The organism is Rothia sp. HMSC069C03, from assembly GCF_001811075.1.
GTDB classification, from domain to species: domain Bacteria; phylum Actinomycetota; class Actinomycetes; order Actinomycetales; family Micrococcaceae; genus Rothia; species Rothia mucilaginosa.
Window position 1 is genome coordinate 213007 of the sequence record NZ_KZ627137.1, and the last position, 57428, is coordinate 270434.

Here is a 57428-nt window from a genome sequence, read left to right on the forward strand (position 1 = left end):
CCTGAGCCGACTACTCCGGCTCCGAGCGAGTCCACAAAGCCCGAACCCAGCACCCCGGCACCCTCCGAAAGCGCAAATTCCAATGAGGTTGTGCACGAGTACAAGGACGGTGCTAAGGTCTACTTCCCCAAGACCTGGGACGGCCAGAAGCTGACCTTCCGCGGTGAAGGCTTCAAGACTCTGGACGGTAAGGGCTCCGTTATCGCCGTCAAGCTGAACAAGGGCGCTATTTCCGCGAAGGAAGAGCCCAAGCTCGAAGGCGTTGAAGGCAATAGCGCAGGCATCTGGGCATACATCAAGGCGGACGAAAACGGTAACTTCACCGCAACCATCGACCGCCCCACCGTGGCAAACTCTAACCTGACTGAAGAACTGAAGACCGGCGATAGCGTTGCTATCTACCTGCTCTCTGGTTCTTTGGCAGAGAACGATAACGTACGTGGTGGCGTTGCCGTAGAGTACACCTTCAGCGTTGAAAACCAGGCACCTGCGCCGAAGGTTTCGGAGCCGAAGGCATCCGAGTCGGCTAACGCACCTGTAACTAACCCCTCTGCAGAGCCTTCCGCACCTGCAGATTCTAAGGACCAGGCGAAGGATCAGTCCAAGGCTCCCGTGGACTCTATGAATTCTGAGGCTCAGAAGAAGGACAGCACCGCCCCGAAGACCTCCGGCTCTTCGTCGCAGAACGTCACCTCCTCCAGCAACGGCTCGACTTCTTCGAACTCCTCGAAGTCTTCACTGGCTAACACCGGTGCTTCGGGCGTCGTCATTGCAGCCGGAATTGGCGTTCTTGCCCTGGTCGTTGGTGCAACTGTGCTGGTAGCACGTCGCCGCAAGGCATAGCCCGTACCCCACGGCAGTCCAAGATACTACCGCTCGGTAGTAGCTAAAGAGGCAGAGCGGAATCTACTAGATATTCAAGAACCCGATTGACTCTCTGAAACTGCCGATACACATTGAAAGGGGCGGTACCCATCGATTTGATGGGTACCGCCCCTTTCGGTTTGCATATATGCCTGTTATATAGGCGGAAGACCTAGACCAGGGTCAGAAGTAGCAGCGGGGGATGGGGAATAGGGAATGAATGAGAGAGGGGGGGGAGGCACCCCCCTCTGCACTCGCTCGCCCATATTTGACGACTTAACAGCCCCCAAAGAATGAAATGTAGGGTTCTAGCGCCTCAGATATAAAGAAAACCCGCACCGAAGTGCGGGTTTAGTGTCAAAGCGAGGTTCGGTCCCTAGACAAACGGATTAGCGAGGAAAAAGGGACCCAAGAAATCTGTCCGATAAGGACCGAACCTCTTATTTGACGCATGCGTCTCTTCTATTATGGTACATCTCGCTGATTTTCGCACCTTGAAGCGCGTTTATTACCAAAAAACTTGATTTTTGAAAAAACAAACCTTAATTTCTAAATTTTTAAGCAGATTTTTTCAGAACACTGCTTTGAGAAGGGTTCAGAGGTAACGAAATATTACAAAATCCATGGCTCTAGATGCCTCAGGATAAACTTATAAATTCTATAAGATGTCACAAGCTCTAGATTGATGCCTATTGTGGTGATTATATGCAGAATACGAAGCTTTCATTGAGTAAAACTGCCCTGCTCAAAGCATAGGGGGAGCATTATGTGCTACCGATATAGAGCCTCTTAATTATGAACGGCGCAGCGCATGGACTACGCCAGAAAAGCCTCAAAGTGGAGGGTGAAGCGTAAGATATATAACAGAAAGCTCCGGATGCTAAGCCCGCAAAATATGAGGTGAGCTAGCCTCCAACCTACACAATTCTGGAGATATCTATGGTTCCCTCAGTCGCAGGAGAAGGGCAGAAGAGCACCCTGGACGCCAACCGTTTTTCCGTGGATCGTTCTGCGGGGCTCGCTGGGCAGTATCAAGTGGCATACAACCCTGAAGAGGACGTTCTTTTCGTAAGCGGAAGCTTCAATCACACAAAGACCCACGGTACTCTCTGCGCAACAATCGCACGCATAAACGCAGATACCCTGCAGGTTGAGAAGACGGCTGTTCTGCCTGCTATCCCGGAAAATAACCCCGGGTTAGAGAACCTCTTCCAAATCCAGGCTGCCTACGGTCTAGCAGCAGACAACGAGCGGGAGCTTCTCTGGACCGGAGGAACCCGCACAAACTCGGTATCCGCATACTCCCAAAAAGACCTAGCGCTCGTATGGGATTCTCTCGCTCTAGGAGTGGAGATGCTAATTCCGCGTGAGCTATACGTTGCACCCAGCGGTGCCGTACTCGTGACCGGAATGGGTGGTTACCAGGTAATCGCTGCGCCTAACGCAGAAGGAGAACGCGCGGTTAGCTCTCTTCAAGGAGACGGTCCCGCTATGCTACTAGGGGCCGTAGCTGATGAAGCTCGTAGCCGCCTGTACATCCCGAATAGTATGCGAGATGAAATCTGGGTTGTGGATATGAACACCTGGGGGCTCGTACGTAGGTTGCCCGTGACTGGCGGGGAAGACGCCAATGCTCCAATCGGTATTCACGGCGTGGGGATTGATTCAACGCGCGGCGAACTGTATGTCTCTGCACAGGGGCGCGAGGGTAAAAACGGCGGTCTATATGTTCTGAGTTTTGAGGGTGAACACCTCGCTTATCTCCCATTCGGCAAAATGCCCACCGATATCTTGCTCGATGCAGAACGCCAGCTGCTCTATGTTGCTGATTTTGGTGGTAAGGGAGAGCCTGCAGTTGCGGGCGGTGGAACTATCACTGTCATTGACACGCTCAACCGAACCGTCATCGAGACCTTGCAGGTAGCCCCGACCCGTATTAACCACCAGGTCCTGCTGAAGGACGGGAGCGTCATCGCTATCGACAAGGCGGGGGACTACCCCGCAGTTGAGGTTTCCTATGTGCTGGATGCACGCTCTGGCGAATACCATGAGGCTGCGGAAGAAAGCCGTCCGGGAGAAGCACCTCGTCCTATCGTTCGTGATGGTATCGCGAAAGTATATATGTCATAGCTGCAGAGTGAAGAGCAGGTGGCATACCCAAAATAGTCACTGTCGCTCTCTAGCCCTGTGTGCGCACTAGCGGGGGGGTAGGGATGGGGTGATCCTATCGCTAGGCCACGGCAAGTCTGTCGTGGTGGAGCATTAAAACGTAGTAAAATATAAATATCTACCATCCTTGTTTTACACATTGTTTGGTAGATTTCTCGAGGCCCCTTCAGTTTCTTATGCGTCAGGAACTACACGAAGGGGCCTCCTGCTTTAAGTGTCAAATAAGCTACCTTCTCGCTCGGTGTTGATGTGGGGTATGAGGTTTTTGGTCTCCGATGCATGCATTGTCTTAGTGGATAGGGTAGTGGAGACCGAAATCATAGTTAACAAGCCCTTGCGCTAGATACCTGCTTCCTGTACAGTGTTAAGACTGTGTGGCTGTATCCAAGTAGCCGCACAACCACGGGCTTCTCGTGCCAGTGCATAATGCCGCTACTTACGGGTGGGATACGCCCGCTTCACGCGGGTCCAAATGCTTCTGGCATGGGTTTGCCCCAGGCGTTTCCGCTAACCCCTTCCATAGAGATGGGGCCCGGGGCGTCAACCAATCCCGTAAAAATGTTCCGCAAGGCTGGCTCGCGCCTAAAGCGAGTCGGAACCGGCGAGACGACAGGAGAAATATGATTCAGCAGGAGTCGCGACTGAAGGTCGCCGACAACACTGGTGCGAAGGAAATCCTGACCATCCGTGTTCTCGGTGGTTCCTCGCGTCGCTACGCAGGCATTGGCGACATTATTGTCGCAACCGTCAAGGATGCAATCCCCGGCGGTACCGTAAAGAAGGGTGACGTTGTCAAGGCAGTCGTCGTCCGCACCAAGAAGGAAACCCGTCGTCCCGACGGCTCCTACATCAAGTTCGACGAGAACTCCGCAGTGATCCTGAAGAACACTGATGGTGATCCCCGTGGTACCCGTATCTTCGGCCCCGTGGGTCGTGAACTTCGCGACAAGAAGTTCATGAAGATCGTTTCGCTGGCTCCGGAGGTGCTCTAATTCATGGCTAAGATCAAGTCCGGCGACCTGGTTCAGGTTATTTCCGGTGCAGATAAGGGCAAGCAGGGCAAGGTTCTGAAGGTTCTCCCCAAGGAAAACCGCGTGATTGTTGAGGGCGTCAAGGTCGTCACCAAGCACACCAAGGCTAACCCCCTGACCGGCGCAGCAGGCGGCATTCAGAAGGTTGAGGCACCGATCCACGTTTCTAACGTTGCGATTGTTGACCCCGAGACCAAGAAGCCGACCCGTGTTGGTTTCCGCCTCGAGACTGTAGAGCGTGACGGCAAGGAGCGCACCGTTCGCGTGCGCGTTGCTAAGCGTTCGGGTAAGGACATCTAATGACCGAAACCAAGATCACCCCCCGCTTCAAGACCAAGTACGCTGAGGTCGTCGTTCCCGCTCTGCAGGAAGAGTTCAAGTACGAGAACGTCATGCAGACCCCGAAGATCGTTAAGGTCGTCGTAAACATGGGTGTCGGCGAGGCAGCTCGCGACGCAAAGCTCATGGACGGCGCAATCCGCGATCTCACCGCAATCACCGGTCAGAAGCCGATTGTTACCCGCGCTAAGAAGTCCATCGCACAGTTCAAGCTGCGCGAAGGTATGCCCATTGGTGCACACGTTACCCTGCGTGGCGACCGCATGTGGGAATTCCTGGACCGCCTCGTCACCCTGGCACTGCCCCGAATCCGCGACTTCCGCGGCCTCTCGGACCGCCAGTTCGACGGTAACGGTAACTACACCTTCGGTCTGACCGAGCAGTCCATGTTCCACGAAATCGATCAGGACTCGATTGACCGCGTGCGTGGTATGGACATCACCGTGGTGACCTCCGCGAAGACCGACGAAGAAGGCCGTGCAATCCTGAAGGCACTGGGCTTCCCGTTCAAGACCAACTAACGACTACGTTGTAGGTCCAGACCCCGTTACCGCGGGGTAGGGAAACCACAACGAGGAAGGGCTAAAGCCCACAATGACTATGACTGATCCGGTCGCAGATATGCTGACCCGTTTGCGTAACGCAAACTCCGCATACCACGACACCGTATCCATGCCCTACTCCAAGCTGAAGGCTCGCATTGCAGAGATCCTGAAGGCTGAGGGGTACATCGCCGACGTGAAGGTTGAGGATGCAAAGGTCGGCAAGACCCTGACCCTCGTCCTCAAGTACGGTCCGTCCCGCGAGCGTTCCATCGCTGGCGTGCGTCGTATTTCCAAGCCGGGCCTGCGTACCTACGCAAAGTCCACCAACCTGCCCCAGGTTCTGGGTGGCCTCGGCATCGCAATCCTGTCCACCTCTTCGGGTCTGCTCACTGACAAGCAGGCAGCGAAGAAGGGCGTGGGCGGCGAAGTCATCGCTTACATCTGGTAGTCGGTTAGAAGAGAAAGGAAGAGAATAATGTCACGTATTGGACGTCTCCCCATCTCGGTTCCCGCCGGCGTTGAGGTTAAGGTCGATGGCAACCTGGTCACCGTTAAGGGCCCGAAGGGTGAGCTCTCCCACAAGGTAGCTTCCCCCATCACCGTGGCTCTGAACGAAAACGAGATCCTTGTATCTCGTCCGAACGACGAGCGCCTGTCTCGCTCGCTGCACGGTCTGACTCGTACCCTGATTCAGAACCTGATTATCGGCGTTACCTCCGGCTACGAGAAGAAGCTGGAAATCGTTGGTACCGGTTACCGTGTGACCCCGAAGGGTAACGACCTGGAGTTCGCTCTGGGCTACTCCCACCCGATCAACATCACCGCTCCCGAGGGTATTACCTTCGCAGTGGAGGGTGCTAACAAGCTGACCGTGTCGGGTATCGACAAGCAGCTCGTTGGTCAGGTTGCAGCAAACATTCGTGGTCTGCGTAAGCCCGATCCCTACAAGGGTAAGGGTGTTCGCTACGCAGGTGAGCACATCCGCCGCAAGGTCGGAAAGGCTGGTAAGTAAACATGGCTATCAAGTCGAAGGCAGCGCAGCGTGCACGTCGTCACGCTCGCATCCGCAAGTACGTTTCGGGTACCGCTGCGCGTCCGCGCCTGTGCGTCACCCGTTCGACCCGTCACATGTTCGTTCAGGTTATCGACGATGTCAAGGGCGTAACCCTGGCATCCGCTTCCACCATGGAAGCAGAGCTGCGTGCAGCTGACCTGGACAAGACCGCTAAGGCAAAGCGCGTTGGTGAGCTCGTTGCAGAGCGCGCCAAGGCAGCTGGTGTTGAGGCAGTCGTGTTCGACCGCGGTGGTAACAAGTACCACGGCCGTGTTGCAGCCGTTGCTGACGGTGCACGCGAGGGAGGTCTTGCACTCTAATGAGCGAGCAGAACGTAAAGGAAACTCAGGTGAGCGAAGCAGTAGTAGCTGAAACCGCTGAGACCTCCAACCAGCGCGAGGAGCGCCGCAACACCCGCGGCGAGCGTCGTGGCCGTGGTGAGCGCCGTAACAACCGCGCTCGCGAGGAGGAGAAGGACAAGTACATCGAGCGCGTTGTGACCATCAACCGCGTTTCCAAGGTCGTCAAGGGTGGTCGTCGCTTCAGCTTCACCGCACTGGTCGTCGTTGGTGACGGTAACGGCCTGGTCGGCGTTGGCTACGGTAAGGCTAAGGAAGTTCCCGCAGCAATCTCCAAGGGTGTCGAGGAAGCAAAGAAGAACTTCTTCCGCGTTCCCCGCATCGAAGGCCGCACCATCCCGCACCGCGTGCAGGGTGAAGCAGCTGCAGGCGTTGTGATGCTCCGTCCGGCAACCGCTGGTACCGGTGTTATCGCAGGTGGCCCCGTGCGTGCAGTACTCGAGTGCGCAGGCATTCACGATGTGCTGTCCAAGTCGCTCGGTTCCTCGAACCAGATCAACATCGTTCACGCAACTGTTGCAGCACTCAAGGAGCTTGAGGAGCCCCTGGCAGTGGCAGCCCGCCGTGGCCTGCCCACCGATGAGGTTATCCCCAGCTACCTGCGCAACACCAAGTCTGAAAAGGCAGGTGCGTAGTAATGGCCAAGCGTATTCAGCCCAGCGACGCAAAGCTGGAAATCACCCAGGTCAAGTCCTATGTTGGTCAGAAGCAGAACATGCGCGACACCCTGCGTTCCCTGGGCCTCAAGCGCCCCGGCAACAAGGTAGTCCGCACTGCTGACCCCGTCACCGTTGGCATGGTTAACACCGTTGCTCACCTGGTGAAGGTTGAGGAGGTCAAGTAAAGATGGCAGAAGCTATCAAGATTCACGATCTGCGCCCGGCACCGGGTGCCCACAAGGCAAAGACCCGCGTTGGCCGCGGTGAAGGCTCCAAGGGTAAGACCGCAGGTCGCGGTACCAAGGGTACCAAGGCACGTTACCAGGTTCGTGCAGGCTTCGAAGGCGGTCAGCTGCCGCTGCACATGCGCCTGCCGAAGCTGCGCGGCTTCAAGAACCCCTTCCGCACCGAGTACCAGGTTGTTAACCTGGACCGCATCCAGGAACTGTTCCCCAACGGTGGCGACGTCACCGTCGAGGCACTGGTTACTAAGGGTGCCGTTCGCAAGAACGAGCTCGTGAAGGTTCTGGGCAACGGCGAAATCTCCGTCAAGGTGAACGTTGTTGTCGACAAGGCATCGGCTTCCGCTATCGAGAAGATCGAGGCCGCTGGCGGTTCTGTAACCGTTAAGTAGTCTTCAAGACGAGAAAGCCCCCGTCCGTACACTGTACGGCGGGGGCTTTTTGCTGCTCGAAAAGACTCACAACAGGGATATATTCCTGTATTCGTATATTTGAACGCTTGGTGCACGCCACATTTAGTGTTCAGAAATCACGCTAAGAGAATATAAAAGCTACATAATCTGCTAGGGAGTTATCGTTACCTGCTCCAAACACGATAGACTGGAAGATGTGTTTACTGCGCCCTAAAAATCCTTCAGAGGAATGGGCGCCCCATAGACTTACAGGAGGACATGTGCTGAGCGCATTCGGGCGAGTCTTTAAGACCGCCGATTTGCGGCGTAAGCTGCTGTTTACCCTGGCAATGATTGTGCTGTACCGCGTGGGCACTTTCATCCCCGCGCCAGGCGTTTCCTACGGAAATGTACAGCAGTGTCTGAACGCCAATGTTACGAGCGGTGGCGTCTACGATATCGTCAACCTCTTCAGCGGTGGCGCACTGCTGCAGCTTTCGATCTTTGCCCTCGGCGTGATGCCGTACATTACCGCGTCCATTATCATCCAGCTGCTGCGCGTGGTCATCCCGCGATTCCAGGAGCTACACGATGAAGGCGCACAGGGCCAGGCAAAGCTCACCCAGTACACCCGCTACCTGACCATCGCTCTTGCTCTGCTGAACGCAACCACCATCGTCTCGATGGCGCGCTCCGGCGTTCTGCTGGGTAACTGCCCCGGCATCATCCCCCAGGACGACGTACTGCACATCCTGCTGATTATCGTCACCTTGTGTGCAGGTACCACCGTCATCATGTGGATGGGTGAGCAGATTACCGAGCGTGGCGTCGGTAACGGTATGTCCCTGCTGATCTTCACCTCTATCGCTTCTTCCTTCCCGAGCGCTCTGGGCTCCATCCAACGCACCCACGGTTGGGGTATCTTCGCAGCCGTCTCCGGCATCGGCCTGCTGGTCATGCTCGCTGTGGTTTACGTGGAGCAGTCCGTTCGCCGTATCCCCGTGCAGTACGCAAAGCGCATGATTGGTCGACGCACTATTGGCGGCACCAACACTTACATTCCGCTCAAGGTCAACATGGCCGGCGTGATCCCGCTGATCTTCGCTTCCTCCCTGCTGACCCTGCCCGGTCTGATTGCCCAGTTCAACACCCCCACCAACGGCTCCACTCCGCCGGACTGGGTTAACTGGATCAACGCATACCTGGTGCGCGGCGATCATCCGCTGTACATTGCTCTCTATTTCTTCATGATTATTGGCTTCGCGTACTTCTACGTGGCGGTCACCTTCGACCCGGTAGAAGTAGCGGACAATATGAAGAAGTACGGTGGCTTTATCCCCGGTATCCGTGCCGGTAAGCCCACCGAGCGTTACCTCAGCTACGTACTCAACCGAATTACGTTGCCTGGCGCACTTTACCTCGGTGTAATTTCCATGATTCCCCTGGTAGCGCTTATCCTATTCAACGCAAACCAGAATTTCCCGTTCGGTGGCGCCTCGCTGCTGATCGTGGTGGGTGTTGGTCTTGATACTCTCAAACAGATCAACGCTCAGCTCCAACAACGAAACTACGAAGGACTGCTCCGATGAACCGTCTGCTCATCGTCGGCCCTCCCGGTGCAGGTAAGGGCACCCAGGCCGTCAAGATTGCTGAAGCACTGAAGATTCCCGCGATTTCCACCGGTGATATCTTCCGCAAGAACATCAAGGAAGAGACCGAGCTGGGCAAGGAAGCGAAGTCGTACATCGACTCCGGCAACCTGGTTCCCGACTCCGTCACCAACAACATGGTGCGCGCACGCCTGGAGGAAAGCGACGTCGTCAACGGCTTCCTGCTCGACGGCTACCCCCGCAACACCTCCCAGGTGCACGAGCTGGACTCCATCCTCGAAGCCAAGGGCGAGAAGATCGACCGCGTTCTCCTGCTGGTTGCAGACAACGACGAACTCGTCGAGCGTCTGCTCAACCGCGCAGCAGAGCAGGGTCGCACCGATGACAACGAAGAGGTCATCCGTCACCGCCTGAAGGTCTACGAAGAAGAGACCGCACCGCTGATCGCAATCTACCGCGAACGCGGCATTGTCAAGGAAGTTAACGGCCTCGGCGAGATTGCTGAAGTCACCGAGCGCATCCTCGACGCTCTGAAGTAATCTTCTGCTGTACCCCCGCAATTTGGGATGCATGATGCATCACAAAGACTTGCGGGGGTACAGTGCTGTCTGTAGAGTTCTAAGCTTGGGCGTACTGCCCCACATACCTAAGGAGCCAGAATGGCACGAGTCGAAATCAAAACCAATGCACAGCTTCAGCAGATGGCTCGTGCAGGCGTCATTACCAGCCGTGCACTCGATGCGGCAGTGGCGGCAGCCCGCCCCGGCGTAACCACCGCAGAGGTGAACGCCGCCTTTGAACGCACCATGCTGGAGCTGGGTGGCACCTCCAACTTCTACGGCTACTACGACTACCCGGCGACCGTATGCACCTCCGTCAACTACGAGGTTGTTCACGGCATCCCCGGCGACTACGTGCTCAAGGGCGGCGATATTCTCTCCATCGACGGTGGCGCATACGTCATCGACCCCGCCACCAATCGCCAGTGGCACGGCGACTCGGCACGTACCGTGCTGGTCGGTGACAATGTGAGCGAAGCCCGCGCGGAGCTCTCCGCCGTCACCCGCGAGGCAATGTGGCACGGTATTGCCGCTTTGGCTAGTGCAAAGAAGGTCGGCGAAATTGGTCTTGCCATCGAAGCGTACGTGACCGAAGAATACGGCGATAAGTACGGCATCATTGAAGACTACGTGGGCCACGGTATCGGTTCCCAGATGCACATGGTGCCGGACGTACTGAACTACGCAGTACGTGACATGGGCCCGAAGATTAAGCCCGGCATGGCTTTCGCTATCGAACCGATGCTCGTCACTGGTTCCATCGAGACCAAGGTACTCTCTGACGACTGGACCGTTGTGACCGTTGACGGCTCCGATGCATGCCAATGGGAGCACTCCGTTGCTGTGCACAGCGAAGGCATCTGGGTTCTGACCGCAGAAGACGGCGGCGCAAGCGAACTTGCTCGCTTCGGAGTAACCCCGGTTCCGATCCCCGCCTAAGTCCCACCTCTGGGGAAGGGGAACCCACCTTTAGCTACCCCACCTCCACCCGAAGACACCGGCGAATCCGGTCCGGTGCGTGATAGCGCATCCGAAAGCATCCACATCACAAGGAAGAAGCTCCATGAGCGAAACTCTCAACAGCGGCGAGGCAACCGCGCCCACTGCGACCAAGGTGCCGGTTGAAATCTCAAACGTTCGCCCCGCACCCGGCCAGATTGCCCTGAAAGCACCGCGCCGTGCGAAGCCGCCCAAGCACATCGCTGACTTCGATATGGCTGGCCGCCGCGAATTTCTGAAGGAACTGGGCTACCAGTCGTTCCGTGCGTCCCAGCTGTCCAAGCACTATTTTGAGCGTCTGGTCACTGACCCCGCCGAGATGACTGACCTGCCGGCTAAGGATCGTGAGCAGATGGTTGCTCAGGCGATGCCCCAGCTTCTGACTCCGGTCCGTACCCTCGAGGCTGACGGTGGCGACACCCTGAAGGTTGTGCACCGCCTCTTTGATGGTGCGCTCATTGAGTCCGTCATCATGCGCTATGACAACCGCGTGACCATGTGCATTTCTTCGCAGGCTGGCTGCGGTATGAACTGCCCCTTCTGCGCAACCGGTCAGCAGGGTTTGACCCGTAACCTGTCCACCGCTGAAATTGTGGAGCAGGTTGTTGCCGGTGCCCGCTACCTGAAGCAGATGAAGGGCCTGGAAGAAGCAGAAGGCGGCTCTGAGGATACTCGTCCGCTGCGTGTTTCCAACATTGTCTTCATGGGTATGGGCGAGGCGCTCGCTAACTACAAGGCAACCATGGGCGCTGTGCACCGCCTGATTGACCCTTCGCCCGAGGGCCTCGGTATTTCTGCTCGTGGTCTGACCATGTCGACCGTGGGTCTGGTGCCGGGTATTCGTAAGTTTGAGCTGGAGAAGCTGCCCATTACTTTGGCGCTGTCTCTGCACGCTCCGGATGATGAGCTGCGTGATGAGCTAATCCCGATTAACCAGCGTTGGAAGGTTGACGAGACTCTGGACGCTGCGTACGACTACTACCGTACGACCGGCCGCCGCGTCTCCATTGAGTACGCGCTGATTCGCGATATTAATGATCAGGGCTGGCGTGCGGATTTGCTCGGTAAGAAGCTGGCGCAGCGCGGCCGTGGTTGGGTGCACGTGAACCCGATTCCGCTGAACCCGACCCCGGGTTCGAAGTGGACGGCATCCCGTAAGGGCGTTGAGCAGAACTTTGTTGAGCGTCTGCGTGCCCACGGTATTCCGACGACTATTCGTGATACTCGCGGTTCCGATATTGATGGTGCATGCGGTCAGCTGGCTGCAAAGGAAGACTAAGCAGTTGAGCTGCCAACGGTGAACGGTGCCCCTTTCCTGCCGGAGGGAAGTCAATAAGACTTTCAGGAACGTGGGGGAGGGGCTTCTTCCTTTTAAACATTAAGTGCCTGATGTCATAAAAATCACGGTTGTTTTTCCATGCTCTTTGCCGTAGAGTTAACAGTTGGTTGTTTGTGCCAGTGTTAAGTGCGCCTTAAAACGCCTTAGCGCCTCACCGAGGTGGGCTCACAAACAGAAGATACAATTGCCCGCCGCACCTGCGACGGGCACCGACGTTAGCGGAGGATATGGCTAAGAAAGACGGCGTCATCGAGATTGAAGGCTCTGTGGTTGAAGCTCTGCCCAACGCGATGTTCCGTGTTGAGCTGGATAACGGCCACAAGGTTCTCGCACACATCTCGGGCAAGATGCGTCAGCACTACATTCGCATCCTGCCTGAGGACCGAGTAGTAGTGGAACTGAGCCCCTACGACCTTTCCCGAGGTCGTATCGTCTACCGTTACAAGTAAACCCGAGATAAACGTCGCCTCTGGCGGCGTTTAAATCGTGTTCAAAGGGATAACGCAGTTCCCCAACGTAAGTGAGGGAACCTCTTATCTCGCCAGTAATCAAGTTGCAATCAAAAGGAATGCGATGAAGGTCAAGCCGAGCGTTAAGCCGATCTGCGATAAGTGCAAGGTGATCCGCCGTCACGGTGTGGTCATGGTGATCTGCGAAAACCCGCGCCACAAGCAGCGCCAGGGCTAATCCCTAGCAGCTGACTTCATAACCGCCCCAACAGAGGGCGGAACTGTCATAGGCACCGCTCCGAAGCAACGCCCACGAGGCGACTTCGGATACCTCCGGACTCAGAGGCCGGGGACCGGGTCAGAACAACCCGGGCAGTGATGCTATAGACCTCTGGAAAACAACAAGGAGAAGCCAGTATGGCACGTCTCGCTGGAGTTGATATTCCCCGCGAAAAGCGCGTGGAAGTTGCTCTCACTTACATCTACGGCGTGGGCAAGACCCGTGCACACGAAACCCTCGCTGCTACCGGCGTCAACCCTGACACCCGCGTCAAGGACCTGACCGACCAGGAGCTCGTGGCACTTCGTGACTTCATCGAAGGCAACTACAAGGTTGAAGGTGATCTTCGCCGCGAGGTTGCAGCTGACATCCGCCGTAAGGTTGAAATCGGTTCCTACCAGGGCCTGCGCCACCGCCGCGGCCTGCCGGTTCACGGTCAGCGCACCAAGACTAACGCACGTACCCGCAAGGGCCCGAAGCGTACCGTCGCAGGTAAGAAGAAGTAAGCAACGTTGCTCTGTTGGATATCTCTATCCGACCAACGTATTAGAAAACCTTTGTAGGAGAATCAAAAATGCCTCCCAAGACTCGCGCTGCGGCAGCTCGTAAGACCAACCGCCGCAAGGTTAGCAAGAACATCGTTGCTGGTCAGGCTCACATCAAGTCGACCTTCAACAACACCATCGTCTCCATCACCGATCCCACCGGTGCAGTGATCTCCTGGTCCTCCGCTGGCGACATGGGCTTCAAGGGCTCCCGTAAGTCCACCCCCTACGCCGCACAGCTGGCTGCTGAGGCTGCTGCAAACCGCGCCAAGGAGCACGGCGTCCGCAAGGTTGACGTGTTCGTCAAGGGCCCCGGTTCCGGTCGCGAAACCGCAATCCGCTCCCTGCAGGCTGCAGGCCTCGAGGTCGGTTCGATCCAGGACGTTACCCCCGTTGCACACAACGGTTGCCGTCCCCCGAAGCGCCGCCGCGTCTAATTAGGTCCCTGACCTAATCCCTCGACGGGTACGCTCCACGGAGCTGTACCCGGAGAGTACAGACACCCGTCTGCTTCCTAAGATATGTTTTCCCCAACCTGTGGGCTCATATAGCGGAGCTCACCGAAAGGAAACAAAGTGCTTATTGCACAGCGCCCCACTCTGACTGAAGAGGTCGTAGCGCCCAACCGCTCGCGCTTCACCATCGAGCCTCTGGAGCCCGGTTTCGGCTACACCATGGGTAACTCCCTCCGCCGTACTCTGCTGTCCTCCATCCCCGGCGCCGCTGTTACCAGCGTCCGCATTGATGGTGTACTGCATGAGTTCAGCACCGTTCCCGGCGTGACCGAGGACGTCACTGAGATTATCTTGAACATCAAGAAGCTCTCCATCTCTTCTGAGAACGACGAGCCCGTCGTGGCCTACCTGCGCAAGCAGGGCGAAGGTGAACTGACCGCAGGCGACATCGAGGTTCCCGCTGGCGTGGAGATCCACAACCCGGAACTGCACCTGGCAACCCTGAACGCCTCGGCAAACTTCAACGCTGAGCTGGTTATCGAGCGCGGTCGCGGCTACGTGACTGCAGCTCAGAACAAGGTCGGCGATGGCGAGATTGGCCGTATCCCGGTTGACTCCATCTACTCCCCGGTTCTGAAGGTTACCTTCAGCGTGAACGCGACCCGTGTTGAGCAGCGCACCGACTTCGACAGCCTGACTCTGGACGTCGAAACCAAGGAAGCCATCGCACCGCGTGACGCCGTTGCTTCTGCAGGCAGCACCCTGGTCGAGCTCTTCGGCCTGGCACGTGAGCTGAACATTGCAGCTGAGGGTATCGAAGTTGGCCCGTCGCCCGCCGACGAGTCCATGGCCGCTGATCTGGCACTGCCGATCGAGGACCTGAACATGTCCGTCCGCTCCTACAACTGCCTCAAGCGCGAGGGCATCCACACCGTGGGTGAGCTCGTGACCCGCAGTGAAGCTGACCTGATGGACATCCGTAACTTCGGTGCTAAGTCCATTGACGAGGTCAAGGCAAAGCTCATCGAGCTCGGCCTGGCTCTGAAGGACTCCCCTCCCGGTTTCGAGCCTGCTGCACACCCGCTTGATGACGAAGACGGTTCCGGCGAATAATTTCGACCGAATAGTTCACCCGGTTCCACCGGGATCAGTCAAACTTGATTCCCTAAGAGGCTCCGCTGCTGGGGCGTTAGGGAACGCAACTATGGAGATTTAACTATGCCTACTCCCACTAAGGGTCCCCGCCTCGGCGGTTCCCCGACCCACGAGCGCCACATGCTCAACAACCTGTCGGCGCAGCTGTTCCAGCACAAGCGCATCACCACCACCCTGACCAAGGCAAAGCGCCTGCGTCCGGTGGCAGAGCGCTTCATCACCTTCGGTAAGAAGGGCGACCTGGCTGCTCGCCGTCGCGTGCTGCGTTCCATCACCGACAAGTCCGTTGTGCACGAGCTCTTCACCGTTATTGCTCCGGCAATGGCAGAGCGCCCCGGTGGTTACACCCGCATCATCAAGATCGGTAACCGTAAGGGTGACAACGCTCCCATGGCAGTCATCGAGCTCGTCATGGAGCCCGTTGCAACCAAGGGTGCAGTTGCTGAGGCAACCAAGGTTGCTGAGAAGGCAGCTGAGGCTCCCAAGGCTGAAGCAGCTGAGGGCCTGCCCGCAGGCTCCCACGCACCCCTGGAGTCCGGCGAGGCTCCCGAGGGCTTCGAGGTTAAGGGTAACGCCGATTCCATGAAGTACCACGTGCCCGGTTCCCGCTGGTACTCCAGCACCAAGGCTGAAATCTGGTTCGACTCCGCTGAGTCGGCAGAGGCTGCAGGTTACGCCCCCGCAGGTGGCGCAGCAGCACAGAAGGTTTCCGAGTAATACGGATCCCAGCTGATTTAGGCTAAGCCTAAAATATGTCAATCCGCCGTCCACTGCTGTGGGCGGCGGATTGGTGTATATGCATACTTAACGAGGAGACGGTTCTTGCGCATTCGCTATACAAGAGCCGATCCGTATTCTTCAACCGTCCTTTACCGCTGAAAGGCACACCAATGCATAACGCTACTGCTTTAGAGAACCGTGAAGAACAGCCCTTCACTGCTACGCACCGCGTGCGAATTGATTGTGCCTACGACGGTTCTCTTTTTAGCGGGTGGGCTGCCCAACCGAACCTGGTTACCGTGCAGGGGGTCATTGAGAATGCCCTTGAACTGATTTTGCGGGCGCCTCACCGTGCGGTGGTCGCGGGCCGAACCGATGCCGGTGTGCATGCGGAGGCCCAGACCCTGCATTGCGATCTGAACGATGAGGACTGGACTCGCCTGCAAGGTCGAACGGGGGAGGACGACCCGACGGCTGCCCTGGGGCGCCGCCTCACCGGTGCTCTACAACGCTGCCTCTACGATGCGGAAGAACAGTTGAACTTGCCGAAGAATGTCCGTGGTATGCTGCAGGGCGCTATTCAGATTCACCGCGTGAGTGAAGTTTCTTTTGAATTTGATGCGCGATTCTCGGCTACCGGTCGCCGCTACGTATATCGCATTGCAGATGGCGCGGCGGACGGTCTTAACCCTCTGCATCGTACCTACACCTGGGCGGTACCTGAGCACCTGGATTGTGCTGATCTTAACCAGTCGGCGCAGCAGCTACTCGGTCTGCGTGATTTTCTCTCCTTCTGCAAGCCGCGTGAAGGCGCGACTACGATTCGTGAGCTACGAGAACTCAGCTTCACTCGTACTGAAAGTGGCCTTATTGAGGCGCGCGTGGTGGCTGATGCCTTCTGTCATCACATGGTGCGTTCACTTGTGGGTGCGTTGGTGCTCTACGGCACGGGTAAACGTGATGCCGCCTGGTTGCGTGAGCGGATCGAGAACCCGGGACGCGAGGCTTCGCTGACTCTGGCGCCTCCGCATGCTCTGGCACTAGCTGAGATTTACTACCCTGCCCCGGAGTTGTATGGAGAACAGGCGGAACGTGCTAGAGCAAAGCGCGAGGACCACGAAGCACAGAGCGCTTAACGCCCTGTATATATTGAGCCCCGTCACGTTGCTCATGCGCTGTGAAGCGTCGCGGGGGAGCGCAACTACCTCAGGTGAATTACACGGATGGAATTTAAAATGTGTTTAAGACAAAAAAGCCCTATTTTTAAGGCTTTGGCGGTGGATTAAGCACTCGACGTCCTGTATAGTCTTGATATGTTGTGCGTGTTCTACCCGAGCGCGCTCTAAATCGCTGTCTAGTTGCAGGACGTTAAGGCGGTCTAGAGTACGGGCAGAACGGGCGGCAGCTCGGTCCTCACCCGGGTGTTCGTCATGCACGTAAGTAAAAGGCGCGATACCCAACTAAGCGCCGTATGTACATTTCGAGACAAAGGCCAATATTTTGCGCACTTATACTCCCAAGCCCGGCGAAGTCGAGCGCCAGTGGCACGTCATTGACGCCACCGACGTTGTTCTCGGCCGCCTCGCAAGCCAGACCGCTATCCTGCTGCGCGGTAAGCACAAGCCGACTTTTGCTCCGCACGTTGACACCGGTGACTTCGTTATCATCGTGAACGCTGAGAAGGTCGCCCTGACCGGTGCAAAGCTCGAGCAGAAGCGTGCATACCGCCACTCGGGTTACCCCGGCGGTCTGAAGTCCGTGAACTACGCAGAGCTGCTTGAGACCAACCCCGTTCGCGCGGTTGAGAAGGCTGTTAAGGGCATGCTGCCCAAGAACAAGCTCGCTGCACAGCAACTCAAGAAGCTGAAGGTCTACGCTGGCCCCGAGCACCCGCACGCGGCACAGCAGCCCAAGACCTACGAATTCAACCAGGTCGCCCAGTAATTCGGGCCTACGAAGAAACAATAGGAGAAATCGTGGCTCAGAACGAAGAGCAGATCGTAGTCGAGGAAGAGCTGACCAGCTACACCTCGGAGTCCGCTGCCCCCGCAGCGGCTAAGGCAGCACGTCCGGCACTGACCGTTGCAGGCGCAGCAGTTGGTCGCCGCAAGGAAGCAGTGGCACGCGTTCGCGTTGTGCCCGGTTCCGGCAACTGGACCATCAACGGTCGTAGCCTGGAAGACTACTTCCCCAACAAGCTGCACCAGCAGGACGTCAACCAGCCCTTCAAGCTCCTGGAGCTCGAGGGTGCATACGACGTCATCGCACGCATCAACGGTGGTGGTCCCTCCGGTCAGGCAGGTGCTCTGCGCCTGGGTATCGCTCGTGCACTGAACGAGATCGACCGCGAGAACAACCGCCCCGCACTGAAGAAGGCTGGCTACCTGACCCGTGACGCACGCGTCATCGAGCGTAAGAAGGCTGGTCTTAAGAAGGCACGCAAGGCTTCGCAGTTCTCCAAGCGTTAATCGCTGGTTTTTACGAAGCGTTACGCCCCGCTTCTCCTTCGGGAGATTCGGGGCGTTTTGCGTATCTACTTACCGTGAGCGTTACAAGGTTATAGGGTGCATATAACTGTTACGTTTGTTCATCGAAGAGCACACCGGTAGAGTTAAAGAGTCAAAGCAGACAGGAAGAAAAGAGTACTCATGGCAGAGCAGAATCCCTCCACCCAGCCCGAAGAGAAGGCAGTGGAGGCTCCTCAGACTGAATCCCACCACCACGCCGCTGAAGGCGCACACGCACACACCGGTTCTGAGAAGAAACAAGCCATCAAGGAAGCCCTGAAGCCCCAGGCACGCCGTACCTCCGTCGTTGAAGACTACTCGGCAGAGCTGGACGAAATGGCTTCCCTCACCCGTGCCCTCGGTGGTAAGAAGGACGACGAAACCTCGCAGGCATGGAAGAAGGGCTACCCCTACGACACCAAGCTCAGCCGTAAGGCATACGAGAAGGAAAAGCGCGCCCTGCAGATTGAGCTACTGAAGCTGCAGCTCTGGGCGAAGTCCACCGGTCAGAAGATTCTGATTATCTTCGAAGGCCGCGACGCAGCAGGTAAGGGCGGCTCCATCAAGCGTTTCACCGAGCACCTGAACCCCCGTGGCGCTCGTGTTGTGGCGCTGGAGAAGCCGACTGACATCGAGCAGACCCAGTGGTACTTCCAGCGCTACATCAAGCACCTGCCCTCCGGCGGCGAAATCGTCCTGATGGACCGCTCCTGGTACAACCGTGCCGGTGTTGAGCGCGTTATGGGCTACTGCACCCAGGCACAGTACTTCGAGTTCATGCGCGAAGTTCCGGACCTGGAGCGCATGCTGGTGAACTCCGGTATCCACATCATCAAGTTCTGGTTCTCCGTCACCCGCGAAGAGCAACTTGCACGCTTCACCTCCCGCCGTACCGACCCGGTTCGTCAGTGGAAGCTTTCCCCCACCGACCTGGCATCCCTGGACAAGTGGGACGACTACACCGCGGCGAAGGAAGCAATGTTCTTCTACACCCACACCGGTGACGCCCCCTGGACCGTTATCAAGTCCAACGACAAGAAGCGCGCACGTCTGGAAGCAATGCGTTACGTGCTCTCCCAGTTCGACTACCCCTCCAAGGATGAGGCAGTCGTGGGCGAGCTCGACTCGCTGATCGTCCGCTCTGCATCGGACGTTTTCGAGGATGAGTCCGGTGACTCTCCCGATGGCTTCCCGGTCGTCAAGTAAGCGTTGATAGATAGGGGAGAGCAACAACTCGACCCTGCGGCGATATAACCGACAAACAGCTTGCACTGTGAAGGTGCCTGCCTCTCTTTCCCCTCTCTGGGAACTGAGAGCAGGCACCTTTGCGTGTCTATAGAAACATTAGCTATGGAGCAGATATGTAGCCGCTGAAAATCACTTTCTGATTCTGAAGAAAATGCGGTGTATACGCCTGAGGAGAGTTATGCGCATCGTAAAATAAAAGGGTGACTGAACGACTTTTTGGAACCGACGGCGTACGCGGTCTGGCAAACGATGTAATTACTCCCGCCCTGGCTATGGAGCTCGCGCAGGCGGCCTCTATTGTGCTGGGCTTTGACACGGTAGAAGAGGGCGTACGCCCCCGTGCTGTGATCGCAAATGACTCCCGATCCTCTGCAGACTTTATTGTCTCTGCGATGAAGGCTGGCTTCGCTAGCGCAGGTGTTGACGTACTGGACGCCGGCATTGTCCCCACCCCCGCAGCAGCTTACCTGGTGGCACACACCGGTGCTGACTTCGGTGTGATGATTTCTGCGTCGCACAACCCCGCAGCGGACAACGGCATTAAGTTCCTGGCTCGTGGTGGCCAGAAGCTGGAAGACTCCGTTGAGGATGCTATTGAGCGCGTTTACCGCGAGAAGTCCTTCCGCTACCCGACCGGTGGCGCTGTGGGTACCGTCAAGCCCCTGGAGAACGGTACCGAGGCTTACGTGAAGCACCTGGTCTCCACCCTGCCTGAAGGCAAGCCGCTTGCTGGCCTGAAGATTGTTCTGGACTGCGCAAATGGTGCGGCCTACGCGGCATCCCCGGCAACCTTCGAGGCACTGGGTGCAGAGGTCATCGCATTGGCTGTAGAGCCCAACGGCACCAACATCAACGACGGCGTGGGCTCCACCCACCCCGAGAAGCTGCAGGCAGCAGTCGTTGAGCACGGCGCGGACCTCGGCATCGCCCACGACGGCGACTCGGACCGTTGCCAGGCAGTTGACGAAAAGGGCAAGCTGGTAGACGGCGACCAGATCATGGCTATCCTTGCTGTTGCTGCTAAGCGCGAAGGCAAGCTCGCAAAGGACACCCTCGTCGCAACCGTGATGAGCAGCCTGGGCCTGGAGCTGTACTTGCGCGAGCACGGCATTACCCTCGGCCGCACCGCTGTGGGCGACCGCTACGTCCTCGAGTCTATGCGCGAGCACGGCTACAACCTCGGTGGCGAGCAGTCCGGCCACGTTATCATGAGCGATTACGCAACCACCGGTGACGGCGTTCTGACCGGCATCCAGCTGGCTGCAGAGGTGGCTCGTAGCGGTCAGACTCTCTCGGAGCTGGCATCCCGCATGCAGCCCACCCCGCAGCGCCTGATCAATGTCAAGGGCGTTGACCGTGCGGCGGTCAAGACTAACGAGGCGCTCGCCACCGCCGTGAGCGAGGCTGAAAGCGTACTGGGTGAGAGCGGCCGCGTGCTGCTGCGTGCATCCGGCACTGAGCCTCTGGTCCGCGTGATGGTTGAGGCTGCAACCCAGGAGCAGGCTGATGAGGTTGCTCAGCAGCTGGCTGACGTTGTGGCTAAGGAATTGGCACTCTAAACGTATTCTTCCGGTGTGAAGACCGCAGTGGAGGATAGAGAAGGGCTGGGGAGGGGTTACCTTCCCCGCCCTTCTTCGTTATCTTGGGTGGTCGTAGGGGATGTGGATACGGAAAACCCCCGTATCCACAGGGATACGGGGGTTCGAAAGTTAGTGTTAGAGAGCAGAGAAATTACTTCTTTGCCAGAGCGTCGCGGATCTCCTTCAGGAGGTCAAGCTCGGTCTCTTCCTTTTCAATAGCCTCGTCTTCAGCCTTCTTCTTAGCCAGCGCGAGTTCAGTCAGCTTCTGAGTGGGCACAACAACTGCGAAGTACACAGCAACTGCAATCAGGATGAAGTTGACAATAGCGGTCAGGAACACGCCAACCTTGATCTGGCCGAAGACCAGGAAGTTGTCGAAGTTGGGGGAGCCAACCAGCATGGAGATAGCCGGCATCAGGACGGCCTGGACAAGCGAGGTCACCACAGCGGTGAAGGCGGTACCCATAATCAGACCAACTGCGAGGTCGATGACGTTACCGCGGATTACAAAATCTTTAAAACCCTTAAGCATGAGATATAGAATAGCGCCTTTTCGCCTCAGAAAATGCCATATTCTGAGAAAATTTTCGTTGTAAAGCATATGTTTTTCTTCACAGTGGTTCTGCGGTACCCAATACTTAAGGTCTAGGTCACATAAAGGTGAGTAAAAATCTCTGAAACCTGCGAAAAATCGCGGATTTACGCGGCGTGTACGCGAAAAAATATGCATCTACTGTGCCTATTTATTTCTGACACGGAAGCCAGAAATACGATGCACATCACCACTTGGCGCACCGGCCAAAGCTGAAAGCTTAGCCCAGAGCCTAGTTCGCACTTGCATAATCGGGTGCCGCCCCCGTACCGATAAACTCCTCAAAAGTCTTCGCACCCGAAGACACATACTCCTGAGCAATCTGCACACCCACATAACGGTAATGCCACGGCTCAAAACGATAACCGGTCACCGACTGACGACCGTCAGGGAAGCGCAAAATATATCCGTAACGCGGAGCATTCTTCGCCAGCCACTGACCAGCCAGCGTATCGCGGTAACACTCCTCCAATCGGCAACCCTCAGGAGAAGCAAAATCAATCGCCAAACCAGTCTGATGCTCCGAATAGCCGGGACGAGCCGACAACTGATCCGCCACCTGCTGACCGTTCACCGAAACCCAATACTGATAGGTCTGCTGCTGCACCGCATACGAACGATACGCGCTAGAAACAAGCAGAGTCACGCCGTCGGTTGCCGCCGCATCAATCATCGTATCCGCCGCCTTAGCCGCCTCCGCGCGCAATTGATGACCGTAGAACTCCACCAGGTCGCTCGGCTCCCAATCCTGCTGAGCAAAAGGGCGCATCTTATTCACGAGGCAACGCAACGAGTCCGGCTGAGACTCAACACTCGGCTGAGCAAGAGCCAACGGGGAAGAAGACGCGCTCGCAGAAGCCGAAGTGCTGGCAGAAGCACCGGTCGCAGAAGCATCAGGGGAGGGCGTGGCAGAAGAGGCTGCCGCAGTGGAAGAGACACTAGAAGAAGCCGCTGAAGCCGTCGCAGACTCAGAAGCAGAAGCGCTCGCTGCTGAAGATGAAGAGGAGGCACCCTGACCCTGTGAACCACCCTGCGAACCACAAGCCGCCAACAACGCGGTACTGCCAACCCCCAAAGCGGCACCTAAGAGAGTGCGTCGGTTCACCGCAGAACTATTAAGAGACTCCTGAGCGGTAGACGTACGGTGCAGGGACTTCACAATAACTCCTCATCATGGCGTAGATGCAAACAAAAAGCGCCGGAAGCCTAAACCTACCCCGCGAGGGAGTGGAGCCTCCGGCGCCCTCTACTAGAATGCACCACAAACGCGCTACCCGGGCAACTAAAAGCCGCACACAAACAATAAAAACCTAAAGAACATCTAGTTCTTACGCAGAAGAACCTGCTCCACGGTATGCTCGGCGCCCTTCTGAAGAATCAAATGCGCACGAGCACGAGTCGGCAAAATATTCTGCAATAGATTCGGCTCATTCACGCTCTTCCAAATGCCGGTCGCCACCTCAACCGCCTGCTCATCGCTTAGCTCCGCATAACGCTTGAAATACGACTCCGGGTTCGCAAAAGCCGAAGAACGCAGAGTCAAGAAACGATTCACATACCAGCGCTCAATATCCTCAGTGCGGGCATCCACATAAATAGAGAAATCAAAGAAATCGCTCAGCGTCAGATCAGAAGTCTCCGGGCCCTCAGCCTGAGAAGGTGCCAAAACATTCAACCCCTCAAGAATCAGAACATCCGGTGCGGTGACCTCAATATGCTCATCCGGCATGATGTCGTAATACAGATGTGAATACTTCGGCGCCACCACACGCTCAGCGCCAGACTTCACCTGCGACACAAAATTCAACAGGGCACGGCGATCATAAGACTCCGGGAAACCCTTACGGTGCATAATGCCGCGACGCTGAAGCTCAGCATTCGGGTACAAGAAACCATCCGTAGTCACCAACTGAACCTTCGGAGTCGAAGGCCAGCGACTCAAAAGAGCCTGCAAAATACGTGCCGTCGTCGACTTACCCACAGCAACAGAACCTGCCACACCAATAATGAACGGGACGCGGCGCTGAGACACATGCAGAAAATCATTCGTCATATGGTTCAACGAAGAAGCAGCAGTCACATACAGATTCAGGAGACGAGAAACCGGTAGATAAATACGCTGCACCTCTTCAAGGTCGACAGTTTCACCCAGACCACGAAGAGACTCAATTTCCTCAGCACTGAGGGGAACAGAAATCTCATCGGCTAGGTGCGACCAACGGGAACGGTCAAGATGCATGAAGCGGTCATCGCCAGAAAAATACGGTGCGGTGCTCATTTATCTAAGTGTACGAACTTTCAGCCCGCGGGGAAAATACCCACCCTCACGGTTTGTTTGAAGAAAAGAAATGTATGAGAAGAAAAGGACAACAACCAATAAAGCTAGGAAAGCCACGATATACGTGACGTATAACGGTATTTCACCGTGCGCATATTCGGATACTTGTGGGATAAACTTATAGCATGTGTGGAATCGTAGGATATGTAGGTCTGGACACTGCTCCGGACGGTAACAAGTTTGACCACAACGCATACGATGTGGTCCTCGAAGGTCTGCGCCGCCAGGAATACCGCGGCTATGACTCTGCTGGCGTGGCACTCGTGTGCCCCGACGGTATCGTATTCCGTAAGAAGGCAGGTAAGCTCCTGAACCTTGAAAACGAGGTCAAGGAACACCCCCTGCCGGACTCCCAGATTGGTATCGGTCACACCCGTTGGGCAACCCACGGTGGACCCACCGACAACAACGCTCACCCCCACGTTGTCGACAACGGCCGCCTCGCCGTCGTACACAACGGTATTATCGAAAACTTCGCAGAACTGCGTGCCGAACTGCTCGCCGAAGGCGTAGAGTTCGCATCTCAGACCGACACCGAGGTAGCTGCAGCAACCATCGCAAGCATCTACAACAAGCTCGGTACCGGTGACCTCACCGAGGCAGTACGCGTCGCATCCAACCGCCTCGAAGGTGCATTCACCATCCTGGCTATCCACGCCGACCACCCGGACCGCGTCGTGGCAACCCGCCGCAACTCCCCGCTGGTCATCGGCCTGGGCGAGAACGAGAACTTCCTCGGCTCTGACGTCTCCGCGTTCATTGACTACACCAAGGAAGCCGTCGAAATGGGTCAGGACCAGATCGTGACCATCACCGGCACCGACTACTCCATCATTGACTTCGAAGGTAACCCCGCAGAGGGCAAGCCCTTCCACATCGAATGGGACGCAGCAGCAGCTGAAAAGGGCGGCTTCAACTCCTTCATGGAGAAGGAAATCCACGAGCAGCCCGCAGCCGTCGAGCAGACCCTCATGGGCCGCCTCGACGAAAACGGCAACCTCACCCTCGACGAACTGAACATTGACGACTCGGTGCTGCGCAGCATCGACAAGATCATCGTCGTCGCATGTGGTACCGCAGCATACGCAGGCCAGGTGGCACGCTACGCCATCGAGCACTGGTGCCGCATCCCCACCGAGGTTGAGCTCGCACACGAGTTCCGCTACCGCGACCCCATCGTGAACGAGAAGACCCTCATCGTGGCACTCTCGCAGTCCGGCGAAACCATGGACACCCTGATGGCAGTGCGCCACGCACGCGAACAGGGCGCAAAGGTTATCTCCATCTGCAACACCCACGGCTCGACCCTGCCCCGCGAATCCGACGCTGCCCTGTACACTCACGCAGGCCCCGAAATCGCAGTGGCATCCACCAAGGCATTCCTGGCACAGATCACCGCAGCATACCTGCTCGGCCTGTACCTGGCACAGCTGCGCGGCAACAAGTACAAGGACGAAATTGCTTCGATCCTCGCCGAGCTGCAGAACATGCCCGCAAAGATCCAGAAGGTCATCGACAACGACACCCAGGTCAAGGAACTGGGCGTCGAAATGAAGGATGCCTCCTCCGTGATCTTCCTCGGCCGCCACGTGGGCTTCCCCGTCGCAATGGAAGGCGCACTCAAGCTCAAGGAAATCACCTACATCCACGCTGAAGGCTTCGCAGCAGGCGAGCTCAAGCACGGCCCCATCGCACTGATCGATGAAGGCCAGCCGGTCATCGTAGTGGTTCCCTCCGCAAACGGTCGCGACTCCCTGCACGGCAAGGTCGTCTCCAACATCCAGGAAGTGCGCGCTCGCGGTGCCTTCACCATCGTCATCGCCGAGGAAGGCGACGAGGCCGTCAAGCCCTACGCAGACCGCCTCATCACCGTCCCGGCATGCCCCTCGCTGCTGCAGCCCCTGCTGGCAACCGTGCCCCTGCAGATTTTCGCATGCGCACTGGCAGAAGCTAAGGGCCTGGACGTTGACCAGCCGCGTAACCTCGCAAAGTCCGTGACCGTGGAGTAATTCTCTAGGGTAATCCTCTGGCGTAATCCTCGGAAATCGCCTCAGCGATAACGAAAGGGCGGTGGTTGAGTTCTTAGAGAACTCAACCACCGCCCTTGTCGTTTAATCGGGCGGTTATTCATGGATGAACCAACAAAAACAGACGCTGTGAAACAGACATCAACCATGCGTCATATTTGACGCTATCCTACCTAAAAGAAACGAATCTCGCTAGACTTAAAACAAGAGAAACCGCAAACAGGACGCGGTCACCACCCATACCGTAAAAGGTGAAGCTCATGATCATGGGAATCGGCGTAGATACCGTCAACATTGAACGATTCGAACGAATCGTCACCGAAACACCCGCCTTCGTCCGCCGCGTCTTCACCCCCAACGAACGCACCCGGAACGTACGCTCCCAAGCCGTACGATTTGCCGCCAAAGAAGCCGTCGCAAAAGTACTCGGAGCACCCGCCGGACTCAACTGGCAAGACTGCGAAGTCGCCACCGCCGAAAGCGGCCAGCCCTACCTCATCATTCAGGGCACCATCGCCCGCCGAGCCAAAGAACTCGGCATCAACCGCATCCACCTCTCGCTGACCCACGACGAACCCATAGCTATCGCCATCGCAACCGCCGAATACCTCAGCGACGCAGAACTGGCGCACCTGCAAAAGTTCAACCCCGAAAGCTACCGGCTCAGCGTCATCGCCGGTGATGACACCGACGACTAACGCAGAGTCACACCAACACCACAATCAGGCGACCCCTAAGGCCCGCACGGTGCCACCCAAGGAGACAGCAATGAAGCTCATCTACACTGCTTCCCAGGTACGCGAAGCAGAAAAGCCCTACATCGAAGCCGCCGACTACGACGGATACCTCATGCAACGCGCCGCAGATGCCGTCGCAGCCGAAGCGCAGGATTTGCTCCACGGCACAGAAAACGCCAAAATCCTGCTCCTCATCGGCCCGGGCAACAACGGCGCAGACACCATCTACGCCGGCGCCCGCCTCAGCGCCAAGGGCCACCGCGTTGACGCAGTCATCTTCGACCCCAGCGAAAAGAACCTCGAACTCATTGCCCGCGAAGGCGGCGAAGGCACCCGCGTACTCGACCCCGAACACACCCTCGAACACCTTACCGGCTACGACCTGACCATTGACGGCATCCTCGGTACCGGCTCCAGCGGCGCCGTACGCGGTGGCGCCGGCGAATACCTGGGCGTACTCCGTGCAGTGCAGCTCGACGGTAAGCTCGGCGCAGTCCTCGCAGTGGACACCCCCTCCGGAGTCGACAACAACCGCGGAACCGTGCACGAACCCTCCCTGCGCGCCGACCGCACCGTCACCTTCATCGGCCACAAGCTACCAGCAGGCACCTGCCACAGCGTCCACTCCGGAGACATCAAACTCTACGACCTGGGCGTTCCCGAAGCCCTCAACTCCCACAAGCCCGCCCTGCGCGTCCTCGACCGCGAAGACTACCGCGAACTCATCGAGGTACCCGACGAGCACTCCCACAAGTACACCCGCGGCGTACTGGGCATGCTCACCGGAAGCCTCGAATACCCCGGCGCAGCCCTCATGAGTGTGCGCGCAGCCCTCAACACCGGCGTTGGCATGGTTCGCTTCGGCGCTAACTCCCATGAGCTCCGCCAGCTCATGATTGCCCACAACCCCGAAACCGTCTACTTCAGCGGCGCACCCGCTCTGCAGAGGGTCACCGTGTGGGCCGGCGGCTCCGGATCCAGCTACGACTCGCTGGACAAGAACCGCTACCTGCTCCACTCGCCCGAGCCCGCAATCCTCGACGCCGGTGCCTGCGACCTGGCGGCAGAATATATGGCAACCGGTAAGCACCTCGGATCACACAAAATCCTCACCCCGCACGCGGCAGAACTCGAACGATTCTTGCGCGTCGTACACGAGCTCGCCCCCGAAACCTGGAAGAAGCACCTGGGCGAAGCCATCGTACCCAGCCGCAAGGACATTGACGCAGAGCCCTTCCGCTGGGTGCGTGCCGCCTCCGAACTCTCTGGCGCCACTGTCATGCTCAAGGGCGGTTACACGCTCATTGCGGCACCCAACGGCGCCACCTACAGCGTTGCCGGAGGAAGCCCCTGGCTCGCCACCGCAGGCAGCGGAGACACCCTCACCGGCATCTACGGCGCCCTGCTCGCCCAGACCGTAGCCGCCTTCGAAGCCCGCAGAGAAACGCTGGAAGACTGCACCTACGCCTCTATCGGTGCGCTCGCAGTCTACCTGCACGGTGAAGCCGCACGTGCCAGTGCCACCGGAAGCGTCAAGGACGCGCTGCTGGGACCCGCCCCGACAACCCGCGTCGCGGAGATGCTCCCCGAAGTCATTGCGCGACTCATCGCCGAATAGGGCAGAGGCGCCCAGTACGCCGCCTCCAATCTAACGCTCTCAGGAGACCCCTGAGCGTCTCTCAAAGAACTAGGCAGAAGGCACACAGAAGGGGCGTGAATCCACCGGAAATGGATTCACACCCCTTCTGTGCGTTTTATATCAATGGATGATGCCAAGCTGCCTGTGCCGGAACAGCGTCTTCAAAAACGGCATACATACCAGCGGGAGACCCCCGACTCTTCTTAGTACGCGCCTTCCTTAGCGAAAACCGCACGGACAGTACGCAGAAGAATAATGAGGTCACCGGTAAGCGACCAGTTCTCAACATAGTAAAGATCCAGACGAACCGATTCTTCCCAAGAAAGGTCACTACGGCCCGAAACCTGCCACAGACCGGTAATACCGGGCTTCACCAGCAAGCGGCGGTACGCAATATCCTCGTACTGCTCAACTTCCTCAACCAGCGGAGGACGCGGACCCACCAGCGACATATCGCCAATGAACACGTTCCACAGCTGAGGCAACTCATCAATCGAGTACTTACGGATGAACTTGCCAATGGGGGTAATACGCGGGTCGTCCTTCATCTTGAAGAGCACGCCATTACCCTCGTTCTGCTCCATGAGGCGCTTCTTAACCTCTTCGGCATCAGTACGCATCGAACGGAACTTCACCATCTTGAACATTTCACCGTTCAGACCCACGCGGTTCTGCAGGAAGAAGACCGGACCGCCATCACGCTTGACCAGCAGCGCCACCACCAGGAACAGCGGAGACAGCAGAATCAAACCCAGACCCGAAGACACAACATCCACAGTGCGCTTGAAGAACGCAGACAGACCGGTAATACGCGGCGTGGACACGTGCACCAGCGGCAGACCATTCAGCGGCTGCATGTGCATACGCGGACCAGCAATATCGGTTGTCGCAGGAGCCATAATCAGCGAAATATGCGCGTCAGCAAGCTTCCAACCCAGCAGGCGAACCTGATCCGGGCTCAAGTGGTGACCATCCGTAACAGCGACCATATGGATGTCGTTCTCGCGGATAGCTTCCATAATGTCAGCCGGAGAAGTGCTGTAACCAAGCACCGGAATCGGTGCGCCAGCAACAGTGGTACCCGGGGTGAAACCGGGCAGATAGAACGCAGCGGGGGACAGTCCGGAAGCAACCACACCCTCCAGGTTCTTGTACAGGTGCTGACCGGTCGTCACATCAGAAATAATCATGACGCGAGTCAACGCACGACCGCGAGAACGCGAACGCACCAGACCCTGACGAATCAGCCAACGCTCAACGAGCAGAAGGAACAGACCCAGCGGGTATGCAATCAGCAGGTACATGCGGGTGACGTCAATCTTGAGGAAGAACGCCACAATAATCAGCAGACAGAAAAAGTAAGTAGTGCCGCGAGTAATGAGACGGTACTCCTCGTTGCCGAACCCCATGATGCGCAGGCTGCGGGAGCCGTTCACCTGGAGGATAAACCACCAGCCGACGACCATACCAACGCCCAGGAAGATGTAATCAATAGCGGGAATACGGCCATCCAGGGCGTTAATAGGCCAAACGTTCACATAGGGCAGGCCAGCATTCTCCCACCCGAAACGAATTAGATGCGCAGCGATAACCGCAATAGCAATGGCGAGAAAATCGCCAAAGTAAAGGGCTCGCTGAACCTTGGGATGCCAGCTTCGCCTGACGACGAAGTCTGAACCCCACATTTTTTTAAGACGATCTTGTACTTTCAACGGTGTAATCTTCCCCGGAAATTTGTCCTGTGTCGTGGACTGAGAGCGGCGAATAGGCACATTTACCCCTAATTATCGGTGAATAGGGAATCGTATCCTAGTCAGTGTTCTGAATGAATGAGTGAACCAGTAATCTTGCTGAGTGAATAGTGGCAGAAACTACGGTAAAGGCGCTGGTAAGGCGCCTAATGGAACGCTATATGAAGCTAAAGAGCGCATAAACGTGTTCCGTAAACTATTCTACGGGGTCGGGGGTCTTGTGGCGCGAAGAATGAAGGCACAAAGCCTCTTGGGTGTGATGAAATCAATCACAGACAAAGAAGGAAAAAAGGGCCTTCGGGAAGAATACCTAGTGGAGCTAAGAAACCCCAAAACCAGCAGTATGTTTCACGCACTTGCAGGAAAACAATAACCGACAGATAAAAGACAAACCCCAAAGACCCCACACCCTAAACGCAGGGTGCACAAGAGACGTTAAGGACGCTCAAGCCCCGCACGATCCAAAATGAAATCAATCATCGGCTCATAACGACGCGGCGGAACGTTATCGTCCATCGGCACGCACACCGGCAGGTCTCCCTGCTCAGCCGCCACAAACAGACCCGGATCATTACAATCCGCAATACCAATTGTCAGCAACTTACAGGTCGAAGAAGCATAACCAGCCATACCGTGATCCGAAACCACCAGATCCGGAGTCACACCGCGCGCCTTCAACTGATCCAGCGCGATGCGCATCGGGCCAGGGAAATGCGTATGTTGCAGATTACCATACTGCTCAAACATCACGACATCCATAATCTGGCGGACATCGCCGTCCAGGAAGCGCTCGCCCTCCTCAATCTGAAGAACCTCAGCACCGGCAGCCTTCGCCGCCGCAGCCATTACCGCATACATGGGGAACAGACCCGCCGGGTGACCGGTCGCAAACAGAATACGAGAACCCGCACGCACCGCTTCGCCAAAGATGCGGGCGTACTCCTCCAGTGCGCTGATGCACTGCTCGGCACCAATGGTGTCCTGACCGTGAGTATGCGAACGGTCCGGGTTCAGACCCGCGCGGCGGACCATCACCTCAAACACCGAATCGTAATCCCACTCGCGGGTCCACTGCACGCCAAACTCAAGGTGCTCATTACCATCCAGGAAACCCTGAATATGGTCCAGGTTATTCTCTCGGGCGGTTGCCACCTCGCCGGTAATACGCACAGAATCCAGGTACGCGGCGAACTCATCGCGGCTCATCGAGAAAGACATTAAAACTCCTCACAACGTGAAAAATACATTACTGCGAGATACCCTCACGTACCTCGGCATAAGCTTCAAGGGTTCGGCGCGCTGTCTGATCCCAACCCATCGTGCGGGCACGCGCCGCGGCGTTCGAACCCAACGAATGACGCAGATACGGGGCACGCACCAGACGCTCAATAGCCGCAGCCCAACGTTCTGGGGTGCGCGGCGCCACCAGCAGGCCCGTACGGTGGTTCTCCACCGCAAAGCGCAGACCGTCAGCATCCGTAGCGAGCACCGCCGCGCCGCACGCCTGCGCCTCCAGAGCCACCAACCCGAAGGTCTCAGACGACGATGGGGACGCCACAATATCGGCGGCACGGAAAATATTCGCCAACTCAGAGGCGGGAACCGGGTCCTTCAAATGGACTCGATCTGCCACGCCCAGCTCAGCTGCACGCTGCAACAGGCGGCGCTCATAATCCGAATCGGAACGACCAATAATGTCCACATCCACCTGCAAATCATCGGGGAGCAGCGCGAGCGCCTCCACCAGCAGATGCGGGCCCTTCAAAGGCTGAGGCCTACCGGCAAACACAATGCGGCAACGAGTCTCCGAGGTGTCATTGAGCGGATGCACGCCAGGAATCGTATGGAAAATCGAGGTGTCAACACCCGGCGGGATAATGGCAAGCTTCTGCGCGTCCGTACCGTAGTACTCGCCCATCTGCTGCGCCTCCAGGGGAGTATTCACAATCACCCGGCTCGCGGAGCTACTCATCAGACGCTCGGCGCGGTAGCGTTCCTCAGGCTCGGGTGCTTCACCTTCGCCGCGGCGCGCATCCTTGGCGGCAGCCGTCGTATGCGGAGTGAAAAGAACGGGAACCGGGAAGACAGCGCCCTGAGTCGACCACAGTTGGGATGCGCGAGCCGCAGCCTGACCAGACAGCCAATAGTGGGCGTGAATAATATCCGGGGTGTACAGTGCCTGCTCTACGCACGCCCGCGCAAAATCATCGGTGACCGTAGCCAACTCATTCTTCGAAAGACCACGAGCAGACGGAAGATCAAGGCTGTGGCGCACAATGCGCTCGCCGGACTGAGGAAGCTGACGGAACGGCGAATCAGCCGGAAGTGCTTCACCGCGGTCCAGCGTGAAAACCTCAACCCGCAGCTCGGGATCGAGCTCCAGCATGGCGTGCACCGACCGGGCAATATAGACGTTCATGCCGCCTGCATCTCCGCTACCGGGCTGCGCAAAAGGGTCGGTGTGCATGGAATACACGTGAACCGTCCGAACCGGCGGCAGAGTGCTCATCGATGCTTTCCTCTCTCGAAGGTGTACCTGACCTAGTGTAGCGCGACAGGACTTTCGCACACCGGGAGGTCTAGAATTTAGTAGAAGAGAGGCTGCCCAAGCACAGCCTGTAGTACCCGCCCGTCAGAAGGACCGTGAAGGACCATGACTCACCCTCAGCAGCCTGCCGAACCGCTCTACTGCCCGCCCTGCACCCCAGCAGAGGCAGAGCGAAGCGCCACCATTGACCTTGATGCGCTAGAACATAATGTGCGCCGCCTCAAGGAACTTATTGGCGACCGTGCGCTCATTGCAGTGATTAAGGCGGACGCGTACGGTCACGGCGCGTACCCGGTGGCACGTTCGGCTATTGCCGCCGGTGCTGACCTGCTGGGTGTGGTGCACGTGAACGAGGCGCTGGAACTGCGTGCTGACGGTATTGAGGCGCCGCTCATGGCGTGGCTGCACACTCCCTCCACCGATTTTGAGGCGGCGCTGCAGGAGAAGATCCGTCTGGGTGTTTCCGGTTGGGACCTGGAGGCGGTAGCCGCCGCCGCTGAACGCACCGGTGAGCGCGCTATCGTGCATCTGAAGGCTGATACCGGTCTGGGCCGTAACGGTGCCACCGCTGCGGATTGGCCTGCGCTGGTGGCTCGCGCTGCCTCCCTGGAGGAGTCTGGACTGATTACGGTTGAGGGTATTTTTAGCCACCTGGCGGTTGCGGATGAGCCGACCCGCGCCGAGACTGCACAGCAGCTCGACACCCTGGATACTTTTGTGGCTCAGGCTCGTGAGGCCGGCCTGGATCCGAAGATGGTGCATCTGGCGAACTCTCCGGCGACCCTGACCGCCTCGCTGGAGGGCTGGGATACGGAGGCGCGTCTGCTCGGTGACGGCGTGCGTTGCGGCCTTGCGCTGTACGGTCTTTCCCCGTTGCCGGAGGTCACCGCTGAGGACCTGGGCCTGAAGCCCGTCATGACGGTGGGTAGCTACATTGCCGCCGTGAAGGAAGTTCCTGCAGGTCAGGGTGTTTCCTACGGTTTGCGCTACCACACCAAAAAACCGACCACCCTGGCGCTGGTACCGCTCGGCTACGCTGACGGCGTGCCGCGCATTGCGGAGAATGCGCCGGTACGCATCTACCCGGGCGAGCAGAACGTGGAGAACGGCTTCGTGCCTAATAGTGCGGAGGGTAAGACCTACCGCGTGGTCGGTCGCGTTGCCATGGACCAGATGGTCGTTGACCTGGGTGAACCCGGCCTGAGCAACCCCGCCCTGGGTTACCTGGGGGCGCCCGCCATCCTTTTTGGTGCCGGTGAGAACCCGCCCGTGGAAGAGTGGGCGGATGCCGCGCAGACCATTAACTACGAAATCGTGACCCGCATTTCGTCCCGCGTGGAGCGCCTCTACGTTGGCGGCTCCTGGGTTGAAGCTGAACTGAACGAGCTGTGGGGCACCGGGCAGGAGCAGGAGGGCTAATGAGCGTCGAGTACATTTCTGCCGCCCTCGACCTGGATGTGACCGGCCCCGACCATACCCGCCGCCTGGCGCTCACCCTGGCGCAGCGCTTGAACGCCGGGGACGTACTGTTGCTCTCGGGCGAGCTCGGCGCGGGCAAGACCACGTTCACCCGCTCCCTGGGTGAAGGCCTGGGGGTGCGCGAAGGCGTTATCTCGCCGACCTTCGTGCTCTCGCGCGTGCACCCGAACCTGCCGGACGGCCCCCGCCCCGGCGGCCCCGACCTGGTGCACGTGGACGCCTACCGCCTCTCCAGCGCCGAAGAGCTCGACGACCTGGATCTGGAGTTCTCTCTGCCGCGCTCTGTGACCGTCATTGAGTGGGGCCGCGATAAGGCTGAGCACCTGAGCGATTCCCGCCTGGAGCTGGACTTCACCCGACTGACTGGCGCGGATGCGCGCTTCGCCTACTCGGGTGCCGAAGAGTTCAGCTGGGACGACGAAGACGAGGACGAAAGCGACGAGGAAGCGGACACCCCCGAACCTCGCCTGCTGCGGGTGCGTGCCTTCGGCCCCCGCTGGGAGCACGCTTTTGACGCACTGAAAGAGGCCCTGCAGAGCGCCTAGAGCCCGCGCGTTAGAATGATAGGGTGCTAGTACTTGCCCTTGATTCATCCGCCACCGCATCTGTGGCGCTCGCCCGTGTGCACGGCTCCGAAGCCGGTGCGTCCTTCGAAATCCTCGCCCGCTACGAGAGTGAAGATACCCGCTCCCACGCCGAGGTGATGGGCCCCTACGCGCAGGCGGCCCTGCAGGACGCTGGCGTGCGCGGCGAAGATTTGGATGCGATTCTGACCGGTACCGGCCCGGGACCTTTTACGGGTCTGCGTGCCGGTATCGTTACTGCGCGCGCTCTGGGTTTTGCCTGGTCGGTGCCGGTGTACGGCATGATGAGCCTGACCGCGCTGGCTGAGCGTGCTGTGTCTGGCGCGGCTACCGGTGAAGCTGGCGCAGCCGCCGGGGAAGAGAGCGCAGAACGAGCGTTCGCCTCTGCTGAAGGTGCTGAGCTTGTAGAAGGTGCTGAGCTGCTTGCACTCTCCGACGCGCGCCGCCGCGAAGTCTACTCCGCCCGCTACCGCGTGAACGCCGAAGGCTACAGCCTGGTGGACGGCCCGAACGTATGCCCCGCCTCCGAAATTCTGCCCGGTGGGGCTCCCTCCTACGCCTACGGCTACGGTGCTGGCCTGTACTCCGAAACTCTCGAAGAGCACGGCTGGACCATCGTCGATTCTGCCCGTCAGGTTCACCCCCACGCCGAGTACCTGGTTGCCGCCGCGGCACGCCTGGGCGTAGAGAACCTGAGCGAGGACACCTCCGCCCAGTACCTGCGCGACTCAGACGCAAAGGTCCCCGCCGCAATGCTCGCCCGCCAGCAGAAGCAGGTCGCGCAGGCTGCTGCACAGGCTGCCGTGCAGAAGGAGAGATAAATGAGCGCTACCGACAATATCGTGCGAGACGACCTGGCATTGAATAACCTGGCACTGAGTAACCTGGCACTGGGCGCCCGCCTGCGCGTTGCCGAACTTGCCGACGTGCAGGCCATGCACCGCATGGAAACCGCCCTGTTTCCCGCCGACGCCTGGCACATCGACATGTTCCTCGAAGAGCTGACCCACCCGACCCGCACCTACTACATGCTCGAATTGCCCGCAGAAGGCTCCGAAGATAATGAGAGCGGCTGGCGCGCTATCGGCTACTGCGGAACCATGGTCGTAGCCGACACTGCCGACGTTCAAACCATCGGCGTGATCCCCGAGTACGAGGGGCACGGCTTCGGTCGCGCCATGCTTGAGCAGATGCACGAGCGTGCCCGCGAGCAGGGTGCCGAGCGCATCCTGCTGGAGGTGCGTGCCGACAACCCGCGCGCCCAGCGCCTCTACGAACGTAACGGCTACCGTGCGATTCACGTACGCCGCGGCTACTACGATGATGGAACCGATGCCATCATTATGGAATGCACGTTCTAAATAGTCCGTTGGGCTAAACGGCAATCCATGCGATAGGGGTGAGTATCCGCTGCCCTCTACGCCGCCGCCCCTCTAAGCCACAGCATCCCTACGCCACAGCATCCTTCCATTACTGCAACTAGAAGCACTACGCGCAGACAGCGCAACAGAAAGACGAACTATGAGCACTCGCGAACCCCTCGTTCTGGGCATCGAATCCTCCTGCGATGAGACTGGTATCGGCATTGTGCGCGGTGCACAGCTGCTCAGCAACACCATCTCCTCCTCCATGGAAGAGCACGTGCGCTTCGGCGGCGTGATCCCCGAAATCGCTTCCCGCGCTCACCTGGACGCCATGATCCCCGCCCTCAAGGCGGCACTTGCCGAAGCGGACATCACCCTCGATCAGGTGGATGCTATTGCCGTCACCGCCGGCCCCGGCCTGGCGGGCGCACTCATGGTCGGTGTCTCCGCGGCGAAGGCGCTCGCTATTGCCACCGGCAAGCCCCTCTACGGCATTAACCACCTGGTCGCCCACGTTGGCGTTGGCCTGCTGGAGGATAACGGCACCGAAGATGGCTCCGACCTGCTGGCGAATGCCGGTTCCGGTGGTCTGGGCGCGCTACTGGTCTCTGGCGGTCATACCGAAATCCTGCAGGTGCGCGACATTACCTCCGATGTGCGCCTGCTCGGCGCAACCCTGGATGACGCCGCCGGCGAGGCCTACGACAAGGTCGCCCGACTGCTCGGCCTGGACTACCCGGGCGGCCCCGCGATTGACCGCGCCGCCGCCGAGGGTAACCGCAACGCCTTCGTGTTCCCGCGCGGCCTGTCGAACCGCAAGTTCATGGGCACCGCCGAGGAGCCCGGTGCGCACCGCTACGATTTCTCCTTCTCCGGTCTGAAGACCGCCGTGGCGCGCGTGATCGAAAGCTTTGAAGCAGCCGGTGAAGAGGTCCCGGTTGCCGATATTGCCGCGTCCTTCCAGGAGGCGGTCGTGGACGTCATCACCAAGAAGGCGATGCTTGCCTGCCGCGAGCAGGGCATGAAGACCCTGCTGCTCGGCGGTGGCGTGGCGGCTAACTCGCGTCTGCGTGAGCTGCTTGCAGCCCGATGCGCCTCCGAGGGTGTGCGCCTGATTATCCCGAAGTTCACCCTGTGCACCGATAACGGCGCGATGGTTGCGGCGCTGGGCGCCCGCCTGGTCGCTGCCGGTCGTGAGCCCTCGGGCGTGGACTTCACGACGGATTCCTCGCTGCCGGTGACCACGGTCTGTTTCTAAACAGGCTACCTCTGAAATAGTTACTTCCGCAGGGATTATTAGCGCGAGCCCGTTGATGCGGCTCGCCTCGAAAATACTCATAGAAATGCCCCGGCGCAGTCTCACAAAGGACTGCGCCGAGGCATTTTCTGTATTCAAGCTTTAGTTACGGGGGCGGGGGAGCAGCTCTAACGCAGCGCTCGCGCACGAGACTGCGCGGCAACATCCAGCGCTACCTCACGCAGAGAACCGGTCTTCTCAAAGACCGCACGCTGACGATCCGCACCCGTACCCTCGGTGAGGATGCGGTGTACCTGCGCCAGCTCTACCTCGCAGTCAAGGTCGCGTGCCACCGGCTCCAGCTTGGGCAAAAGCAGCTCAAAATCTTCACGTAGGGTACGCTGTACCGGCTCGTTAGAGACCACGATCTTAGCTTCCAGGCCGTAGCGGGCGACGCGCCACTTATTCTCCTGAGCGTGCCAGGGGGCGAGCACCTCAACGCTTTCACCCGCCTCAATCTGGCGGGAGAAGTACTCCACCAGGCACTGCGTGAACGCCACGAGCGCCGCAACATCCGGCAGGGAAGCGAGGCCATCGCAATAGCGCATCTCGATGGTGCCGTAACGCGGAACCGGGCGAACATCCCAACGGTCCTCGCTCGGGTCGTTAATCACGTCGGTTGCCACGAGCGACTCTAGGTAGTCGCTGTACTGCTCCCAGGTATCAAAGTGGAAGGGCAGACCGTTCGTGGGCAGCTGCTGGTAAAGCTGGGTGCGGTGTGAAGCGTAACCGGTGTCGACTCCATCCCAGTACGGGGAAGAGCACGAAAGCGCCAGCAGGTGCGGCCCGTAGTTGGTCAGCGCGTCAATGAGCGGCAGGACCTTATCGCGGGAGCCAATGCCCACGTGCACGTGCACACCGTAAATGACCATGTGGCGGCCCCAATACTGGGCGCGCTCGACCACACGCTGGTAGCGTTCCTTCGCCACGACCGGCTGGTCAGCCCAGTGGGAGAAGGGGTGGGTACCGGCGGGGTAGAACTCAATGCCGAGCTCATCGGTGATGTCACGCAGGGTATCCGCCAAATCCTGCAGCTGACGGCACGCCTCAGCGACGGTGCGGCAGATGCCGGTCACCACCTCGACGGTGTTCTCCAGGAATTCGCCGGTCACGTGCGCCCGGTCGGAGGCGGGTTCGAGCAATTCGGGGCGACGCTCGCGCAGGATGGATAGCACCTCGCTGGCGCGCTGGGTCAGTGCGCCGCTTTCACGGTCGATGAGCGCAATCTCCCATTCCACGCCGAGAGTGGACTGCGGGGAGGTAGCAAAGTCGATCATATTGCCTTTCCTGCGTCTGGAAATAGGGTCGTGCATGGTGCCGACTATGAAAGTTATTATCGGTGGGCTCTGCCCGGCTGTGCGCTAGCCGGTGAGAGCCGGCTCCTTGGGGGAGTGCCTCTACTAGGCCGCGTATCTTTGATCAGGCATAGTATCTTTATCCGGCACAGCGTCTTTATCGGGCACCGTATCTAGTGTACGGTCTTGCGGTGCCCGGTGCCCTGTCGAGTGCAGAATCCGGAACGGAAACGTCATGAATCGTCACGAACGGTAACCCGACCTCGGGTCTGGGCAGTCGGGTCTGGGTCGTCAGTGCTGGGTAGCCAGGGATGGGTGGCCGGGGCTGGTGAGGTTAGAGCGGGCGCACATGCCAGCCGACGCGGCGTGAATCCCTACCCGAACCGATGCGGGTAAAGACCAGCGTTGCCGGACGGTACGAGGACTCCTGAGCGCCCGAAGAAGAATTAGCGTTCTTTTTCTTCTTGGAAGGCTTAGAACCCGCCGAACCCAGCAGGCGCGCACGCAACTGCTCCGGAACAATATCCACGCCACGCTTCTTAATCGTCAGTGCCGTAAAGCCCTGCTCACGCACCCAACGCTTCAGCTGCTTCTCCTGCAGGGGAATCTCCTCCAGCACCTCGTAGCAGGCAACCAACGGATGCTCCACCGGCTCGGCAGAACACAGGTACGCCAGGTGCTCATCCAGCAGATGCGCGCCAATACTCTGCGCAAACTCAGCGACCAGATGCGAACGCACAATCGCCGGGGCAGGCTCCAACAGGTAATCACCGGGCTGCGGTAGGGACACCGGAACGTCAACGCTTTGCTGCGCTTCTTCCGCCGTCAGGGGGCTGCGGAAGCTCACCGCCTCGTACGGCGGCAGCAGGGCGCTGGTTTCGGCGGTGCCTTCGTTAGGGGTAGCCTCTTCTGCAGGTAGCTCACGCACCGAGGTCGCCGTGCGAGCCATCCCCTCCTGAGCCAGCGCGTTAAACCAGAGCACCAACTCGGCAAGCGAACCCTCCGACTGGATCCACTCCGCCTCAATGCGCGGGTTGGGGTTTGCCTCCGACGCAATATCTTCGGGTGAGGGGATGCCCTCATGAGGAAAACCGGGACCCAACTTCACGCCCATAGGCACGCCCGTACGTGCCAGATTCAGCACGAACGAGAACGGGGGAGAGAACGCCTCCGGATCAAAAAGGCGCTCCGTCTGAGCCTTCTTAGCGCCGCGCAACTCGCGGCGTGCCGGGTCCATCCAAACAATACCCACCGGCTCGCCGGTAGCGTCCAGAAGTTCACCGTGCACATAATCGGTCACATCCCCCGAATACACGCGCGCCTGTGGGCAAAACTCTAGGTTCTTCGCCGCAAAAGAAGCCGTCAACGGGTCCAGCTCCACCGCAACCACGGTACCGCGCTCCGCCGCATATACGGCAGAGTCCGAGGCAATACCGCAACCCAAATCAGCCACCGTGCCGGCAACCGGGCGCAGGCGCTGAGCACGATAGTGCGCAATCACCGGGCGGGTGGCCTGCTCCGCCGCCTCCTGAGTCAGCATGAGCGTGCGGGCGCGTTCGCCGAATTTGGCGCGCGCACGGGTACGAGCCTGCGCCAGCGAAATAATCTGTGCAGACTCCTCGGGGCTGAAACCTCGCGAACGCAAAGAAGTGACGGCGCTGAGCGTATCCGAGCCCAGCGGGTAGAGCTCGTCGGCTGCCGCGAGCGCTTCGGGGCTGAACGGAAGCTCGGCGGCGGGAGTAAAAGGGGATGCGGGAATAGGCATGCTCCTCATTTTACGGGGTGCCGGTTTTGAGAGGTGAGGAGCCCGATTTGCCCAGCTTTTTGCTCAGCGTTCGCCTTGCGGTGAAACACCCCGGCAGAGGGGCGCTTTTCTTGACCGAAAGCACAGGTGAAACTAGAGTTGAGGTAGCACTCGAGACAGTCATCGGGCGCGCCACTGCGCCGCTGTCTCGCATCAAACGTAAATCCACAACCCGGAGGAACCGATTATGGCTATCAAGCCCCTGGAAGACCGCGTCGTTATCAAGATTGAGCAGGCTGAGCAGACCACCGCATCCGGTCTGGTCATCCCCGAAACTGCGAAGGAAAAGCCGCAGGAAGCACGCGTTGTCGCCGTTGGCCCGGGCCGCGTGGATGAGAAGGGCAACCGCATTCCCGTAGACATCAAGGAAGGCGACGTTGTCGTGTTCTCCCGCTACGGTGGCACCGAGGTCAAGTACCAGGGCGAAGAGTACCTGATTCTCTCCGCACGCGACGTTCTGGCAATCGTCGACTAATACTTTCAGATGCTCATGCGCCGTACCGCTCATCCGGTACGGCGCATGAGCTATCATCTGCCCCTCAAATTTTCCTTTCTGTGACGCACTAGGAGTAGCGAACACATGGCTAAGCAGCTTGAATTCAACGATGCCGCCCGCAAGTCCCTGCAGGCTGGCGTCGATAAGCTGGCAAACGCGGTCAAGGTAACCCTCGGCCCGCGCGGGCGCAACGTTGTGCTCGACAAGCAGTGGGGTGCACCCGTCATCACCAATGACGGCGTGTCCATTGCCCGCGAAATTGAACTGGACGACCCGTACGAGAACTTGGGCGCCCAGCTGGCGAAGGAAGTCGCCACCAAGACCAACGACGTAGCCGGTGACGGCACCACCACCGCAACTGTGCTCGCACAGGCACTGGTCAACGAGGGCCTGCGCAATGTCACCAGCGGCGCGGCACCCGCCGACGTCAAGCGCGGCATTGAGGCTGCTGTGGAGGCTGTCTCCGCACGCCTGCTCGAGAACGCACGCCCCGTGCAGGGCCCCGAGGTGGCGCACGTTGCCGCTATCTCCGCGCAGTCCGAGCAGATCGGTGAGCTGCTGGCTCGCGCCTTCGAGAAGGTCGGCCAGGACGGCGTCATCACCATCGAAGACGGCTCCTCCACCGAAATCGAGCTGGACATCACCGAAGGTATGCAGTTCGACAAGGGCTACCTCTCGCCCTCCTTCGTCACCGACTCTGAGCGCGGCGAAGCAGTGTTGGAGAACAGCCTCGTGCTGCTCTACCAGGGCAAGATTTCCACCATTGCAGAAATCATGCCCGTGCTCGAGAAGATTGTTCAGGCGAAGAAGCCGCTGACCATCATCGCAGAAGACGTTGACGGCGAGGCGCTCTCCGCACTGGTCGTGAACAAGCTGCGCGGCACCATCAACGTGGTGGCTCTGAAGGCTCCCGGTTTCGGTGACCGCCGCAAGGCAATCATGCAGGACCTGGCAATTCTGACCGGCGGCACCGTCGTGACCGGCGAGCTCGGCATCGACCTGCCGCAGGTCACCCTGGAGCACCTGGGCTCGGCACGCCGCGTGACCGTCACCAAGTCCCACACCACCATCGTGGACGGCGGCGGCGACCCCGAGGCGATCGAGGATCGCGTGCAGCAGCTGCGCCGCGAAATTGAGCGCGTGGATTCCGAATGGGACCGCGAGAAGCTCAAGGAGCGCCTGGCTAAGCTCGCCGGCGGCGTGGGCGTCATCAAGGTCGGTGCCGCAACCGAGGTTGAGGCGAAGGAACGCAAGCACCGCATCGAGGACGCTGTGTCCTCCACCCGTGCCGCTCTGGAAGAGGGTATCGTCTCCGGCGGCGGTTCCGCACTGGTCCACACGCTGAAGGCATTGGACGGCATGGACCTGGGCAACCACGACGCAAACGTGGGTGTACAGATCGTTCGCCGCGCCCTGGTTCAGCCGCTGCGCTGGATCGCGGAGAACGCTGGCGAAGACGGCTATGTCATCGTCTCCAAGGTCTCCGAACTGCCCGTGGGTCACGGCTTCAACGCCAAGACCGGCGAGTACGTGGACCTCATCGAAGCCGGTGTGATTGACCCGGTGAAGGTGACCCGTTCGGCTCTGCAGAACGCATCCTCCATTGCGGCTCTGGTGCTGACCACCGAGACCCTGGTGGTTGAGAAGCCCGAAGAAACTGAAGAAGACTAAATAGTGTGTGTGCCCGGTGCCGCCCCCTCCATCAAGGAGGCGGTACCGGGCACTCGCTGTCGGTAGGCTCGGATGCGCTCGCGTTCGTGGGGGCGCTAGAACCTGCCGACAGCCTCCCGCTGAGGGGTGCTTACTATGAGGGCTTCTCAGCAAAGAAACCTTTAGCGGTTTACTATAGAAGGTAAGCTGTTCCCGTTTGCGCTCAAACCACCTTGTGGGGTGCGAGCAGACGGGTCGTACCGCATCTTGACATACGCAACGTATAGGCTGAGCTTCTCACCGATGAAGCCAGCATCCGAAAGGTAGACAATGACCATTCCCACCGCTCTGTCCGAGGATCCCTTCGGCTTCACCGGCCTGACCTACGATGACGTGCTGCTGCTGCCCGGCAACACCGACGTCATCCCCTCCGAAGCGGACACCTCCACCCGCCTGTCCAAGCGCATCACCCTGAACACCCCCATTATTTCTGCCGCAATGGACACCGTGACCGACTCCGCTATGGCAATCGCTATGGCACGTCTGGGTGGTATGGGCGTTATCCACCGCAACCTCTCCATCGAGGACCAGGCTGCACACGTGGACCGCGTTAAGCGCTCCGAGTCCGGCATGATCATTAACCCCGTCACCATCGGTGCTGACGCAACCATCGCCGAATACGATGAGGTCTGCGGCTACTACAGGGTCTCCGGTCTGCCCGTCGTCAGCGAAGAGGGCGTGCTGGAAGGTATTATCACCAACCGCGATATCCGCTACATCTCCCGCTCCGACTACGAGGGCATTCGCGTCCGCGACATCATGACCCCTATGCCGCTGGTCACCGCGCACCCCAGCGTCACCAAGGACGAAGCATTCGCACTGCTGTCCAATAACAAGATTGAGCGTCTGCCCCTGATCGACGACGCAGGCAAGCTCGCCGGTCTGATTACCCTCAAGGACTTCGTCAAGACTGAGCAGTACCCCAACGCCACCAAGGACGAGGACGGCCGCCTGCGTGCCGGCGCCGCTATCGGCTTCTTCGGCGACGGCTACGAGCGCGCAATGACCCTGGTCGAGGCAGGCGTCGACGCACTGTTCGTGGACACCGCAAACGGCCACTCCCAGGGCGTGCTCGACATGATCGCCCGCCTGAAGAAGGACCCCGCCGCAGCACACGTGGACGTCATCGGCGGCCAGGCTGCAACCCGCCTGGGCGCACAGGCAATCATCGACGCTGGCGCTGACGGCGTGAAGGTCGGCGTTGGCCCCGGATCCATCTGCACCACCCGCATTATCGCCGGTGTTGGCGTTCCCCAGGTGACCGCTATCAACGAGTCCGCTAAGGCGGCAATCCCGGCAGGCGTGCCGCTGATTGCTGATGGCGGTATGCAGCACTCCGGCGAGATCGGCAAGGCACTGGTTGCAGGCGCTGACTCCGTGATGCTCGGCTCCCTGCTGGCTGGTACCACCGAGTCCCCCGGTGAGCTGATCTTCATGAACGGTAAGCAGTACAAGGCATACCGTGGCATGGGTTCGCTGGGTGCAATGCAGACCCGCGGCCGCCACAAGTCCTTCTCCAAGGACCGCTACTTCCAGGCTGATGTCTCCAGCGAAGAGAAGCTGATCCCCGAGGGTATTGAGGGTCAGGTTCCCTTCCGCGGCCCGCTCTCCGCAGTGATTCACCAGCTCGAAGGCGGCCTGCGCCAGACCATGTTCTACGTCGGTTCCCGCACCATCGAGGAGCTCAAGTACAAGGGTCAGTTCGTGCGCATCACCCCCGCAGGTCTGAAGGAATCGCACCCGCACGACATCATGATGACCGTTGAGGCACCGAACTACCGCCGCTAAAACGCCTCACCAACGATGATTCGCCGCATGGTGTGCATACCATGCGCCGTTGAGCCCGCCCCATACCCGTTCAGGTATCGGGCGGGCATCGGCGCGAATAACGCCCAGCGGCACCCCTCAAACCGAATTCGAAAGGATTCACCCCATGTCTGAAATTCAGATTGGCCTCTCTAAGAACGCCCGCCCCACCTACTCCCTGGACGATGTGGCGCTGGTGCCTACCCGCCGTACCCGCGACCGCCGCGACGTCGACACTTCCTGGCAGATTGACGCCTTCAAGTTCGACACCCCCATCATTGGTGCGCCCATGGACTCGGTCATGTCCCCGGCGACCGCCATTACACTGGGTAAGCTGGGTGGCCTGGGCGTGCTGAACCTCGAGGGCCTGTGGACCCGCTACGAGGACCCGCAGCCGCTGCTCGACGAGATTGTCGAGCTGCCCGAGGCGGACCCCGCCTCCGCAACCACCCGCATGCAGCAGATTTACTCCGAGCCGATTAAGCCGGAACTAATCACTGCACGCCTGGAAGAGATTCGTGACTCCGGCGTGGTCGTTGCAGGCTCCCTGAGCCCGCAGAACACCCAGGAGCACTACGAGACCGTGGTGAAGGCGGGTGTTGAGCTGTTCGTCATCCGCGGCGCGTCCGTCTCTGCTGAGCACATTTCCACCTCGCACGAGCCGCTGAACCTGAAGAAATTCATCTACGAACTGGACGTTCCGGTCATCGTTGGTGGTGTGGCTGGCTACTCGCAGGCTAAGCACCTGATGCGTACCGGCGCAGCCGGCGTGCTGGTGGGCTTCGGCGGCGGTTCCGCACAGACTACCCGCCAGGGCCTGGGCATCTCCGCACCGATGGCAACCGCTATCGCCGACGTGGCTGCGGCACGTTCGGACTACCTGGATGAGTCCGGCGGCCGCTACGTACACGTGATCGCTGACGGTTCCCTGGGCCGCTCCGGCGACATGGTGAAGGCGCTCGCACTGGGTGCTGACGCCGTCATGCTGGGCGCTCCGCTGGCTCGTGCATCCGAGGCTCCCGGCCAGGGCTGGTACTGGGGCAACGAGGCGCACTCGCTGGACTTCCCGCGCGGCGTGCGCACCCCGCTGGGTGTTGTCGGCTCCCTGGAGGAGGTCCTGTACGGTCCTTCGCACCACGTGAACGGCACCAGCAACATTGTCGGTGCGCTCAAGCGTGCAATGGCTAACTGCGGTTACCTGGACCTGAAGAAGTTCCAGAAGGCTGACCTGACCGTGGTTCCCGCGTACCGCGGCTAATGTAGCTTCATGAATCACCGCCCGGTGGTTGGTGGGTTTATCCCTCCGACTACCGGGCGGTATTGTTTGACGTGCTCTTTTAGGTAGGGGTTGAGTCACTGTCTTTGGGAGAATGGAATTTATGCCATATTGTTAAACTTTCTCATTTTATAGTGACTGGGATTATATTTTCACTGTAGTGTATCTAATAAGGATATGGCTAAGGTCTATATTCTTTGAAAGAACTTCTGCAAAACTGCAAGTTCAATACCATATGGATATACCTATCGAAGGAGATTAGAAATGGGTATCTTCGCTCCCCCTGTTAAGAAGGTTCTTGCTGCTGCCGCGTTGAGCGTGACGGCACTGACTGCCGTTCCTGCCGCAACTGTCCCGGCTGCGGCGACTGTTGTTGAGGTTCATGGTGGTACTTGGGACTATGGTTCGTCTATCTGGGGTGTGTGGTCTCGTTATTACCACAAAGAAGCACGGCATAGTGCAACCGTTTGGGGAAGTAACTGGGTTTACTCCGGATGTAAGAAGCCCTTTACCACTGCTAGGGCTTCGTCTGGTCATTCTTGGGACCACACTAACGAGGCTTACTACAACAACCATTGTTAGAGATGAGCGCGTTGGATGTTCTATAGCGTATTAGCAATATGGCCCTGCAAATGATGCAGGAAGCTAATATACAAAATATTTGGCGGGCCGTCTGAGTGAATCTATCAGGCGGTCCGCCCATATGACAGAAATGAATCCCCATGCTTAAGTGCCGATTCCGATTTGGCCGGTATGTATCGGCCCTCACCTCAGTTTATCTATGGGCGGCCCTCGCCTCCATCGTGTTCCCTTTCTTCATGCTTCTGAGTATCAACTCGGAGATGTCTCTTGGGCATACCCGTAACCTCCAGATTCCTTCAATCAGCGAAGGCGTAGATACTCGCAAATTTCTAGAGGATATGTGTCAGGAAGCGGAGAAGAACAGTATCGCTATAGCTCGTCGCACCCTTGATGTGTCAGATACTCGGCACGGTATCGTACTCGAATTCTGCGGTGCCGAAAATACTGTACGTGGGTGGGAACAAACAGGATACCCTTCCTATACCCCTGAAGACCGCGTTGAGGTCAAAAGGCTTAATCCGGGCAAGGTTGCAGAAGCGCGAGGTCTCTACAACCTATATGGCGGTAGTGAGCAACAACGCGCCCAGCTGCTCGCTACCCTGCGTGAAAATGGTGCGCATACAACGGAATACGATGTTCTCAATCTCCGAAGTATTGCAGGGTACTACATGGGAACCCCAGGAGGGTATGCCTTTATTGCAACATGCCTAGCCCTTAGTACGGCTCTGATTGGTGCCATATTCCGGCAGACGAAAAAAAGCGCGCGCCTGCGTCTGCATGGGGCATCCTTAAACCGTGTCTACGGTGCACAGCTGCTAGAGTCGGGGCCTGCTATTCTTTGTGGAATTCTGGGCCTCTATGCCCTTTTCTATACATTCCTCGCCCTGTACAATTCGTGGGCTTTTGCAGCTTTGACGCTGAAAGTTCAGCTTATCCTGTTGTGCTGGATGTTGGGCCTTATGCTTCTGCTGCATTATGTGGCTTGTGCACTTACTGTAGCTATACCTATTGGACAAGCCCTTAAAGGAAAGGTACCTACGCGTATTACCTATGCGGCTAGCTGGGCGTGCCGCTCTTTGGCGCTCATTCTTGTTGTTGCTACTCTAATCACTTTGGCTTACACGACTCAGCAAGTCCATGCACTCAATCAAGCCCGCCCCGCGGTGCTTCAGGGTAACGGATATAGTGTGTCCTTTAATGGTTTCCGGTATAAGACTAGTGACATCCAGAACCTTCAGGGCTGGAGTAAAGAACAAGTAGAATCTGATAACGTCATCCTCGCTAGTGCGGAGAACCCTGTCTATACATCCCCTGAATCGATTGAAGCTTATAGAGCCGGAAAGGATGAATCAGCCTCTCTGAAATCTGATCAGAGCTTGGGTCGTACCTTTCTGTACGTGAATCGTGAATACCTGGATAGTAATCCTGAATCCCTGCCAGCAGGTTTACCTCCTCTTGAAGACCTGGAAGGTCGTAGCGGTCTTAGCGTCTACTATCCCCAGGAATTGGAAAAGCACGCTGATGATATAAGGCGCCTTGCTTCTAGTACTTTTGACTCGGCTGATAGCTCTTCTTCCTCGAATAAATTAGAAGCTTCACGTGCTGAGCTTTCGGAGTTGAGGGCATATGAGTCTGTAACGAGGTCCTATACATATGGTGACGGTACTAAAGCGAACTACTTTGTGCAGAACCCCATCATTGTGTATGTCCCGAAAACTGTGCTGACTGACAGAATGGAGATGCTCGTTGCCGCCTTCAGTCAGAACGGGGCATTTATTAAGGACCGGCAGAAAGCTCTTGAATCTCTGAAGGGTAGTGCAGCTCGAAGCTACGTAGGTGAAATTCTGCCGGTGAGCGAAAAATATTTTAGTCTCACAAGCAGGATGCAGAGCGAACAACGCATTAGCTTGTATGCGCTCATCATCCTTTCCGTTTTGTGTCTTGTGACCCTTCTGGAGTACGCACGTGTGTACTGCGCAGAACATCAGCAGCGTATCGCTCGTTCCTTTACCTACGGTATGCATCCGACCCGGACTTTCCGTGGGGTTCTCATAGGGGAGGCGGTTTTGACGATTCTTGTCATTAGCTATGGGGTCCTCCAACTAACGAGTTTGGCCCACGAGCAGTATCTCAATGCTGGGGCTGAGACTGCATCTGTTATTGCAGTACTGGCAACGGTACTCTTCACATCCACTGTTATTGTGTCGATTGGTATGAGTTTATGGGCCTTTGGCAGAGGCTACCGAGTTACTGTTGCCAATCATGCGCGAAAGGAAATGTACTGATGACGTCCATCTTAAAAACAGAAAATCTGCTGGCCGTAAGCGGGGGGTCTGTGCGTATTGCAGGACATCCTATTTTTGCTGATGTCCATATTGCCGTAGCTCCAGGACAGATGCTAGCCCTAACTGGTGCCTCAGGAAGTGGCAAGACCACTCTCCTTAACTGTCTAGGGACCCTGACCGACTTTACTGAAGGGGAATATACCTTCCAAGGAACAATGTTGAGCGGTTCATCATCGCGAACCCGCCGTCATTTCCGCCGTGATAGTCTAGGATATCTCTTCCAGAACTATGCCCTGGTAGAAGGGGAGAGCGTTGAAAAGAACGTCCTCGGACCGCTCGCGGTTATGCCGCGTTCGCAGCGTCCGAGCCGCAAAGAGCTAGAGTCCGTCCTCGCCCGGGTCGGTTTGTCTGGGCGAGAGAAGTCTCTTATCTACCAACTCTCGGGTGGTGAGCAGCAGCGCGTGGCGCTTGCTGGGCTTATGTTGAAGCAGCCATCACTGATTCTGGCAGATGAGCCGACCGGTGCGCTGGACGCCGAGAACGAGGCGCAGGTGCTTGATATTCTGCGGGAGCTGGTGAACGCCGGGGCCTGTGCCATTATTGCTACGCACAGCGATGCGGTGGCGGACTTCTGCGACCGGCGTATTGATATGTCTCAGTTCAAGGGATAAACGAAGAGGATTGTTTTTGCAATGTGCCGCCTGGCTATGGAGTCGTTAACTCCGTCGCCGGGCGGTGCTTTCTTATACGGGGTTTATTTTTACTCGCTGAAAAGAACGGTCATTCGCTGAAGGGTTCCCGCGCTGCGGGCGTTCAAGCTCACACCGCGATAGCGTAAAATAGATATATCCCCGCGCAAGTGCGCGGATTAGTACCAACACGTTGAGGTAATTTTCGTGACCAACTCTGTGAACCTGGACCAGCTCGAAGAGCGTCCCGTCCTGGTGGTAGATTACGGTGCACAGTACGCGCAGCTCATTGCTCGTCGCGTGCGTGAAGCCGGCATCTACTCCGAAATCGTCCCCCACTCCATGAGCACCGAGAAGATGCTCGCCAAGAACCCGGCAGCCATCGTGCTCTCCGGTGGCCCCTCCTCGGTCTACGCCGATGGCGCACCCAAGGGCGACAAGGCCCTCTTCGAAGCTGGCGTGCCGATCTTCGGTATCTGCTACGGCTTCCAGGTGATGGCCCAGACCCTCGGCGGCACCGTCGCCCAGACCGGTCTGCGCGAATACGGTGCAACCGACGCTGTGGTCTGCGCTGAGAACTCCTCCTTCCTCACCGGCACCCCCACCACCCAGAACGTGTGGATGTCTCACGGTGACTCCGTGACCGAAGCCCCCGAAGGCTTTGAGGTGCTGGCAAAGACCCCCGGCGCATCCGTGGCAGCATTCGTGGACGAGTCCCGCAAGCTCGGCGGCGTGCAGTGGCACCCCGAGGTGAAGCACTCCGACTACGGCCAGGTCGCCCTGGAGAACTTCCTCTACAATGTGGCAGGACTGAAGCCCACCTGGTCCACCAACAACATCATCGAAGAGCAGGTCGCAAAGATCCGCGAGCAGGTCGGTAGCGACCGCGTCATCTGCGCGCTCTCCGGTGGCGTTGACTCCTCCGTGGCAGCAGCGCTTGTGCACAAGGCTGTTGGCGACCAGCTCACCTGCTTCTTTATCGACCACGGTCTGCTCCGTGAGGGCGAGCGCGAACAGGTCGAGCAGGACTACGCAGCATCCATGGGTATCAAGGTCATTACCATCGACGAGTCGGAGCGTTTCCTCTCCGCCCTCGATGGCATCACCGAACCCGAGGCGAAGCGTAAGGCTATCGGCCGCGAGTTCATCCGCTCCTTCGAAGAGGCACAGCGCAAGCTGATTGCTGAAGCTGGCGAAGAGGGCGCAGACATCAAGTTCCTGGTCCAGGGCACCCTGTACCCGGACGTTGTCGAGTCCGGCGGCGGCGACGGCACCGCAAACATTAAGAGCCACCACAACGTGGGTGGCCTTCCCGACGACCTGACCTTCGAACTGGTTGAGCCGCTGCGCACCCTGTTCAAGGACGAGGTCCGCGCTATCGGTCGTGAGCTCGGCGTTCCCGAGAAGATCGTGGCACGTCAGCCGTTCCCCGGCCCCGGCCTGGGCATCCGCATTGTCGGCGAGGTTAACCGCGAGAACCTGGAAACCCTGCGTGCCGCTGACGCTATCGTGCGTGAAGAGCTGACCGCAGCAGGTCAGGACGAGCACATCTGGCAGTGCCCCGTGGTTCTGCTGGCTGGCGTTCGTTCCGTGGGCGTTCAGGGTGACGGCCGTACTTACGGCCACCCGATTGTTCTGCGCCCGGTCTCTTCGGAAGACGCAATGACCGCTGACTGGTCGCGCCTGCCGTACGACCTGCTGGCTAAGATCTCGAACCGTATTACGAACGAGGTCAAGGACGTTAACCGAGTGGTGCTGGACGTTACCTCCAAGCCCCCGGGAACCATTGAGTGGGAGTAATCCCGCTTTGGGCTACCTAGCTTTGTAGCTGGGAGCCTGTGAAGGAGCCGCCCGGTGCATCCTGTTTGTGGATGTGCTGGGTGGCTCCTTTTGTGAGTATGTACGTTGCAGATGCCAGGGATGAACGAAATATAATGTGCTTATGCATGCTTCGTCTGACATGTGCAGAGCACTAACCTAATGTCATAAGGAGGGGCTAGAGATGTCAAAATCTGATAACGAGCACGATCAAAAGCAAGAGCATAAATCCTCCGTCTATGAGTTTTTCGTCAGTTTTCCTTCCCTTGGAGATGACACAAACTGTTCTGAAGAAATCCCCGTAGCGGAACGTTCTGCCTCGCAGCGCCCTGCCCCAGACTTTTAGCTTAGAAGTAAGCCGCCCGGTGTATCCTGTTTGTGGATGCGCCGGGCGGCTTTTTATGCGGAGGTATAGAGAAAAACGGGTGGTACTTAAGCGTGAATTTCAAAGGAAAACGCCAAAATATTTAAAACGAGAGTTCAAATAAAAGAACTAAAAACTCTCCACAAAACTACACGATAAATAAAAACTTTAATGCGGGTGATGCGGGTGACGAATCGAATCACGCCAATGAGCGCTCGACCCCAACCCAAAATGCAACGCAAAAAACGTACCAAAACAGCAGAACCCAAACGCGCACGCCATGTACACGCCATAGGTCAGCATCACAAACTCAGAATCATGACTCAGGCCTGATGCCACAATCATCGTCAACGAAACAGCCAGAATGACAAGCCATGCAGCGCTCGCAGCCGCAATCACCCACGAGATAGCGCTCAACACCGGGTGAGGCACCCTAAAGGTTCGCTCCGGGCTCTCAGGGGCGGGTACAGTCGCTACAGAAGCTGCAGCAGGGGCAGTAAGCAGAGCAGAAGAAGAGCGCCACGGAATATGCGCATCAGCATGCTGGCTGGAAGCCTGCGCCGGATGCTGCGGGACACCACCAGATTCGGGAGGGGAAGAAAGATACGGCTGCTGCATTGCGGGCTCCTGAATATTTAGCCTCACGGGAGAAGAAAAAGCATAGTTCCTAATCTCGTAAGAAATGAGTGTCGGTGATAGAACGAAAGAATGTGGTGGAAAATATATTCTCTCTATAATTCAAGATTAGAAGCGAACCGTATAAAAAACGAGAGCATCAGCGAATATGATGCAATATGACGCGAAAATTTCGAAAAATACAACGAAAAAGCAGTAAGCCTCAACCTGAAGGTTCAGGGTAGGGTTATTAGACAGGGACCTTAGCCGTAAAACAACAGCACAGACACGGCAACAGTGAAAGGAACGAGCATGGGAATGATCCTCCCACTCCTCTACTTAGGGGCAGGATTCGGGCTCGCAATGTTGCTGCCCGAGCACTGGGGGCAATCGCCTGAAAGAAAGCGCCTCCGCCCTGCTGACCCGCTGGATTATCCCCACCGTCATCGTTTACATCGTCGCCACCAGCCGCCCCGAACTCTTCTTCATGGCAGCCTCCACCATGGTGCTCATGGCGCTTCTAGTACGCTGCGCCGCCTTCTTCACGAACGACCCGGTGCAGCGGCTCGCCCTCGTTTACCTCAACGCTGGAATCTTCGGAATCCCCGTAGTTGCCAGCTTCTGGGGCGAGGAAGCCGTACGCCTATACGTCGGCGCGTATATCGGCAACTCCGTCATGGGTAATATCCTCGGCACCTCACTCATGCGCAGAGAAGCCAACGCAGACGGACTCACGAATAGCCAATCCAAGCCCGCCCGAAAAGCTGCCGTCGGTGCAGTATTGCGGTCCCTGCTCACTAACCGCCCCATTATCGCCGTAGCGATCGGGCTGATATGCCTGCCCGCCGGACCGTTCCTCAACACCCACGCCGCCGGTATCTACCGGCTCATCACCTGGGTCTTCAGCTTCGTAGGGCTCATGGTGCTAGGCATGTGGCTGAGCACCGCCCGCCTGCACCGAACCGACCTCAAACAAGCCGTCCGGTGGGCGCTACTGCGTGTCGTGCTCGTGAGCGTCTACAGCGTCGGCGTACTCACCGCCGCACGCTGGATGCACACGCGCACTGGAATGCACCTCGAGCAGCTAATGGCGCACCCACAGGTACTTTTTGTCCTCGGAGTGCTACCGCCAGCAGCTAATATCGTCATTCTGGAAACCCACTACCGGCACGAAGGCACCGCAGCCCCCGTCATTGCCGCAGGGGCGGTCGTCAGCGTAGGAATGATAGCGCTCGCCGTGCCGATCCTGCAGCTCGTCTTCTCCAGTTGAGCAGAGCCTCCAGCTAAGCAGAGCCAAGAAAGCATGCCTGGAGAACACCGGAGAGAACGCAGAAGAGAACACAGAAGACAACACAAAAGGAGGGCGGGGCATAAGCCTCACCCTCCTTCTGCTGTCTATCACCTTATCGGCACGCGGCAGCACTCAACGAGCTACAGCGCTTAGCGAACGATGTGGTACACCTTCGCCTCGTAGGGGCGCAGGGTCGAACCCGCGTCGTCCTTGTAGTTCGAGCTCACCAGCTCAACACGAGCACCAGCCTCACGAGCCTCAGAAAGCACCGCGAAGTCCCGCTCCTGCTCCTCGGCAGTGAAGTTCGAAACAACCAGCAAAGACTCGTTCGCGGGGCTGCCATCCGCGCCACCGGTACGGGCGTATGCGTACACAGCCTCATCCTCGTTGTGCGGAACCTGAACCGAATCCACCGGAGCGAAGGCTGCGTAAACCATCAGGTCCTTCAGCTTGCCGCGGCGCAGAGCCACCAGCTGCTGGTAGTGGTAGAAAATCGAATCCTCATCAGCCAGAACAGCCTCAGCGTTAATCGCCGGGTAGTTCGGGTTCACAGCAATCCACGGGGTCACACCCTCGGGGCTGAAACCACCGTTAGCGGAGGCATCCCACTGAACCGGGGTACGAGCGTTATCGCGGCCCTTAATATAAATCGCCTGCATCGCCTCTTCGTGGCTCAGACGCTTGTGATCAACGTGCATGTCCTCGTAGAAGCGAATCGAGTCACCATCGCGGTAATCCTCAATCGAATCAAACTTCACGTTGGTCATGCCCAGCTCTTCACCCTGGTAAATGTACGGGGTGCCCTGCATGAAGTGCAGAGTGGTCGCCAGCTGCTTAGCGGACAGGGTTCGGAACTCATCCGAATCGTTACCGAAGCGAGAGACAACGCGCGGCTGGTCGTGGTTGTTCCAGTACAGCGAACCCCAGGCGTTACCCTCCAGGGTGGTCTGCCAGTCGTTCAGGATGCGCTTGAGCTCGGTCAGCTTGTACGGAGCGTAGGACCACTTACCGCCCAGATTGCCGTTCGGGTCGTTATCCACGCCCATGTGATCGAAGTGGAAGATCATGTTCAGCTCACCGGTGTGGTAGCCAGCCCACAGCTTAGCGTCCTCGGGGCTGGTTGCGCTGGTCTCGCCCACGGTCATCACGTCGTAGCGGCTGAAGGTCTCGCGGGTGAGCTCCTTCATCCACGGGTGCACCATGGTGCCGTTCGTAATGACGAACGGAATCGAGGAGGTGTGCTTCTCGTAGTCGGTGGAGGGGTCATCCGGGTAGCCCTCGGGCTTGGAGATGATGTTGATAGCGTCCAGGCGGAAGCCGTCAACGCCCTTGTCCAGCCACCAGCGGACCATGGAGTACAGGTCCTCGCGAACCTTCTCGTTTTCCCAGTTCAGGTCGGGCTGTTCCTTGAAGAAGATGTGCAGGTAGAACTGGCCGGTCGCCTCGTCCCACTCCCACGCCGGGCCGCCGAACTCGGACGCCCAGTTGTTCGGAGGAATCGGGTTGCCGTCCTCGTCGAAGCCCTTCGGGTCCTTCCAAATGTAGTAGTCGCGGTAGGGGTTGTCCTTGGAGGAGCGGGATTCCTTGAACCAGGGGTGCTCATCGGAGGTGTGGTTTGCGACCAGGTCCATCAGGATCTTGATGCCGTGCTTGTGGGCGGTTTCAAGCATCTCGTCGAAGTCTTCCATGGTGCCGAAGTCACTCATGATCGCGAAGTAGTCAGAGATGTCGTAGCCGTTGTCCACGTTCGGCGAGTCGAACACGGGGGAGAGCCAGATGACGTTGATGCCCAGCTTAGCCAGGTAGGGCAGCTTCTCGGTGATGCCCTTCAGATCACCGATACCGTCGCCGTTAGCGTCGTTGAAGGAGCGGGGGTACACCTGGTACACCACGGCTTCCTTCCACCACTGGCGGCCTTCGTAGGAGGGAACCTCGTATGCCTCGGAGTTGCTCATAATTGCCTTTCTATACCGGCCATCCAGCCGAAAAGAGAACAAGTTGTCTGTGATTGAAGTATAGGGCGAAGGGGGACCGGAATGTCTGTATCTGGTCCCCCTTCGCACAGTATGAGTGGGGTACGACTACTTGGCGTTACCGAAGAGGTACACCTTCGCCTCGTAGGGGCGCAACAGGGTGCCCTCGTCGGTGAACTCGCGGTTCTCATCGCGGTAGTTCGAGCTAATCAGCTTCGGGGTGTTCTCGATTGCCTTCAGCTCAGTCGGGGAGAGTGCCTGCGAGTTGGTCAGCACCACCGAATCCAGGTTGCCACCCGCGTAGTTCAGCTGAACGGTGTCATCGGTGAAGTTGGCGACGACCAGCAGGGCGCGCTCGCCGGTTGCGGCGGCGTCCTCGTCGGAGTTCACGCGCAGGTAGGCGTAAACCTGGTCATCCTCTTCATCCAGCAGGCGGTACTCGCCGGTCAGGACAATCGGGTGCTCGCGGCGCAGGCTAATCAGATCGCGGTAGTGGTAGAACACCGAATCCTGGTCAGCGAGCTCTGCCTCCGCGTTGATTTCGGTGTAGCGCGGGTTCAGCTTCAGCCACGGGGTGCCGGAGGTGAAGCCTGCGTTCTCGCCAGCGGTCCACTGCATGGGGGTGCGGGCGTTATCGCGGCCGGAGGCGCTGATGTAGCGCAGCATGTCCTCAGCGGAGACGCGGCCCGACTCTTCAACGTACTTGCGCCAGGAGTCGTGAATCTCCAGGTCGTTGTAGTCCTTCACATCGTCGAAGAAGACGTTGGTCATGCCCAGCTCTTCACCCTGGTAGATGTAGGGGGTGCCCTGCATCAGGTGCAGCACGGTGCCCAGCATCTTGGCGCTGACGGTGCGGTACTCGGGGGAATCGTTACCGAAGCGGGAGACGGTACGTGGCTGGTCGTGGTTGTTCCAGTACAGGGAGTTCCAGCCGCGGCCGTGCAGGCCCTCCTGCCAGTGGGTGAGGACCTTCTTGAGGTCAACCAGGTTGAAGCGGCGGTCAGACCACTTGCCGGTCAAGCCACCTTCGGAGGCGTCTACGTCCATGTGCTCGAACTGGAACACCATCTGCAGTTCGTTGCGGTCGAAACCGGTGTAGAGTGCGGCGTCGTCCACGGTCACGCAGGGGGTTTCACCCACGGTCATGACCGGGTACTTGCTCAAGACCTCGCGGTTCATCTCCTGCAGGAATTCGTGCACGCGCGGACCGTTGGCTGCGACAGCCAGGGAGTTGTCGAGGCCGCCAGCGAGGACTGCCGGGTCCTCGGGGAAGGAGAGGTCTTTAGAAATCAGGTTGATGACGTCCATGCGGAAGCCGTCCACGCCCTTGTCCAGCCAGAAGCGCATGATGTCGTAGACCTCTTCGCGGACCTTCGGGTTCTCCCAGTTCAGGTCGGGCTGTTTGACGGAGAAGTAATGCAGGTAGAACTGGCCGGTCGCCTCGTCCCATTCCCACACGGAGGGGCTGAAGCAGGAAATCCAGTTGTTCGGCGGAATCGGCTTGCCGTCCTCGTCGAAGCCCTTGGGGTCGCGCCAGATGTAGTAGTCGCGGTAGGGGTTGTCCTTGGAGGAGCGTGCCTGCTTGAACCATTCGTGTTCGTCGGAGCTGTGGTTGACGACCAGATCCATCATGAGCTTGATGCCGTGCTCGTGCGCGGTTTCGAGCAGCTCATCGAAGTCTTCCATGGTGCCGAACTCGGCCATGATGGCGCGGTAGTCGGAGATGTCGTAGCCGTTGTCATCGTTCGGGGAATCGTAGATGGGGGAGAGCCACAGCACCTGAATACCGAGCTTGGCGAGGTAGGGAATCTTCTCGGTAATGCCGGGCAGATCGCCGACGCCGTCGCCGTTGGAGTCGTTGAAGGAGCGGGGGTAAATCTGATAGACCACCGGTTCCTGCCACCACTGGGTCTGGGTCGTCATTGTTCTTCCTTCCATTGGTACGGATGAGTGTTGTGCGGGGCCGC

54 protein-coding genes are annotated in these 57428 nt (G+C 58.3%); 43 read left to right on the plus strand and 11 right to left on the minus strand.

What is annotated here, in order from left to right; all coding sequences use genetic code 11:
- The 26 genes from HMPREF2779_RS09180 to glmM form a co-directional block, all read left to right on the plus strand.
- Positions 1-843 (plus strand): LPXTG cell wall anchor domain-containing protein (locus tag HMPREF2779_RS09180; RefSeq protein WP_233992279.1); only part of this gene is annotated, 843 nt, incomplete at its 5' end.
- A gap of 960 nt (positions 844-1803) precedes the next feature.
- Positions 1804-2994 carry a YncE family protein gene (locus tag HMPREF2779_RS05040; protein WP_070685632.1) on the plus strand — a complete coding sequence of 397 codons (1191 nt, stop codon included), beginning with the start codon at positions 1804-1806 and terminating at the stop codon, positions 2992-2994.
- 659 nt (positions 2995-3653) lie between these two features.
- The gene (gene rplN / locus HMPREF2779_RS05045; RefSeq protein WP_005504986.1) at positions 3654-4025 is read left to right on the plus strand and encodes a 50S ribosomal protein L14; all 372 of its coding nucleotides are present in this window, start codon (positions 3654-3656) and stop codon (positions 4023-4025) included.
- 3 nt (positions 4026-4028) lie between these two features.
- Positions 4029-4364, plus strand: coding sequence for a 50S ribosomal protein L24 (gene rplX / locus HMPREF2779_RS05050; protein ID WP_005504988.1), 336 nt, complete (start codon positions 4029-4031; stop codon positions 4362-4364).
- Entirely contained in the window at positions 4364-4924 is a 561-nt protein-coding gene (rplE, locus tag HMPREF2779_RS05055; RefSeq protein ID WP_005505001.1) for a 50S ribosomal protein L5, read from the plus strand. Before rplX ends, rplE begins: the two co-directional genes overlap by 1 nt.
- A 73-nt stretch (positions 4925-4997) precedes the next feature.
- The gene (gene rpsH / locus HMPREF2779_RS05060; RefSeq protein ID WP_005505003.1) at positions 4998-5396 is read left to right on the plus strand and encodes a 30S ribosomal protein S8; all 399 of its coding nucleotides are present in this window, start codon (positions 4998-5000) and stop codon (positions 5394-5396) included.
- A gap of 27 nt (positions 5397-5423) precedes the next feature.
- Complete coding sequence (gene rplF / locus HMPREF2779_RS05065) at positions 5424-5960, plus strand: 50S ribosomal protein L6 (RefSeq protein ID WP_049338084.1); 537 nt, start codon at positions 5424-5426, stop codon at positions 5958-5960.
- A gap of 2 nt (positions 5961-5962) precedes the next feature.
- Complete coding sequence (gene rplR, locus HMPREF2779_RS05070; protein WP_005505006.1) at positions 5963-6322, plus strand: 50S ribosomal protein L18; 360 nt, start codon at positions 5963-5965, stop codon at positions 6320-6322.
- 29 nt (positions 6323-6351) lie between these two features.
- Positions 6352-6996 (plus strand): 30S ribosomal protein S5, encoded by a 645-nt coding sequence (gene rpsE, locus HMPREF2779_RS05075; protein WP_199774565.1) that lies wholly within the window; start codon positions 6352-6354, stop codon positions 6994-6996.
- A 2-nt stretch (positions 6997-6998) separates the two neighbouring features.
- Positions 6999-7205 carry a 50S ribosomal protein L30 gene (gene rpmD / locus HMPREF2779_RS05080; protein ID WP_004005265.1) on the plus strand — a complete coding sequence of 69 codons (207 nt, stop codon included), beginning with the start codon at positions 6999-7001 and terminating at the stop codon, positions 7203-7205.
- Positions 7206-7207: 2 nt separating this feature from the next.
- The gene (gene rplO, locus HMPREF2779_RS05085; protein WP_105360978.1) at positions 7208-7654 is read left to right on the plus strand and encodes a 50S ribosomal protein L15; all 447 of its coding nucleotides are present in this window, start codon (positions 7208-7210) and stop codon (positions 7652-7654) included.
- A 281-nt stretch (positions 7655-7935) separates the two neighbouring features.
- Positions 7936-9243 (plus strand): preprotein translocase subunit SecY, encoded by a 1308-nt coding sequence (gene secY / locus HMPREF2779_RS05090; RefSeq protein ID WP_070685625.1) that lies wholly within the window; start codon positions 7936-7938, stop codon positions 9241-9243.
- Positions 9240-9803 carry an adenylate kinase gene (locus HMPREF2779_RS05095; protein ID WP_005505015.1) on the plus strand — a complete coding sequence of 188 codons (564 nt, stop codon included), beginning with the start codon at positions 9240-9242 and terminating at the stop codon, positions 9801-9803. The genes secY and HMPREF2779_RS05095 overlap by 4 nt, the downstream gene beginning before the upstream one ends.
- Positions 9804-9923: 120 nt before the next feature.
- Positions 9924-10763: a type I methionyl aminopeptidase gene (map, locus tag HMPREF2779_RS05100; RefSeq protein ID WP_105360979.1), complete on the plus strand. Its 840-nt coding sequence runs from the start codon at positions 9924-9926 to the stop codon at positions 10761-10763.
- 124 nt (positions 10764-10887) lie between these two features.
- Positions 10888-12102, plus strand: coding sequence for a dual-specificity RNA methyltransferase RlmN (rlmN, locus tag HMPREF2779_RS05105; protein WP_105360980.1), 1215 nt, complete (start codon positions 10888-10890; stop codon positions 12100-12102).
- 287 nt (positions 12103-12389) lie between these two features.
- Positions 12390-12611: a translation initiation factor IF-1 gene (infA, locus tag HMPREF2779_RS05110; RefSeq protein ID WP_005505018.1), complete on the plus strand. Its 222-nt coding sequence runs from the start codon at positions 12390-12392 to the stop codon at positions 12609-12611.
- 124 nt (positions 12612-12735) lie between these two features.
- Entirely contained in the window at positions 12736-12849 is a 114-nt protein-coding gene (gene rpmJ / locus HMPREF2779_RS05115) for a 50S ribosomal protein L36 (protein WP_004005257.1), read from the plus strand.
- Positions 12850-13028: 179 nt separating this feature from the next.
- Positions 13029-13397 carry a 30S ribosomal protein S13 gene (rpsM, locus tag HMPREF2779_RS05120; protein WP_005505026.1) on the plus strand — a complete coding sequence of 123 codons (369 nt, stop codon included), beginning with the start codon at positions 13029-13031 and terminating at the stop codon, positions 13395-13397.
- A 68-nt stretch (positions 13398-13465) separates the two neighbouring features.
- A complete protein-coding gene (gene rpsK, locus HMPREF2779_RS05125) occupies positions 13466-13873 on the plus strand; it encodes a 30S ribosomal protein S11 (protein WP_005505028.1) in 408 nt (135 codons plus the stop codon).
- 138 nt (positions 13874-14011) lie between these two features.
- Entirely contained in the window at positions 14012-15004 is a 993-nt protein-coding gene (locus tag HMPREF2779_RS05130; RefSeq protein WP_070685619.1) for a DNA-directed RNA polymerase subunit alpha, read from the plus strand.
- 105 nt (positions 15005-15109) lie between these two features.
- The gene (gene rplQ / locus HMPREF2779_RS05135; RefSeq protein ID WP_005505032.1) at positions 15110-15763 is read left to right on the plus strand and encodes a 50S ribosomal protein L17; all 654 of its coding nucleotides are present in this window, start codon (positions 15110-15112) and stop codon (positions 15761-15763) included.
- Positions 15764-15936: 173 nt separating this feature from the next.
- Positions 15937-16902 (plus strand): tRNA pseudouridine(38-40) synthase TruA, encoded by a 966-nt coding sequence (gene truA, locus HMPREF2779_RS05140; protein WP_105360981.1) that lies wholly within the window; start codon positions 15937-15939, stop codon positions 16900-16902.
- 364 nt (positions 16903-17266) lie between these two features.
- Entirely contained in the window at positions 17267-17710 is a 444-nt protein-coding gene (gene rplM, locus HMPREF2779_RS05145) for a 50S ribosomal protein L13 (RefSeq protein WP_005505035.1), read from the plus strand.
- A 32-nt stretch (positions 17711-17742) separates the two neighbouring features.
- Positions 17743-18234, plus strand: coding sequence for a 30S ribosomal protein S9 (rpsI, locus tag HMPREF2779_RS05150; protein WP_005505036.1), 492 nt, complete (start codon positions 17743-17745; stop codon positions 18232-18234).
- 180 nt (positions 18235-18414) lie between these two features.
- On the plus strand, positions 18415-19479 hold the full coding sequence (ppk2, locus tag HMPREF2779_RS05155; RefSeq protein ID WP_070685614.1) for a polyphosphate kinase 2: 1065 nt from the start codon (positions 18415-18417) through the stop codon (positions 19477-19479).
- Between the two features lie 242 nt (positions 19480-19721).
- Positions 19722-21080 carry a phosphoglucosamine mutase gene (gene glmM, locus HMPREF2779_RS05160; RefSeq protein ID WP_105360982.1) on the plus strand — a complete coding sequence of 453 codons (1359 nt, stop codon included), beginning with the start codon at positions 19722-19724 and terminating at the stop codon, positions 21078-21080.
- A gap of 172 nt (positions 21081-21252) precedes the next feature.
- Here the strand turns inward: glmM and mscL are convergent, their stop codons facing one another.
- The 3 genes from mscL to coaA all read right to left on the minus strand — a co-directional run bounded on the left by mscL (position 21253) and on the right by coaA (position 23971).
- On the minus strand, positions 21253-21633 hold the full coding sequence (gene mscL, locus HMPREF2779_RS05165) for a large conductance mechanosensitive channel protein MscL (RefSeq protein WP_049331947.1): 381 nt from the start codon (positions 21631-21633) through the stop codon (positions 21253-21255).
- A gap of 292 nt (positions 21634-21925) precedes the next feature.
- Positions 21926-22852 carry a M15 family metallopeptidase gene (locus HMPREF2779_RS05170; protein ID WP_105360983.1) on the minus strand — a complete coding sequence of 309 codons (927 nt, stop codon included), beginning with the start codon at positions 22850-22852 and terminating at the stop codon, positions 21926-21928.
- Between the two features lie 162 nt (positions 22853-23014).
- Positions 23015-23971 (minus strand): type I pantothenate kinase, encoded by a 957-nt coding sequence (coaA, locus tag HMPREF2779_RS05175; protein WP_049349270.1) that lies wholly within the window; start codon positions 23969-23971, stop codon positions 23015-23017.
- 185 nt (positions 23972-24156) lie between these two features.
- Here coaA and glmS point away from each other — a divergent pair, with 185 nt between their 5' ends.
- From glmS to HMPREF2779_RS05190, 3 genes are all read left to right on the plus strand, one after another.
- Positions 24157-26040, plus strand: coding sequence for a glutamine--fructose-6-phosphate transaminase (isomerizing) (gene glmS, locus HMPREF2779_RS05180; protein ID WP_049346441.1), 1884 nt, complete (start codon positions 24157-24159; stop codon positions 26038-26040).
- Positions 26041-26318: 278 nt separating this feature from the next.
- The gene (locus tag HMPREF2779_RS05185; RefSeq protein WP_070642933.1) at positions 26319-26756 is read left to right on the plus strand and encodes a holo-ACP synthase; all 438 of its coding nucleotides are present in this window, start codon (positions 26319-26321) and stop codon (positions 26754-26756) included.
- Between the two features lie 70 nt (positions 26757-26826).
- Positions 26827-28413 carry a bifunctional ADP-dependent NAD(P)H-hydrate dehydratase/NAD(P)H-hydrate epimerase gene (locus HMPREF2779_RS05190; protein ID WP_070685596.1) on the plus strand — a complete coding sequence of 529 codons (1587 nt, stop codon included), beginning with the start codon at positions 26827-26829 and terminating at the stop codon, positions 28411-28413.
- A 224-nt stretch (positions 28414-28637) separates the two neighbouring features.
- Here HMPREF2779_RS05190 and HMPREF2779_RS05195 read toward each other — a convergent pair whose 3' ends face one another.
- The 3 genes from HMPREF2779_RS05195 to HMPREF2779_RS05210 form a co-directional block, all read right to left on the minus strand.
- Positions 28638-30119: a sugar transferase gene (locus HMPREF2779_RS05195; protein WP_070685593.1), complete on the minus strand. Its 1482-nt coding sequence runs from the start codon at positions 30117-30119 to the stop codon at positions 28638-28640.
- A 501-nt stretch (positions 30120-30620) separates the two neighbouring features.
- Positions 30621-31403, minus strand: coding sequence for a phosphatase (locus tag HMPREF2779_RS05205; RefSeq protein ID WP_070685591.1), 783 nt, complete (start codon positions 31401-31403; stop codon positions 30621-30623).
- A 28-nt stretch (positions 31404-31431) separates the two neighbouring features.
- Complete coding sequence (locus tag HMPREF2779_RS05210) at positions 31432-32694, minus strand: glycosyltransferase (RefSeq protein WP_105360985.1); 1263 nt, start codon at positions 32692-32694, stop codon at positions 31432-31434.
- Between the two features lie 144 nt (positions 32695-32838).
- Between HMPREF2779_RS05210 and alr the strand changes: the two genes are divergently transcribed.
- The 5 genes from alr (at position 32839) to tsaD (ending at position 37418) form a co-directional block, all read left to right on the plus strand.
- Positions 32839-34152, plus strand: coding sequence for an alanine racemase (alr, locus tag HMPREF2779_RS05215; RefSeq protein ID WP_105360986.1), 1314 nt, complete (start codon positions 32839-32841; stop codon positions 34150-34152).
- Complete coding sequence (gene tsaE / locus HMPREF2779_RS05220) at positions 34152-34757, plus strand: tRNA (adenosine(37)-N6)-threonylcarbamoyltransferase complex ATPase subunit type 1 TsaE (protein WP_105360987.1); 606 nt, start codon at positions 34152-34154, stop codon at positions 34755-34757. Before alr ends, tsaE begins: the two co-directional genes overlap by 1 nt.
- A gap of 23 nt (positions 34758-34780) precedes the next feature.
- Positions 34781-35617, plus strand: a complete 837-nt coding sequence (tsaB, locus tag HMPREF2779_RS05225) for a tRNA (adenosine(37)-N6)-threonylcarbamoyltransferase complex dimerization subunit type 1 TsaB (protein WP_105360988.1) — start codon at positions 34781-34783, stop codon at positions 35615-35617.
- Entirely contained in the window at positions 35618-36157 is a 540-nt protein-coding gene (rimI, locus tag HMPREF2779_RS05230) for a ribosomal protein S18-alanine N-acetyltransferase (protein WP_105360989.1), read from the plus strand.
- A gap of 160 nt (positions 36158-36317) precedes the next feature.
- The gene (tsaD, locus tag HMPREF2779_RS05235) at positions 36318-37418 is read left to right on the plus strand and encodes a tRNA (adenosine(37)-N6)-threonylcarbamoyltransferase complex transferase subunit TsaD (protein WP_005508428.1); all 1101 of its coding nucleotides are present in this window, start codon (positions 36318-36320) and stop codon (positions 37416-37418) included.
- A 167-nt stretch (positions 37419-37585) separates the two neighbouring features.
- On the opposite strand, the gene HMPREF2779_RS05240 is transcribed toward tsaD, so the two are convergent.
- Positions 37586-38734, minus strand: coding sequence for a glutamate--cysteine ligase (locus tag HMPREF2779_RS05240; protein WP_105360990.1), 1149 nt, complete (start codon positions 38732-38734; stop codon positions 37586-37588).
- A 352-nt stretch (positions 38735-39086) separates the two neighbouring features.
- A complete protein-coding gene (locus tag HMPREF2779_RS05245) occupies positions 39087-40517 on the minus strand; it encodes a class I SAM-dependent methyltransferase (RefSeq protein ID WP_369825417.1) in 1431 nt (476 codons plus the stop codon).
- A 226-nt stretch (positions 40518-40743) separates the two neighbouring features.
- On the opposite strand from HMPREF2779_RS05245, the gene groES reads away from it, so the two are divergent.
- The 8 genes from groES (at position 40744) to guaA (ending at position 51200) form a co-directional block, all read left to right on the plus strand.
- Positions 40744-41031: a co-chaperone GroES gene (groES, locus tag HMPREF2779_RS05250; protein ID WP_005505066.1), complete on the plus strand. Its 288-nt coding sequence runs from the start codon at positions 40744-40746 to the stop codon at positions 41029-41031.
- 105 nt (positions 41032-41136) lie between these two features.
- Complete coding sequence (groL, locus tag HMPREF2779_RS05255; protein WP_105360992.1) at positions 41137-42723, plus strand: chaperonin GroEL; 1587 nt, start codon at positions 41137-41139, stop codon at positions 42721-42723.
- 309 nt (positions 42724-43032) lie between these two features.
- Positions 43033-44550: an IMP dehydrogenase gene (guaB, locus tag HMPREF2779_RS05260; protein ID WP_105360993.1), complete on the plus strand. Its 1518-nt coding sequence runs from the start codon at positions 43033-43035 to the stop codon at positions 44548-44550.
- 145 nt (positions 44551-44695) lie between these two features.
- Positions 44696-45826: a GuaB3 family IMP dehydrogenase-related protein gene (locus HMPREF2779_RS05265; RefSeq protein WP_070685558.1), complete on the plus strand. Its 1131-nt coding sequence runs from the start codon at positions 44696-44698 to the stop codon at positions 45824-45826.
- Positions 45827-46108: 282 nt separating this feature from the next.
- On the plus strand, positions 46109-46426 hold the full coding sequence (locus HMPREF2779_RS09335) for a lactococcin 972 family bacteriocin (protein ID WP_083311161.1): 318 nt from the start codon (positions 46109-46111) through the stop codon (positions 46424-46426).
- A gap of 260 nt (positions 46427-46686) precedes the next feature.
- The gene (locus tag HMPREF2779_RS05275) at positions 46687-48711 is read left to right on the plus strand and encodes a hypothetical protein (protein WP_158676582.1); all 2025 of its coding nucleotides are present in this window, start codon (positions 46687-46689) and stop codon (positions 48709-48711) included.
- Entirely contained in the window at positions 48711-49382 is a 672-nt protein-coding gene (locus tag HMPREF2779_RS05280; RefSeq protein ID WP_083311159.1) for an ABC transporter ATP-binding protein, read from the plus strand. The genes HMPREF2779_RS05275 and HMPREF2779_RS05280 overlap by 1 nt, the downstream gene beginning before the upstream one ends.
- A gap of 225 nt (positions 49383-49607) precedes the next feature.
- A complete protein-coding gene (gene guaA / locus HMPREF2779_RS05285) occupies positions 49608-51200 on the plus strand; it encodes a glutamine-hydrolyzing GMP synthase (RefSeq protein ID WP_005508433.1) in 1593 nt (530 codons plus the stop codon).
- A gap of 550 nt (positions 51201-51750) precedes the next feature.
- Here the strand turns inward: guaA and HMPREF2779_RS08970 are convergent.
- Positions 51751-52200: a hypothetical protein gene (locus HMPREF2779_RS08970; protein WP_141754873.1), complete on the minus strand. Its 450-nt coding sequence runs from the start codon at positions 52198-52200 to the stop codon at positions 51751-51753.
- A gap of 831 nt (positions 52201-53031) precedes the next feature.
- Between HMPREF2779_RS08970 and HMPREF2779_RS09340 the strand changes: the two genes are divergently transcribed.
- On the plus strand, positions 53032-53337 hold the full coding sequence (locus HMPREF2779_RS09340; RefSeq protein ID WP_366765528.1) for an EspF repeat-containing protein: 306 nt from the start codon (positions 53032-53034) through the stop codon (positions 53335-53337).
- Between the two features lie 300 nt (positions 53338-53637).
- On the opposite strand, the gene HMPREF2779_RS05295 is transcribed toward HMPREF2779_RS09340, so the two are convergent.
- Positions 53638-55443, minus strand: a complete 1806-nt coding sequence (locus tag HMPREF2779_RS05295) for a glycoside hydrolase family 13 protein (RefSeq protein ID WP_105360994.1) — start codon at positions 55441-55443, stop codon at positions 53638-53640.
- A 126-nt stretch (positions 55444-55569) separates the two neighbouring features.
- Entirely contained in the window at positions 55570-57384 is a 1815-nt protein-coding gene (locus HMPREF2779_RS05300) for an alpha-glucosidase (RefSeq protein WP_105360995.1), read from the minus strand.
- Positions 57385-57428: the final 44 nt, after the last annotated feature.

Excerpts from the sequence above, each read along its gene's own strand:
- groL (WP_105360992.1), top strand. The coding sequence starts at position 41,137 with ATGGCTAAGCAGCTTGAATTCAACGATGCCGCCCGCAAGTCCCTGCAG.
- glmS (WP_049346441.1), top strand. The coding sequence starts at position 24,157 with ATGTGTGGAATCGTAGGATATGTAGGTCTGGACACTGCTCCGGACGGT.
- HMPREF2779_RS05280 (WP_083311159.1), top strand. The coding sequence starts at position 48,711 with ATGACGTCCATCTTAAAAACAGAAAATCTGCTGGCCGTAAGCGGGGGG.
- rplX (WP_005504988.1), top strand. The coding sequence starts at position 4,029 with ATGGCTAAGATCAAGTCCGGCGACCTGGTTCAGGTTATTTCCGGTGCA.
- HMPREF2779_RS09340 (WP_366765528.1), top strand. The coding sequence starts at position 53,032 with ATGCCTGCCCGCCGGACCGTTCCTCAACACCCACGCCGCCGGTATCTA.
- rpmJ (WP_004005257.1), top strand. The coding sequence starts at position 12,736 with ATGAAGGTCAAGCCGAGCGTTAAGCCGATCTGCGATAAGTGCAAGGTG.
- rlmN (WP_105360980.1), top strand. The coding sequence starts at position 10,888 with ATGAGCGAAACTCTCAACAGCGGCGAGGCAACCGCGCCCACTGCGACC.
- HMPREF2779_RS05210 (WP_105360985.1), bottom strand. The coding sequence starts at position 32,694 with ATGAGCACTCTGCCGCCGGTTCGGACGGTTCACGTGTATTCCATGCAC.
- HMPREF2779_RS05195 (WP_070685593.1), bottom strand. The coding sequence starts at position 30,119 with ATGTGGGGTTCAGACTTCGTCGTCAGGCGAAGCTGGCATCCCAAGGTT.
- rplR (WP_005505006.1), top strand. The coding sequence starts at position 5,963 with ATGGCTATCAAGTCGAAGGCAGCGCAGCGTGCACGTCGTCACGCTCGC.
- HMPREF2779_RS05300 (WP_105360995.1), bottom strand. The coding sequence starts at position 57,384 with ATGACGACCCAGACCCAGTGGTGGCAGGAACCGGTGGTCTATCAGATT.
- guaB (WP_105360993.1), top strand. The coding sequence starts at position 43,033 with ATGACCATTCCCACCGCTCTGTCCGAGGATCCCTTCGGCTTCACCGGC.
- rpsK (WP_005505028.1), top strand. The coding sequence starts at position 13,466 with ATGCCTCCCAAGACTCGCGCTGCGGCAGCTCGTAAGACCAACCGCCGC.
- mscL (WP_049331947.1), bottom strand. The coding sequence starts at position 21,633 with ATGCTTAAGGGTTTTAAAGATTTTGTAATCCGCGGTAACGTCATCGAC.
- rpsH (WP_005505003.1), top strand. The coding sequence starts at position 4,998 with ATGACTATGACTGATCCGGTCGCAGATATGCTGACCCGTTTGCGTAAC.
- HMPREF2779_RS05095 (WP_005505015.1), top strand. The coding sequence starts at position 9,240 with ATGAACCGTCTGCTCATCGTCGGCCCTCCCGGTGCAGGTAAGGGCACC.
- rpsM (WP_005505026.1), top strand. The coding sequence starts at position 13,029 with ATGGCACGTCTCGCTGGAGTTGATATTCCCCGCGAAAAGCGCGTGGAA.
- HMPREF2779_RS05265 (WP_070685558.1), top strand. The coding sequence starts at position 44,696 with ATGTCTGAAATTCAGATTGGCCTCTCTAAGAACGCCCGCCCCACCTAC.
- tsaD (WP_005508428.1), top strand. The coding sequence starts at position 36,318 with ATGAGCACTCGCGAACCCCTCGTTCTGGGCATCGAATCCTCCTGCGAT.
- rplN (WP_005504986.1), top strand. The coding sequence starts at position 3,654 with ATGATTCAGCAGGAGTCGCGACTGAAGGTCGCCGACAACACTGGTGCG.
- HMPREF2779_RS05275 (WP_158676582.1), top strand. The coding sequence starts at position 46,687 with ATGTCTCTTGGGCATACCCGTAACCTCCAGATTCCTTCAATCAGCGAA.
- truA (WP_105360981.1), top strand. The coding sequence starts at position 15,937 with ATGCATAACGCTACTGCTTTAGAGAACCGTGAAGAACAGCCCTTCACT.
- rpmD (WP_004005265.1), top strand. The coding sequence starts at position 6,999 with ATGGCCAAGCGTATTCAGCCCAGCGACGCAAAGCTGGAAATCACCCAG.
- HMPREF2779_RS05240 (WP_105360990.1), bottom strand. The coding sequence starts at position 38,734 with ATGATCGACTTTGCTACCTCCCCGCAGTCCACTCTCGGCGTGGAATGG.
- HMPREF2779_RS05245 (WP_369825417.1), bottom strand. The coding sequence starts at position 40,517 with ATGCCTATTCCCGCATCCCCTTTTACTCCCGCCGCCGAGCTTCCGTTC.
- HMPREF2779_RS09335 (WP_083311161.1), top strand. The coding sequence starts at position 46,109 with ATGGGTATCTTCGCTCCCCCTGTTAAGAAGGTTCTTGCTGCTGCCGCG.
- rplO (WP_105360978.1), top strand. The coding sequence starts at position 7,208 with ATGGCAGAAGCTATCAAGATTCACGATCTGCGCCCGGCACCGGGTGCC.
- groES (WP_005505066.1), top strand. The coding sequence starts at position 40,744 with ATGGCTATCAAGCCCCTGGAAGACCGCGTCGTTATCAAGATTGAGCAG.
- HMPREF2779_RS05185 (WP_070642933.1), top strand. The coding sequence starts at position 26,319 with ATGATCATGGGAATCGGCGTAGATACCGTCAACATTGAACGATTCGAA.
- rplQ (WP_005505032.1), top strand. The coding sequence starts at position 15,110 with ATGCCTACTCCCACTAAGGGTCCCCGCCTCGGCGGTTCCCCGACCCAC.
- rplE (WP_005505001.1), top strand. The coding sequence starts at position 4,364 with ATGACCGAAACCAAGATCACCCCCCGCTTCAAGACCAAGTACGCTGAG.
- HMPREF2779_RS05295 (WP_105360994.1), bottom strand. The coding sequence starts at position 55,443 with ATGAGCAACTCCGAGGCATACGAGGTTCCCTCCTACGAAGGCCGCCAG.
- infA (WP_005505018.1), top strand. The coding sequence starts at position 12,390 with ATGGCTAAGAAAGACGGCGTCATCGAGATTGAAGGCTCTGTGGTTGAA.
- HMPREF2779_RS05190 (WP_070685596.1), top strand. The coding sequence starts at position 26,827 with ATGAAGCTCATCTACACTGCTTCCCAGGTACGCGAAGCAGAAAAGCCC.
- rplF (WP_049338084.1), top strand. The coding sequence starts at position 5,424 with ATGTCACGTATTGGACGTCTCCCCATCTCGGTTCCCGCCGGCGTTGAG.
- tsaE (WP_105360987.1), top strand. The coding sequence starts at position 34,152 with ATGAGCGTCGAGTACATTTCTGCCGCCCTCGACCTGGATGTGACCGGC.
- HMPREF2779_RS05040 (WP_070685632.1), top strand. The coding sequence starts at position 1,804 with ATGGTTCCCTCAGTCGCAGGAGAAGGGCAGAAGAGCACCCTGGACGCC.
- ppk2 (WP_070685614.1), top strand. The coding sequence starts at position 18,415 with ATGGCAGAGCAGAATCCCTCCACCCAGCCCGAAGAGAAGGCAGTGGAG.
- coaA (WP_049349270.1), bottom strand. The coding sequence starts at position 23,971 with ATGAGCACCGCACCGTATTTTTCTGGCGATGACCGCTTCATGCATCTT.
- rimI (WP_105360989.1), top strand. The coding sequence starts at position 35,618 with ATGAGCGCTACCGACAATATCGTGCGAGACGACCTGGCATTGAATAAC.
- HMPREF2779_RS08970 (WP_141754873.1), bottom strand. The coding sequence starts at position 52,200 with ATGCAGCAGCCGTATCTTTCTTCCCCTCCCGAATCTGGTGGTGTCCCG.
- alr (WP_105360986.1), top strand. The coding sequence starts at position 32,839 with ATGACTCACCCTCAGCAGCCTGCCGAACCGCTCTACTGCCCGCCCTGC.
- HMPREF2779_RS05205 (WP_070685591.1), bottom strand. The coding sequence starts at position 31,403 with ATGTCTTTCTCGATGAGCCGCGATGAGTTCGCCGCGTACCTGGATTCT.
- map (WP_105360979.1), top strand. The coding sequence starts at position 9,924 with ATGGCACGAGTCGAAATCAAAACCAATGCACAGCTTCAGCAGATGGCT.